The organism is Rhizobium sp. BR 249 (genome assembly GCF_047445895.1).
Classification (GTDB): Bacteria; Pseudomonadota; Alphaproteobacteria; order Rhizobiales; family Rhizobiaceae; genus Rhizobium.
Genome location: NZ_JARWKX010000036.1, coordinates 1 through 40,958, shown reverse-complemented (window position 1 = coordinate 40,958; position 40,958 = coordinate 1). Strand labels below are relative to the sequence as shown.

At 61.5% G+C, this 40,958-nt stretch carries 40 protein-coding genes and 1 pseudogene; 17 read left to right on the top strand and 24 right to left on the bottom strand.

All coding sequences use genetic code 11. The annotated features are described in order from the left end of the window. Positions 1 to 272 precede the first annotated feature (272 nt). A complete protein-coding gene (locus tag QD408_RS25145) occupies positions 273 to 926 on the bottom strand; it encodes an MBL fold metallo-hydrolase (protein WP_414141167.1) in 654 nt (217 codons plus the stop codon). Positions 927 to 1,213: 287 nt separating this feature from the next. Between QD408_RS25145 and QD408_RS25140 the strand changes: the two genes are divergently transcribed. The 5 genes from QD408_RS25140 (at position 1,214) to QD408_RS25120 (ending at position 5,224) form a co-directional block, all read left to right on the top strand. After that, positions 1,214 to 1,831, top strand: coding sequence for a DUF1236 domain-containing protein (locus tag QD408_RS25140; RefSeq protein ID WP_414141166.1), 618 nt, complete (start codon positions 1,214 to 1,216; stop codon positions 1,829 to 1,831). Between the two features lie 181 nt (positions 1,832 to 2,012). Next, on the top strand, positions 2,013 to 2,282 hold the full coding sequence (locus tag QD408_RS25135; protein ID WP_088681946.1) for a hypothetical protein: 270 nt from the start codon (positions 2,013 to 2,015) through the stop codon (positions 2,280 to 2,282). Between the two features lie 321 nt (positions 2,283 to 2,603). Beyond that, positions 2,604 to 3,095: a MarR family winged helix-turn-helix transcriptional regulator gene (locus QD408_RS25130; RefSeq protein ID WP_088681947.1), complete on the top strand. Its 492-nt coding sequence runs from the start codon at positions 2,604 to 2,606 to the stop codon at positions 3,093 to 3,095. Next, positions 3,096 to 3,797: a response regulator gene (locus QD408_RS25125; protein WP_088681948.1), complete on the top strand. Its 702-nt coding sequence runs from the start codon at positions 3,096 to 3,098 to the stop codon at positions 3,795 to 3,797. It abuts the gene before it with no gap. A 50-nt stretch (positions 3,798 to 3,847) separates the two neighbouring features. Continuing rightward, complete coding sequence (locus tag QD408_RS25120; protein WP_088681949.1) at positions 3,848 to 5,224, top strand: ATP-binding protein; 1,377 nt, start codon at positions 3,848 to 3,850, stop codon at positions 5,222 to 5,224. Between the two features lie 161 nt (positions 5,225 to 5,385). On the opposite strand, the gene QD408_RS25115 is transcribed toward QD408_RS25120, so the two are convergent. The 7 genes from QD408_RS25115 to QD408_RS25085 form a co-directional block, all read right to left on the bottom strand. Then, on the bottom strand, positions 5,386 to 5,847 hold the full coding sequence (locus QD408_RS25115) for a BA14K family protein (RefSeq protein ID WP_414141170.1): 462 nt from the start codon (positions 5,845 to 5,847) through the stop codon (positions 5,386 to 5,388). Positions 5,848 to 5,993: 146 nt separating this feature from the next. Then, positions 5,994 to 6,209, bottom strand: a complete 216-nt coding sequence (locus QD408_RS25110; RefSeq protein WP_003561293.1) for a cold-shock protein — start codon at positions 6,207 to 6,209, stop codon at positions 5,994 to 5,996. A 486-nt stretch (positions 6,210 to 6,695) separates the two neighbouring features. Then, the gene (locus QD408_RS25105; protein ID WP_088681950.1) at positions 6,696 to 7,586 is read right to left on the bottom strand and encodes a DMT family transporter; all 891 of its coding nucleotides are present in this window, start codon (positions 7,584 to 7,586) and stop codon (positions 6,696 to 6,698) included. A 132-nt stretch (positions 7,587 to 7,718) separates the two neighbouring features. Next, entirely contained in the window at positions 7,719 to 8,861 is a 1,143-nt protein-coding gene (locus tag QD408_RS25100; protein WP_414141165.1) for a PQQ-dependent sugar dehydrogenase, read from the bottom strand. Between the two features lie 59 nt (positions 8,862 to 8,920). Continuing rightward, entirely contained in the window at positions 8,921 to 9,694 is a 774-nt protein-coding gene (locus QD408_RS25095; RefSeq protein WP_414141164.1) for a class GN sortase, read from the bottom strand. Beyond that, positions 9,684 to 12,050, bottom strand: a complete 2,367-nt coding sequence (locus tag QD408_RS25090) for a marine proteobacterial sortase target protein (RefSeq protein WP_414141163.1) — start codon at positions 12,048 to 12,050, stop codon at positions 9,684 to 9,686. The genes QD408_RS25095 and QD408_RS25090 overlap by 11 nt, the downstream gene beginning before the upstream one ends. A 203-nt stretch (positions 12,051 to 12,253) precedes the next feature. Further along, complete coding sequence (locus QD408_RS25085; RefSeq protein ID WP_414141162.1) at positions 12,254 to 13,996, bottom strand: ArnT family glycosyltransferase; 1,743 nt, start codon at positions 13,994 to 13,996, stop codon at positions 12,254 to 12,256. A 272-nt stretch (positions 13,997 to 14,268) separates the two neighbouring features. Here QD408_RS25085 and QD408_RS25080 point away from each other — a divergent pair, with 272 nt between their 5' ends. From QD408_RS25080 to QD408_RS25055, 6 genes are all read left to right on the top strand, one after another. Next, complete coding sequence (locus QD408_RS25080) at positions 14,269 to 15,471, top strand: pyridoxal phosphate-dependent aminotransferase (RefSeq protein ID WP_414141161.1); 1,203 nt, start codon at positions 14,269 to 14,271, stop codon at positions 15,469 to 15,471. A gap of 101 nt (positions 15,472 to 15,572) precedes the next feature. Then, on the top strand, positions 15,573 to 15,833 hold the full coding sequence (locus tag QD408_RS25075; RefSeq protein ID WP_088681956.1) for a type II toxin-antitoxin system Phd/YefM family antitoxin: 261 nt from the start codon (positions 15,573 to 15,575) through the stop codon (positions 15,831 to 15,833). 2 nt (positions 15,834 to 15,835) lie between these two features. After that, the gene (locus QD408_RS25070; protein ID WP_414141169.1) at positions 15,836 to 16,222 is read left to right on the top strand and encodes a type II toxin-antitoxin system VapC family toxin; all 387 of its coding nucleotides are present in this window, start codon (positions 15,836 to 15,838) and stop codon (positions 16,220 to 16,222) included. 179 nt (positions 16,223 to 16,401) lie between these two features. Beyond that, positions 16,402 to 17,307: a glycosyltransferase gene (locus tag QD408_RS25065; RefSeq protein WP_088681958.1), complete on the top strand. Its 906-nt coding sequence runs from the start codon at positions 16,402 to 16,404 to the stop codon at positions 17,305 to 17,307. Between the two features lie 47 nt (positions 17,308 to 17,354). Further along, the gene (locus QD408_RS25060) at positions 17,355 to 18,224 is read left to right on the top strand and encodes a 3-deoxy-manno-octulosonate cytidylyltransferase (protein WP_414141160.1); all 870 of its coding nucleotides are present in this window, start codon (positions 17,355 to 17,357) and stop codon (positions 18,222 to 18,224) included. An 85-nt stretch (positions 18,225 to 18,309) separates the two neighbouring features. Then, on the top strand, positions 18,310 to 18,999 hold the full coding sequence (locus QD408_RS25055) for a glycosyltransferase (RefSeq protein WP_088681960.1): 690 nt from the start codon (positions 18,310 to 18,312) through the stop codon (positions 18,997 to 18,999). A gap of 40 nt (positions 19,000 to 19,039) precedes the next feature. Here the strand turns inward: QD408_RS25055 and QD408_RS25050 are convergent, their stop codons facing one another. Further along, positions 19,040 to 20,137, bottom strand: a complete 1,098-nt coding sequence (locus QD408_RS25050) for a calcium:proton antiporter (RefSeq protein WP_414141159.1) — start codon at positions 20,135 to 20,137, stop codon at positions 19,040 to 19,042. 231 nt (positions 20,138 to 20,368) lie between these two features. Between QD408_RS25050 and QD408_RS25045 the strand changes: the two genes are divergently transcribed. Further along, complete coding sequence (locus tag QD408_RS25045) at positions 20,369 to 20,662, top strand: DUF2188 domain-containing protein (protein WP_088681962.1); 294 nt, start codon at positions 20,369 to 20,371, stop codon at positions 20,660 to 20,662. Here QD408_RS25045 and QD408_RS25040 read toward each other — a convergent pair. Further along, positions 20,659 to 21,168, bottom strand: coding sequence for a GrpB family protein (locus tag QD408_RS25040; protein WP_088681963.1), 510 nt, complete (start codon positions 21,166 to 21,168; stop codon positions 20,659 to 20,661). The two genes, QD408_RS25045 and QD408_RS25040, sit on opposite strands and share 4 nt — an antisense overlap. A gap of 137 nt (positions 21,169 to 21,305) precedes the next feature. On the opposite strand from QD408_RS25040, the pseudogene QD408_RS25035 reads away from it, so the two are divergent. Next, a pseudogene (locus tag QD408_RS25035) lies at positions 21,306 to 21,494 on the top strand (hypothetical protein); the annotation flags it as partial. A 134-nt stretch (positions 21,495 to 21,628) separates the two neighbouring features. Here QD408_RS25035 and QD408_RS25030 read toward each other — a convergent pair. The 7 genes from QD408_RS25030 to QD408_RS25000 form a co-directional block, all read right to left on the bottom strand. Then, positions 21,629 to 23,308 carry a dihydroxyacetone kinase subunit DhaK gene (locus QD408_RS25030; protein WP_414141158.1) on the bottom strand — a complete coding sequence of 560 codons (1,680 nt, stop codon included), beginning with the start codon at positions 23,306 to 23,308 and terminating at the stop codon, positions 21,629 to 21,631. An 11-nt stretch (positions 23,309 to 23,319) separates the two neighbouring features. Further along, on the bottom strand, positions 23,320 to 24,315 hold the full coding sequence (locus tag QD408_RS25025; RefSeq protein WP_414141157.1) for an ABC transporter ATP-binding protein: 996 nt from the start codon (positions 24,313 to 24,315) through the stop codon (positions 23,320 to 23,322). After that, positions 24,308 to 25,405, bottom strand: coding sequence for an ABC transporter ATP-binding protein (locus QD408_RS25020; RefSeq protein WP_414141156.1), 1,098 nt, complete (start codon positions 25,403 to 25,405; stop codon positions 24,308 to 24,310). Before QD408_RS25020 ends, QD408_RS25025 begins: the two co-directional genes overlap by 8 nt. 3 nt (positions 25,406 to 25,408) lie before the next feature. Next, on the bottom strand, positions 25,409 to 25,597 hold the full coding sequence (locus QD408_RS25015) for a hypothetical protein (protein ID WP_414141155.1): 189 nt from the start codon (positions 25,595 to 25,597) through the stop codon (positions 25,409 to 25,411). Further along, positions 25,594 to 26,535, bottom strand: a complete 942-nt coding sequence (locus QD408_RS25010) for a carbohydrate ABC transporter permease (protein ID WP_414141154.1) — start codon at positions 26,533 to 26,535, stop codon at positions 25,594 to 25,596. Before QD408_RS25010 ends, QD408_RS25015 begins: the two co-directional genes overlap by 4 nt. Beyond that, positions 26,532 to 27,479 (bottom strand): carbohydrate ABC transporter permease, encoded by a 948-nt coding sequence (locus QD408_RS25005; protein ID WP_088681969.1) that lies wholly within the window; start codon positions 27,477 to 27,479, stop codon positions 26,532 to 26,534. The genes QD408_RS25010 and QD408_RS25005 overlap by 4 nt, the downstream gene beginning before the upstream one ends. 101 nt (positions 27,480 to 27,580) lie before the next feature. Beyond that, positions 27,581 to 28,915 (bottom strand): ABC transporter substrate-binding protein, encoded by a 1,335-nt coding sequence (locus QD408_RS25000; protein ID WP_414141153.1) that lies wholly within the window; start codon positions 28,913 to 28,915, stop codon positions 27,581 to 27,583. Between the two features lie 265 nt (positions 28,916 to 29,180). Here QD408_RS25000 and QD408_RS24995 point away from each other — a divergent pair, with 265 nt between their 5' ends. Next, entirely contained in the window at positions 29,181 to 30,203 is a 1,023-nt protein-coding gene (locus QD408_RS24995; RefSeq protein ID WP_414141152.1) for a LacI family DNA-binding transcriptional regulator, read from the top strand. Positions 30,204 to 30,265: 62 nt separating this feature from the next. On the opposite strand, the gene QD408_RS24990 is transcribed toward QD408_RS24995, so the two are convergent. The 5 genes from QD408_RS24990 to trxB all read right to left on the bottom strand — a co-directional run bounded on the left by QD408_RS24990 (position 30,266) and on the right by trxB (position 35,136). Further along, positions 30,266 to 31,066: an aminoglycoside phosphotransferase family protein gene (locus tag QD408_RS24990; protein ID WP_414141151.1), complete on the bottom strand. Its 801-nt coding sequence runs from the start codon at positions 31,064 to 31,066 to the stop codon at positions 30,266 to 30,268. A 73-nt stretch (positions 31,067 to 31,139) separates the two neighbouring features. After that, positions 31,140 to 32,264, bottom strand: coding sequence for an alkene reductase (locus QD408_RS24985; protein WP_414141150.1), 1,125 nt, complete (start codon positions 32,262 to 32,264; stop codon positions 31,140 to 31,142). Positions 32,265 to 32,396: 132 nt separating this feature from the next. Next, the gene (locus QD408_RS24980) at positions 32,397 to 32,690 is read right to left on the bottom strand and encodes an ArsR/SmtB family transcription factor (protein WP_088681974.1); all 294 of its coding nucleotides are present in this window, start codon (positions 32,688 to 32,690) and stop codon (positions 32,397 to 32,399) included. 552 nt (positions 32,691 to 33,242) lie between these two features. Continuing rightward, positions 33,243 to 34,139 carry a LysR family transcriptional regulator VtlR gene (locus QD408_RS24975; RefSeq protein WP_004671024.1) on the bottom strand — a complete coding sequence of 299 codons (897 nt, stop codon included), beginning with the start codon at positions 34,137 to 34,139 and terminating at the stop codon, positions 33,243 to 33,245. A gap of 22 nt (positions 34,140 to 34,161) precedes the next feature. Continuing rightward, the gene (gene trxB, locus QD408_RS24970; protein ID WP_088681975.1) at positions 34,162 to 35,136 is read right to left on the bottom strand and encodes a thioredoxin-disulfide reductase; all 975 of its coding nucleotides are present in this window, start codon (positions 35,134 to 35,136) and stop codon (positions 34,162 to 34,164) included. A gap of 231 nt (positions 35,137 to 35,367) precedes the next feature. Here trxB and QD408_RS24965 point away from each other — a divergent pair, with 231 nt between their 5' ends. Continuing rightward, complete coding sequence (locus tag QD408_RS24965) at positions 35,368 to 35,835, top strand: Lrp/AsnC family transcriptional regulator (RefSeq protein WP_088681985.1); 468 nt, start codon at positions 35,368 to 35,370, stop codon at positions 35,833 to 35,835. A gap of 6 nt (positions 35,836 to 35,841) precedes the next feature. On the opposite strand, the gene QD408_RS24960 is transcribed toward QD408_RS24965, so the two are convergent. Next, positions 35,842 to 37,188: a sigma-54-dependent transcriptional regulator gene (locus tag QD408_RS24960; protein ID WP_414141149.1), complete on the bottom strand. Its 1,347-nt coding sequence runs from the start codon at positions 37,186 to 37,188 to the stop codon at positions 35,842 to 35,844. A 4-nt stretch (positions 37,189 to 37,192) separates the two neighbouring features. Beyond that, entirely contained in the window at positions 37,193 to 39,067 is a 1,875-nt protein-coding gene (locus QD408_RS24955) for a sensor histidine kinase (protein ID WP_414141148.1), read from the bottom strand. A gap of 224 nt (positions 39,068 to 39,291) precedes the next feature. Between QD408_RS24955 and QD408_RS24950 the strand changes: the two genes are divergently transcribed. Together QD408_RS24950 and QD408_RS24945 are read left to right on the top strand one after the other, a co-directional pair. Beyond that, positions 39,292 to 40,626, top strand: a complete 1,335-nt coding sequence (locus QD408_RS24950) for a dicarboxylate/amino acid:cation symporter (RefSeq protein WP_088681978.1) — start codon at positions 39,292 to 39,294, stop codon at positions 40,624 to 40,626. A gap of 205 nt (positions 40,627 to 40,831) precedes the next feature. Then, a partial coding sequence (locus QD408_RS24945; protein WP_414141168.1) for a DUF4372 domain-containing protein occupies positions 40,832 to 40,958 on the top strand: 127 nt, incomplete at its 3' end.

Below are 40,958 nucleotides of genomic sequence, written 5' to 3'. Positions count from 1 at the left end.
GATCAGACCCGGCCCTATATCCAGTTCATGGGCCGCGCGTGGTCCGTTCCAACGGCATTCGGCGGTGAAACACTGGCCATCAGGCCGCTCGATCGAGACGGGCTGCATGGCGTCTTCTTCGGAGCAACGGAGATCGCAAAAATCGACCTCAAAGCACCGAAATAACTGTCAGGCATGTCTCCGAACATCTGTCAGGTATGTCTCCGGACTTTACAGGCACAAGGCCGAGGATGACGTCGCGGGTTGGTGCTCGATGTGCCTGGGGCGGATGCTCAACGCGGCTTGATTTCCTGCAGAAACGGATTGCTCCGCCGCTCGTCGCCGATGCGGCTGCCGGGGCCGTGGCCGCAGATGAAGCCGACATCGTCGCCGAGCGGCAGCACCTTGTCGCGGATCGAATCGAGAAGCTGCTGATGATTGCCGCCGGGCAGGTCGGTGCGGCCGATCGAGCCGTTGAAGAGCACGTCGCCGAGATGGGCGAAATTCTGGGCGCGGTTGAAATAAATGACGTGACCGGGTGCGTGGCCGGGCGCATGATAGACCTCGAATTCGTGGGCGCCGAAGGAGACCTTGTCGCCATCCTTCAGCCAGCGGTCCGGCAAAACGTTGCGCAATCCCGTTATGCCGTAGTTTGCCGCCTGGGCTTCGATCCGCTGCAAGAGCGGCAGGTCGTCTTGGTGCGGACCGATCACATCAACGCCCAAGGCTTCCTTCAATTCGCTGGCGCCGCCGGCATGGTCGAGATGGCCGTGCGTCAGCCAGATTTCCTTGATGGTCAGGCCGCTTTTCTCGATTGCCTGAAGAATGAGCGGCACATCGCCGCCCGGATCGACGACGACGCCTTCCTGGGTATCGGGATCGAAGAAGACCGTGCAGTTCTGCTGGAAGGGTGTCACCGGAATGATGCCGGCCTGGAGCATGCCCATAAGTGCCTCGCTTGGTGTCTCTGATGCTCAGGGTATAGTCCGAAACCGCGGCGAGGACAGCCGGAATCTTCCTCATTCTGAGCGTGGTTCACGGCAAAAAGACGCAGTGCAACAAGAGTTTATGGATCTCTCCGTCGCTGGGATCGCCGGAGGAAGATCGGTTTTATTCAGCTTCTTCAAATGCTTGCATGACGTGCCTCATGAGCGCCGGTCCCCTGCGGAAGGCGCGAGGGAACATCGTGGAGGCCCAGGCGTTGTCCGGCCATCGAAACCAAGGAGACGCTCACATGACCCTCAAGAGAAACATTCTATTGGCTGGAGCCGTGCTCCTGGCGAGCAGTGGCCTTGCGCAGGCGGAGATGGTCGCGACGACGGTCAATGATCTCAACGTCCGCTCCGGTCCCGGCCCGCAATATCCGGCCGTCGGTCTTGCCACGCGTGGCTCGACCGCCGTGCTCGACGGCTGCATCGAAGGCAGCCGCTGGTGCCGTGTCGATGTCAACGGCATGCGTGGCTGGGTCTATGCCGATTATCTGCAGGTCGACCGCGGCGGCACTCCTGTCATCGTCGAACAGCACCGCGCCGAGATCGGCGTTCCCGTCGTCACCTACGAGTCGACCGCCAGCGTCGTCCCTGTTGATCCGCAGCCGGCGCCTGGCGATGAGTTGATCGGCCCCGTCGGGGCTGTCGAGACGATCACGCCACCTGAGACGGTGCGGACCTATATCGAGACCAATCCGGCTGAGACGGTGCAGCTCGGCGGCGATGTCGTCGTCGGCGCGGAAGTGCCTGCCGACGTCACTTTCCAGACGATTCCCGATTACGAGTATCGCTATACGAGGATCAACGACCGGCCCGTCCTGGTCGATCCCGGTACGCGCCGGATCGTCTACGTCTATCAATGACGTAATCCGCAGCATCAGAAGCGAGGCGGCGTCGGGCCGCCTCGTTCCCGGCCACCTCCACGCGCCTTAATCCCGCATCGGTTGATTTTTCTTCACGCTTTCCTCTTGAATATGATAAAATACTAATATGCCGGAGGTTCGGCATATTAGGCGATCGGGGAGATCGCCATAGGAGGAAATCATGGAAGCGCTACTTCCGCTTGTCGTACAACTGATTGCAGGCGCCATCGGCGGCAACGCCGCAAGCGCCGCCTTGAAGCAGCACTCGATCAACGTCGTCGCCCGCACGATCGCAGGTGCGATCGGCGGTGTCGGCGGCGGTATGCTGCTCGGCATGGTCGGTGGAGAAGCGGCTATGGCAGGCCTGATCGCCGACGGCATCGGCGGCCTGATCGGCGGCGGCGTTCTCTCGACGCTCGCCGGCCTGGTCATGGCGCGGGCGCATAGGTAAAAGGCCCGACGGGCGTCAGCCCGCCGGACCGATCGTATGAAAAGTCTTATCCGGCGGCGACCGCCGCCGGATGGACTTCCTTCATATAGTCTCATCTCCTCCGGCGCCCGCGCGCCATGCCTGTTGATTGTTATCCCCATTACGTTTTATCCACAGACGCAGGGGGAAATCGCATATTGCGTCGGAGTGCCGGGCGGGCTTTGGTTTATCCTGCATAATTCAAAGTGCTACAGCGTCCTTTGCGCAACCGAAGACGCGCGGCGCCCAAGGGAAATATCGTCCGGGCTCCCGCAATGCGGGGAAAGAGAAAGGAAATGCCGAGTGCCACGACAGACCGGAGCGAAAGCAGGCAAGCCGGAGCCGCTGGCCACGCCGATGGAAGATACCGACATCATCGATTTCGAGATCATCGAGCTGTTCTTCTTCGCCTATCGCGACTTCGTTTCCGATCCTGACGCCATCCTCGAAAAGAGCGGCTTCGGCCGGGCCCATCACCGTGTCGTGCATTTCGTCAACCGCAACCCCGGCATGACGGTGGCCGATCTTCTCGATACGCTGAAGATCACTAAGCAGAGCCTTGCAAGGGTGCTGAAACAACTGATCGATTCAGGCTATATTCGCCAGGTCGCCGGCCCCGAAGACCGGCGGCAGCGCAAGCTCTATCCGACGAAAACGGGGCGCGAGCTGGCGCTTGCCCTTGCGGAGCCGCAATCGCGCCGCATTGAACGGGCATTCGATGGTGCTTCTGCGGAGGCGCGAGAGGGCATAAAGGCTTTCCTCAGAGGCATGCGGGACAGACAAAAGGCGGATTGAATGGCGGTCAAGACAGGTATTTCCGACGATGCGGCGCATCTGCTGGTGGTCGACGACGACTCCCGCATCCGTGCGCTGCTCAATCGTTATCTCGCCGAGAACGGCTTCCGCGTCACCGTCGCCGCCGATGGCGCCGAGGCGCAGCGCAAGCTCACGGGTCTCGATTTCGACCTCATCATCATGGATGTGATGATGCCCGGCGAATCCGGCATCGAGGTCACGCGCGGGCTTCGCGCCATCAAGAACGTGCCGATCATCATGCTGACGGCGCTGGCGGAATCGGGCAACCGGATCGAGGGCCTCGAGGCGGGCGCCGACGACTACCTTTCCAAGCCCTTCGACCCACGCGAGCTGGTGCTGCGCATCAACAACATCCTGCGCCGCAATGCCGGCGGCGAGGGGCCGAAGATCGAGCAGGTCATGTTCGGCCCCTATACCTTCTCGCTCACCCGCAAGGAGCTGAAGAGGGCGAGCGAGGTAATCCGGCTGACCGACCGCGAGCAGGAGATCATGCTGCTCTTTGCGCGCCGCGCCGGCGATACGATCCCCCGCCACGAGCTGATCGGCGACGACGCCGAGGTCGGGGAGCGGACGATCGACGTGCAGATCAACCGGCTGAGGCGCAAGATCGAAGACGATCCGGCCAATCCGGTCTGGCTGCAGACGGTGCGCGGCATCGGATACAGGCTGAGCATCGACTAGAGAGATGGACGCGGCGTGACACAGAGAGATTGCGGCCAGGACCGGCGCTGATGGTGACAGTGGACAGCTTGCGGCGGGAAGACCGCACTCCCGTGCCGGGCTGGCGCTCGGTCGTCCGCTGGCTGCGCCGCCGGCTGCCCACCGGCCTCTATGCACGCTCGCTGCTGATCATCATCATTCCGATGGTGCTGCTGCAATCCGTCGTCGCCACCGTCTTCATGGAGCGCCACTGGCAGATGGTGACGGAGCGGCTGTCGCTCGCCGTCACCCGCGACATCGCGGCGATCATCGAGATCATCGAAACCTATCCGCAGAATTCGGACTACGGCGAGATCACCCGCATCGCCCGCGATCAGCTCAATCTGCAGATCTCGATCGAGCCGGATGGCGACCTGCCGCCGCCGCGCGTCAAGCCGTTCTTCTCGATCCTCGACAGCATCCTCAGCGATGAGATCACCGACGAGATCCACCGGCCGTTCTGGATCGATACCGTGGGCAACTCGAACCTCGTCGAGATCCGCATCAAGCTCGAGAACAAGATCCTCCGGGTGTTGGCCAAGCGCAGCCAGACCTATGCTTCGAACACCCATATCTTCATCGTCTGGATGGTCGGCACCTCGCTGGTGCTGATCGGCATTTCGATCCTCTTCCTGCGCGGGCAGATCCGGCCGATCCTGATGCTGGCGCGGGCTGCCGAAAGCTTCGGCAAGGGGCAGAAGCCCGATAATTTCTATCCGCGCGGGGCCGACGAGGTCAGGCGCGCGGGCCTTGCCTTCATTCTCATGCGCGAGCGCATCGAGCGGCAGATCGAGCAGCGCACCGCGATGCTCTCCGGCGTCAGCCACGATCTGCGCACCATCCTCACCCGCTTCAAGCTGCAACTGGCGCTGGCTGGCGACAATCCCGACCTGCACGGTCTCAACGACGACGTCAACGACATGCAGACGATGCTGGAGGCCTATATGGCCTTCGCGCGCGGCGAGGTCGAAGAGGATGTCGGCGAGCTGAAACTCAGCGAAATCTTCGCGAAGCTGGAATCCGATTTCGCCCTGCACGGCAAGCGGTTCAACTATTCGATCGAGGGCGACGACGACATACAGGTCAGGCCGAATGCCTTCATGCGTCTCGTCACCAACCTCGCCTCGAATGCGCAGCGTTATGCCGGCAGGCTGGAGATCGAGGCCAAGCACAATGCCAAATGGCTGACGGTCATTTTCGACGATGACGGGCCGGGTATTCCGGAAAAGAACCGTGAGGATGTGTTCAAGCCGTTCTTCCGGCTGGATGCGGCGCGCAATCTCGATGCGTCGGGCACCGGGCTCGGCCTCGCGATCGCCCGCGACATCGCCCGCAGCCATGGCGGCAACGTCACGCTCGGCGACAGCCCGCTCGGAGGCTTGAGGGCGACGATCCGCATTCCGGCTTAAACTAAAGCGCGTCGCGATCTTTCAGATTCGCTCCTTGCGCTTTAGTTCTTTATTTTTAAGCATGTCGTTATCGCAAAACAGCCGCACACTTTTGCGCGACATGCTCTAAAGACAAAAGCGCCGCTGGGGAGCGGCGCTTCGTATCAGGGATCGTCGAGCGATCAGCCGGCGTTGCAGAAGTGGCTGCGGCCGTCATTGCCGATATAGGTGCCGCTGCGCGGGTCGAAGGAGCGGTAGCGGTAGGAGCAGTAACGTTCCCATTGCGGCGTCCAGGGTTCGACGGAGGCGCGGGCAGGCGCATAATATCTAGGCTGCTCAACATATTGCGGCTGCTCGACATAAACACGGCGCGGGGCGCGATAGACCGGAGCGGGCTCGTAATAATCCGGCTCATAGGCAGGGTCGATGTAGCGGCGCTCTTCGTAAACGGGGCCGTTATTGGCATTGGCGATAGCCGAGCCGACGATCAGGCCGGTGGCGAGACCGACAGCGCCGCCGACGAGGGCGTCGTTGTTGTTATGATGGCGCCAGTGGCGGTCGCGGGCCGAGGCCTCGCCGATGACGGAGAGAGTAAGCGCAGCAGCCGTTGCCGTCAGCAGAAGAGTTTTGGCGAGCCTGTTCATAACCATCAAGTCCTAATCCCGGAAACCGAACGCCGGCTCCTTCTCGATGGTGTTAGTCCTAAGGAGTTATAGCTGAACGAAGGCTGAACGACAAAACCCGGCATTGCTGCCGGGCTTCAACTCGAATTGACAGCCTTGTTAAGGGCTCAGCCCGCAATCTGCAGATTGACGGCCTTGGGGCCCTTGCCGCGGCGATCCGGCTCCGTGTCGAAGCTTACCTTCTGGTTTTCCGTCAAACCGGCCAGCCCAGAGGCCTGAACGGCAGAAATGTGAACGAAGATATCGGCGCCGCCCCGGTCCGGCTTGATGAAGCCGAAGCCTTTGTCGGTATTGAAGAATTTTACAGTGCCAGTCTCGGCCATGCGTCAGGTCCTTTTCTCTCTGCCCGCCATCCACACGGGCAGCATCATAGCATTGCCTCCTTGCGGGAGGTGTTGGCAGGCAAGTCTTGAAATGTGAGAAAAAGGTCCCCTCTACCTCGGCCTGTTCCAAGCAGAACTTTCGCCTGCCTTATTTGGAACCGGCTGACCGGAATATTAGCGTTCCCGGCGCGCAAATACTTAAGGACTTCCCATGCTCGCAAAATGCCCGAACGCGCCGAGAGTGCTGCGTTTAAAGGATTTTGGCAAGCAAAAGTTTTTTAACGTGTCCTTCCGGGCACACCCTCGCCGATATCCAATTTGCGCAAAAACGCAAAATTTCCTTCGTCAATGGGGAATGATTAACGTTTTATATCGTCTGCAATGTAAGTTCCGAGCAGATTTTCCCAAAAATGCAACGTAAACGGGCTTTGCGGGTTCCTTAAAATTTTTTTCGAATCCGGCATCCACCCATATTTGGACGCGTGTTCAGGCGGCTGGCAGGCGGCGGCGGGCCAATCCGGGTACGAGCTCGACTACAAGCATAGCGGTAAACATTAGCGCACAACCTGTATATCCCGTCGCCGGCATCGACTCACCGAGGAGGAGGGCTGCGAGCGATGCGCCGAAGAGCGCTTCTGACGAAAGGAAGATCGCCGCCTGCGACGGCGTCGTGTAGCGCTGGGCGATCACCTGCAGCACGAAGGCCAGACCGGACGAGAAGATGCCGACATAGAGGATCTCGGGTCCTGCGGCCCAAATCGCCGAAAGGCTGATCGGTTCGACCGCTGCGGCAACGGCCAGCGCGCAGACCGTGGTGACGGCAAATTGCGTCGCCGCCAGCGCCAGCGGCCTTCCGCTCTCGGAGACGGTCGTGCCGGCAAGAGTGATCTGGATTGCCCAGAAGGCGGCGCAGACCACGGTCAGGAGATCGCCTGAGGTGAGCGCCGAGAGATGGCCGCCGGACAGGAGATAGATGCCGGCGAGCGCCATCAGCGCGCCCGGCCAGATGATCCAATGCGGGGCACGGCGCAGGAAGAACACGGCAATGAGCGGCACGAAGACGACATAGAGGCCGGTGATGAAGCTTGAATTCGTCACCGTCGTCGTCTGCAGGCCGACCTGCTGGGTGGCGGCGCCGCTGAAAAGGGCAAGGCCGGTGAGAACGTAGAGCTTGGCATGGCGTGCGCTGGTCTTCGCCTCTGCCTTGCGTGCTTCCAGAAGAACGAAGGGCAGGACGGCCAATGTGGCGACGGCAAAACGCAGGGTGATGAACCAGAAGGGGCCGATCGCCTTCATCGCCGTCGACTGCGCGACGAAGCCGCCGCCCCAGATAGCGGCTGCAAGCAACAGGAGGAGGTTCGCCTGAATGCGCGTCATGTCGTCCTCGAGGGGGAAGGGAGATGGTGCCCGAGCGGTAGCAGTTGCATTCCAGCGAGGCAAGGGCGAAGACTTCGACGGGTCGATCGACGGCGATTGGCTGTAAGTAAACGCCTCAAGCCTGGCGAGATCTCAACCGTTGTTGGCTTGCGCTCGCGAGACCCTGAGCAGCGCGCCGTCATCCTCGTCCGTCACCATCAGCAGCGCGCCGTCCGGCGCCACGACGACGTCGCGGATGCGGCCGTAATCGCCCTCGAACAAACGTTCTTCGGCGACGAAGGCGCCGCTCTCGTCACGCTGCATGCGCGAGAGCAGTTGGAATTTCAGCGCCGCGACGAGGAAGTCGCCGTCCCATTCCGGAAACATGGCGCCGCGATAGACGGCGAGCGCGCCGGGCGCGATCGAAGGGTCCCAATAGTGCAGGGGCTGTTCCAGCCCTTCCTTGGCGGTGCCTTCGCCGATCTCTGCGCCCGAATAGTCGCGGCCGTAGGTGATGATCGGCCAGCCGTAATTCTTGCCGGCTTCGGGCTGATTGATCTCATCGCCGCCGCGCGCGCCGTGTTCGACGGTGAAGAGCCGGCCATCCCTGGCATCGAAGGTAATTCCCTGCGGGTTGCGGTGGCCTTTCGACCAGATCTCCGGCAGCGCCTTGCCGCCGTCCCTGAACGGATTGTCGGCGGGAATGCTGCCGTCGGCATTGATATGGACGATCGAGCCGGCGTCATCCTTCCAGTCCTGAGAGCGGTCGCGGTCGCCGCGGTCGCCGACGCTGATGAACAGCGTGCCATCAGGGGTGATCGCGATACGCGAGCCATACTGGATGTTGCCCGAGGTGAAGCGCCGCATGGTGAAGACGGGCGTCACGGCCTCGAGCGTCTTCTCGTCGGTGGACAGCGTCGCGCTGAAGGCCTCGGTGCCGGAGCCCTGACTATTGGCGATGGCGGCGGTGAAATAGAGCTTTCTGCTCGTGGCAAAGTCCGGGGCGAGCGCCACGTCCATCAGGCCGCCCTGGCCGCGGGCGCTGACCTTGGGCACGTTGCCGATCGGGTCGGAGAGCTTGCCGTCGCGGATGATGCGCATGCGGCCCGGCCGCTCGGTGACGAGATAGGCGCCGTCGGGCAACATCTCGACCGCCCAGGGATGTTCGAGCCCATCGGCCAGCTTTTCGACGCGAAGCGTAGGTCCCTGGGTGTTGACGGTATCGGCCGCGTTGGCCGACATGGCGCCCGCGAAGACCAGCGCTGTGGCGAAATGGATGGCGGATATTCTCTTCATCGTTGCTCCCCGTCGTCTCTCATGCGGAACGTGGAGCGGGCAGGGGATGGGTTCAACCCTCACTCGGCCTGCAATAACGGCTTTGTGTTTACCGGTTGAACGGAGCCGGTCGCCTGATCGTCGACCAGTTCGGCTTCGAGGATGTAGCGCAGCGGCCCGCGTTCGGTCGCATCGAAGGGCCAGCACGTGGTCAGCACCAGGCGGTGGCCGTCGGAGGAGGGGTCGATGCCGCTCGCATCCCAGGGGGCGATGCGGCCTTCGCCGGCTTTGAAGGTCAAGAGTTTGCCATCGCGGCGGGTGACTTCGATCGTATCGCCCGGCTTTATATATTGTAGCCAGCGGAAATGCGTGTCGCGATGGGCGGCGATGACGGAGGTGCCTTCTTCACCCGGCTGCGGTGTGTTGGCGAGCCAGGCCGGGCCGAAGGCGAGCGCCTCTCCGGAGGCGCCGGAGAGCACGATCGCCTCCTTGCCAAGGCGCGGCGCGCGCACCTTCGCCTCCGTAGTGAAATCGGCCCAGGGCCAGGGCTTCGTCTCCTCGCCCCGCAGCTCGGCGGCGAAAGCGCGTTTCAGCAGGACCTGCGAGAGCTCCGCCTTGCCCTTCAGCAGGAAGCCGTCGCCGATCAGCGCCAGGCCGTAGAGGGCAAGGCCTGATATGGCAAAGGCGATCGCCTTTTCGATCGGCGAAAGACGCCAGAGGAAGAAGCCCTTTTTCTTCCGCGCCCTCGGTGCGTCATGGGCCGTGGCGGCGGCCATGGCGAGTTCCAGATAGGTCGGAAGCGGCTCGAATTCAGCCGCTTCCTCGTTGCTGTTGCCGGCGAGGCTAGAAGCCATTGCGCTTGGCTCCTACCGTGACGATACTCTTGATGCGCCGGCGCCAGACGGCGAGCCCGCTTGCACCCGCCAGCGCCAGGAGCAGCATGGTGAGACCGCGCATGATCTGCTCGTCGGCGCGCGTCGCCGTCTGCGGCAGGTTCACGGTCGAGCTCTTCTGCGCGATCAGCGTGGCGGCTTTGGCCGTCGGCGCCGCGGCCATCATGCTGGCGATCCCGGGCGATGCGGCCGCGGTCTGTTGCTGTTCAGCGCTTCCATCAGGCGTGACCGCGCTGTGGCGCTCTACACCGTCGGGCGAGACAGCATTTTCGCCGAAGACCTTTCCGAAGTCCCAACCCTCGGGCAGGTTGAGCGGGAGCTTCGCCGAGCCGAGCGGCTCGTTTGCCGGCCGCGACGGGGTGACGTCGACGGCGACGAGACTGGTGACGCGCGAGACGAGGTGGTGGGCGAGCGCTACCGTCTCGATGTCCTTGTCGCGCGCGGCGGGGTCCTGGCGCTCATAGGCGCGCGCTTCGAAATCGTCGATCTTGCGCCGCGCCCAGAGCTTGGAAATGCCGTTGCCATCGGCGGCATTGGCGATATCCATCTCGACCCGCCAGGGCTGATCGCCCGTCTTGCCGACGATCTGCAGCTTGCCGGCGGGCTTATCCTGCGGCAGTTCCGCCGTCAGCACGACGGGCTCGCCGCTATAAAGGTCGGGCATCGGGTTCGGCGTGATGTCCTCGGCCGCGATGCCTTCGAAATTTGCGGAGATATCGGTCATGGCGGGGTTCTGCAGCTTGGCGAAGAGTTCGCCCATGCGGCTTGCCACCTGGTCGGTCGAGCCGATCTCAGTGAAGGTGCCACGGCCGATCTCGGCCGCCTTGGTCATGAAATAGGTATTCGGTGCCGAGCCGATGCCGACGGTGAAGACGCGGGCATCGCCGCGGTTCGCGGTAATTTCCTGGAAGAGCTGCTGTTCGTTGCCGATTGCGCCATCCGTCAGGAAGACGACCTGGCGCAGCGCTCCGCTTGCGACCGGCCCCTGGTTGCGCAGCGCATCCTCAAGGGCAGGCAGCATTTCAGTGCCGCCATCGGCGGTGAGGCCTCTGACGTAAGCGATGGCCTTTTCGCGATTATCGGGCGTGGCGGCAACGAGACCGTTGAAATAATCGGTCATCGTGTCGTCGAAACGGATGACGTTGAAGCGGTCGCCAGGGTTCAGCCGGGAGATGGCAAGCGCCAGGCTCTGCCGTGCCTGCTCGATCGACTGGCCGGACATGGAGCCGGAATTGTCGATGACGAAGACCACCTCGCGTTTTGCCGGCGCCGCCGCCGTATCCGGCGCCGTGGGCGGGGTGACGAAGGCGAGCAGATAGGTCTTGCCATCGATGACTTCGCGGAAGAGGCCGGCGCTCGGCATCTTGCCGGGGGCTGCCTTCCAGGTGAGCTCGAAATCCTTGTCGGCGGGAACGGCATCGCCCTTCAGGCTGATCGTCCTCGCCTGGTCGCCATCCTGCCGGATATCGACCGCGTGGAAGGACGACTTCACGTCACCGAGCGGGAAGCCGGCCTTGAGATCGACGGTCAGCGAGATCGGATTGATTTTGGCATTCTCGCTGGGATCGAGCACCGGGGCTTCGATCTTCTCACGATTTTCCACCGGGTCGGACGGTGTCGCGAAGCCGGCGCCGTTGTTGAATTCGACGGTCTGGACGATCGGCGCCGGATTGTAGCGCGGGGCGACGACCATCGGGAACCGCAGCGAGAATTCGCCGCCGGACTGGTGGACCGTCTGCTGATATTCGATCTGCACGACGATCTCTTCGCCGGGGCCGATATTGGCGACCTGGTTGGTGAAGATGTTCGGCCGCTGCTGTTCGAGCAGCGCCGTCTTCTTGCCCTCGGCCTTGGCCTGTTCATAGATCTCGCGGGCCTCCTGGCGCGGCTTGATCTGGCCTTCGATGAAGCGCTCGCCGATCTGCATCTTCAGCGCGTCGACGGCGGAATTGTCCGGCAGCGGGAAGACATAGGTGCCCTCGACCCAGCCCTGGCTCGGGTTTTGGAAGCGCTGCGTCACCTTCACCCTGGCGATCGGGCCGGAAACATCGATTGCGACGTCGGTCTTCAGCCGCGGCGCTTCGACATAGAAGCCCGGCTCCTTCGACGGGAAGAGCAGCGAACCGCTGTTGACGTCGTTCGGCCGGACGATGGCCGCGAGCTGGCCGGATGCCTGCCGCGTCTCGGCGCGGACGGCGGAGGCGAGCCCCAGCATCGCCGTGATGCAGGCGACAAAGGCGGTGACGGCGACAAGACATGACATGGAGATCCGGCGCATGCGCATGCGCCCGATGGCGAACTCATCTTCCAGAAACATTGGCCTACCCTCAATAACCAATTTTGGATGAGGGAATGATGCGGCTTCGATCTCGGCACGCTCGCGACCGAATTAAGGCGGCGTGCGGCATTTGTTGCGGCTTATTCGTGGCGATGACGAAATCCGACGATCTCTCTGATTTCAAAAGACGAAAAACGTGATCGCCGTCATTGTGAAAGTGCCGGGCGTGATGCTGTCGGCTCTCAGGGGCGGGTGATCCTGTAGACGAGCAGATCATCCGAATCAACGAGCTTCGTTGCAGTCTTGTCGAGATGGCCGATGACACCATCGTGATGCTCGACGAACCGCAGGTCCTGCTTGTCGGTGGCGTTCTTGGCCACGCCGAACAGATCCGCGCCTTGGGCGCGCAGGTCCTCGAGCTGCGCGATCGCGGTGGCGTCATCGGCGACGAATTTCGACCATTCGGCATCGCCTCCGCCGGGCGGGAACACCCATCCGCGCGCCCTGCTGTAATAGACCGAGACGGGATCGCCGACCTCGGGGGCGATGGTGACGACGAGGTCTCCCGGTTGCGCCAACCGCGCCAGTTCCTCGCCAAGCAGCTTGCCCTTCATGGCGATCGGCTTCTTCATCGTCCTGACGAGGGGAAGGCTCGACCAGGAAAGCGCGATGGCCGCGATGCAGATCGCGCGGAGCACCACCGCCGGCGTCAGAACGGTTCTCGATGAAAGCGTTGCAAGAAGGAGCGCGCCGTGGCCGCAAAACATGGCGGCCGGCACATGGAAGATGTGGAAGTTCCACACATTGCTGGTGATCTCGCCCGCCGCCGCCAGATAGAGCACCACGGCCGCAGCCAGCCACACGTAGGGAATGGCCGAAAGGATGCGTTGCCTAGGGTTTTCGGCGGGCCTCAGCGGTATCCACAAGCCGACCGCGAACAGTATCATGAACGGATAGCCGTAGAACCACAGGACCGAGGTGTTCCATGCGGATTGGACGTAAAACCTGTCCTTGACGTATGTCCAGAAGCCGTAATCCCAGATATAGCCGCCGGTGCCGGCGATATGAAACGGCGGATAGCTGCTGCCGAGATAAATCGCCCAGCCGAAGTAAGCTCCGATGATGGCCAGACTCAAAAGCCCCCACAGGAAGACCCCGGTCGCCTGCTTTCGCTTATTTTCCTGAATCCAGCAGACCATCAGATAGAAGATGACCGCGCCGGCCGCGAGGCCTGGCGGCTTCGACAGCGCGCCGAGCGTGAAGCTGGCCGTGGCGAGCGGCAAGAGCCAGCCGCTGCCGCCGGCCCAATATTTGGTGAACAGCCAGACGCCGAGCGTCACCAGGGCCAGCATCGCCGGATCGGGAAGAAACGAGCTGTCGATCATGATCGCCGCCGGCATCAGCGCGTAGGCCAGTGCCGCCGCATGGGCATGCATCTCGCCCCAGCACAGCGCCGTCAGCCTGTGCAGCGAAAACACCGTCACCAGACCGAAAAAGGCCGCAACCACGCGGCCGAACCAGTCGTGCCAGCCGAACAGCTGGTAGAGCAGGGCGGTGAGATAGCTGACGATCTGGAACTCACGGCCCTGATAGCTTGGGCCTGGGCCGGTCCAGCTGACCTCCGGAAAGAAGATGTTCCAGCTGCGCTGCTGGAAATTGTCGGCCATCATCGCGGTGCTTATCTCGCGCCAGCTGAAGCCGTCGACCAGCGGCAAGGTGATCCTGTGGAACCTGAAGACGATCGCAATGACCAGGATCCCCAGCAGAATCGCCGTGTCGAGGTTCAGGTAGCTGCGGCGAGCCATGTCGCGGCCGGTCGTCTGCTGCTGATATTGCCGGCCTTCGATCTGGTTCAATTCGGGGAGTGATGCCCGACGCGGCGCGAGGCTGAGCGGGCTCTCGCCTTCGGTGCGGCCGGCTGCAGAGAGCGGTGCTTCGGTATTCCTGAGCAGCGGCTGGGAAGACTTGCGAGGCGGCTTTGTCATGACGGCAGTTCATCAACAACGCCTTGAAAAGCAATTCGCCCAGATTGGTTAGTGATCTAATCCCTCGAGTCGTGCGGAGCGTCTGGACTGTGCGCAGCAAGCCTTGGCGGAAGGGATGGCGGGCCGGCTCGCCGGTGCGGCGAAACGATCAATAAGAATCATTGCCCCCATCACGCCTTTGCCCTTGAAATGCCGTCATACATTGGACATAGAGCTAACCGCAGAACTCCGGTCCCGGCTTTCTGCCCGTTTCAACCAATAGGACCGATATCATGGCCTTCCTTGCCGATGCTCTTTCCCGTGTGAAGCCTTCAGCCACCATCGCCGTTTCGCAGAAAGCGCGCGAGCTGAAAGCGAAAGGACGCGACGTCATTGGCCTCGGCGCAGGCGAGCCGGATTTCGATACGCCCGACAATATCAAGAAGGCCGCCATCGACGCGATCAACCGCGGCGAGACGAAGTACACGCCGGTTTCCGGTATTCCTGAGCTGCGCAAGGCAATCGCCGCCAAGTTCAAGCGCGAGAACGGTCTCGAATATTCCTGGGAGCAGACGATCGTCGGCACCGGCGGCAAGCAGATCCTGTTCAACGCCTTCATGGCGACGCTGAACCCCGGCGACGAAGTCGTCGTCCCGGCGCCCTACTGGGTTTCCTATCCGGAGATGGTGGCGCTCTGCGGCGGCACGCCGGTTTTCGTTTCGGCCACCCAAGAGCATAATTTCAAGCTCCAGCCCGCCGATCTCGAAAAGGCGATCACGCCGAAGACGAAGTGGTTCATCTTCAACTCGCCGTCCAACCCGACGGGGGCGGCCTATACGCATGCCGAGCTGAAGGCGCTGACCGACGTGCTGATGAAGCATCCGCATGTCTGGGTGCTGACCGACGACATGTACGAGCACCTGACCTATGGCGACTTCAAATTCGTCACGCCCGTCGAAGTCGAGCCGAAGCTCTACGATCGCACGCTGACGATGAACGGCGTCTCCAAGGCCTATGCGATGACCGGCTGGCGTATCGGCTATGCGGCCGGCCCGATCCAGCTGATCAAGGCGATGGACATGATCCAGGGCCAGCAGACCTCGGGTGCGACGTCGATCGCCCAGTGGGCGGCTGTCGAAGCGCTGAACGGCACCCAGGACTTCATCCCGGCGAACAAGAAAATCTTCGAAGGCCGCCGCGACCTCGTCGTCTCCATGCTGAACCAGGCCAAGGGCATCGTCTGCCCGGTGCCGGAAGGCGCCTTCTACGTCTACCCCTCCTGCGCCGGCCTGATCGGCAAGACGGCGCCGTCGGGCAAGGTCATCGAGACGGATGAGGATTTCGTTTCCGAGCTTCTGGAATCGGAAGGCGTCGCCGTCGTTCACGGTTCGGCCTTCGGCCTCGGCCCGAACTTCCGCATCTCCTATGCGACGTCGGAAGATCTGCTCGAGGAAGCCTGCCGCCGCATCCAGCGCTTCTGCGGCGCCTGCAAGTAAGTCGATTGCTGCAATGTCGATTGAAGGCCTGCCGGCGACGGCGGGCCTTTTTTCTTGCGGCGGCGTTGACGATGTAGCTGCATGTGGCTACATTTGATCTCATGAAGACCGTTTCGATCCGCGATGCGAAGAACCGCCTGACCGAGCTTGCCCGCGAGGTCGAGGCAGGGGAAACCGTTGTCGTGACGAGGAACGGCCGGCCGGTATTCGACCTCGTGCCGCATCGGAAGCGTGGCGGTTTGGATCTGGAGGCCGGTGAGGCCTATCTTCGCTCCAGGGGTATTACGAGGACGGAGATGTATATCGCCGACGACTTCGACGACCCCTTGCCGGAGGATTTCCTGCTGAAGCCGCTGCCGTGACCATGCGCGTGCTGCTTGATACGCACATGGTCATTGCCATTGCCCAACGAAAGCTGACGGAACGGTTTCCACGTGTCGAGCAACTGCTTTCTGATGATGCGACCAGCGGTTTCGTCAGTGTCGCAAGTCTCTGGGAAATTGCCATCAAGATAAGGCTTGGTAAATTGCAGCCGGGCTTGCCCCTGGAGGCCATCCCCGCCTATCTCAGGGAGACGGGGCTCACGATTTTGCCCGTCGACGTCCCTCACGTCATCACTGCCGCCGACCCCGAGCCGGAGACGCGCGATCCCTTCGACCGCCTGCTTCTGGCGCAGTGCAAGGTCGAGGATTTGCAGCTTGCCACGGTCGACCGGCTGCTCATCGATCATCCGCTGGCGCTGCGACTATAGCTCACATCCCGATTCAACGCGTTGCCGCATTGAATCCGCTTCGCCTCGCAAGTCGTTGAATTCCGATTCAAAACGTGAGGGCGAGTGCCGCTGGGAAGGGTGGTCAGCGGTTGCGGGCGGACGCCAAACCAACTAGATATCCGGCATCAAGTTCAATTGCCGCTTCGGGGGGCCGGATTTTGCAGCAGAGTGCCGTCATCGTATGTTCTGACGTTAACATGCTGCCGGCCGCCTGCTGCACCCTGCTTTCCGTCAAGCGCAATCTTACGAATGCCGGTGTCGAGTTCCTGCTTCTCGGCATCGACCTCAAGCCGAACGAGGTCGCCGAGGTCGATCATTTTGGGCGGCTTCACGGTATGGCGATCAGGGTGCTGCCCTATAAGACGCCCGATAGCGGCCTCCAGGCGCGGGGCCGCTGGTCCGCCGCCACGCTGGCGCGGCTCTATATGGATCGGGATATACCCGACAACATCGAGCGCCTGCTTTATCTCGATGCCGACGTGCTGGCGGTTGCGCCCGTCGACGAGCTCTTCACCCTTGATTTTCAGGGCAAGGCGCTTGCCGCCGTCGACGACTATGTCATGGCCTTTCCCGAGAAATCTGGCGCGCGGCAGCGCAAGATCGGCATGGGCGAGGGCGGCCGCTACTTCAATGCCGGCGTGCTGCTGTTCGATTGGTCGGTCTGCCGGGCGAAGGGGCTTTTCGCCAGGACCCGGGACATCTTCGAGGAGCGGTCGCATCTGTTCGAGAACAACGACCAGGATGCGCTGAACGTCACGTTCGACCGCGACTGGCTGGTGCTCGATCCGCGCTGGAATACGCAGACGGGCCTGCTGCCCTTCATCGACGGGCCGGCCATCTTCCATTTCACCGGCCGCAAGAAGCCGTGGCAGGCGACCGTTCCCTGGGTACACCGGCGGATGGCCAAACGTTATGCCGAGGATCTCCGCGACACGCCTTGGGCCTCCTTCTGCAGGCAGCCGTCGATGACGGGCCGGGTGGCGGGCTTCCTCTCGCATGTGGGAAAGCAGATCGGCGGGCTGACGCGGCTTGCACGGATGCGCGCCTATTTCAGCAACAGCTAGTGAGGCGGGCCGAGCGCATCGTCCTTGGAAAGTGCATGTGAGGCGATATGGAAGCAATTCCCAGCGATAACAAGGCTATAACCGCTTCGGACGGCCGCTTCGATTTCCTGACGCCGGAAGCGTGGAAGGCGCTGTTGTCGGGCTATTCCCACATCGTACTGGTAGCAAACAGCGAGGCGGTCGATCTCGAACGGCTGCGGAGCGAATTGCCGGAGACGGCGCTCTACGTCTTCTTCAACAAGGTCTACAAGGTGCTCGACGAACCCTTCGTCGGCCATTCCATTCTTGTTGCCCGCAGCGACGTGATGGGCGCCCATATCGTCCACCGGCGCGAGGCGGCGGATGTCTTGCGCTTCTTTGGCGGCGATGATTTCCTCGGCGTCGTCAACATCCGGGTCTCCGTCGAGGAAAATCTCAGTGAGAAGAGCTGCTTCGAAGGCGCCAAGGCCCGTCACCTCGATCTGACGCAAATGCTCGCCGATCTCTATCCGATCGGCAAGATCGCGACGAGCGGCTTTGCGGTAGCGTTGTGGCTCGCCGATTTGCAGTTGCCGGGCAAGATCCTGCTTGCCGGCTTTTCGGCGAAGCGGAGCGAGAAGTGGAAGGTGTTCGACGTGCACGATTGGACGTTCGAGCAGATTTTCCTGCGTCTTTTTGCGCGTATGGGTTCGATCTCGATGATGGGCGGGGTCGATGCCAGCCCCTATTCGGCACTCGCCAAACGGTTTCCTGAGGTGCCGCCGATCGAGATCGCGATGACGGCGGCAGAGGTCTTGTCGGAGCGGCTCGACAATACGAACAGCCAGATCGACAGGCTGATGTCCGTCACCAAATTCATCCGCGCCGTCGATAATTTCTTTCGGCGGTTCAAACCGAAAACCCGCAAGCAGCGTTTTCTCGAAAAGTCGAAGGGATGACTGTCGCAGGCCGTTGCCAACAGACGTGGGTGGCCAAGAAAGCTGTTTCCGATACCAATCAATATACTGGCGATCAAGGTGGACAATGGAGCAACAGAACGTGCGAATTTTCGTGGGATTCGATTCCAGGGAAGTGGTCGCCTACCACGTTCTTGTGCAGAGCATCATCGAGAAGTCGTCGATCCCGATCGAGTTCTCACCCATTGCGCTTTCCAATCTTGGCGGGATTTTCACCCGCCAGCGCAACGCGCTGCAATCCACGGAGTTCTCCTTCTCGCGTTTCCTGACGCCCTATCTCAGCGGTTACGAGGGGTGGAGCATCTTCATGGATTGCGACATGCTGATGCGTGCCGATATCGCCGAGCTTTGGGCATTGCGCGACGACCGTTACGCCGTCATGTGCGTCAAACACGATTACCAGCCGAAGATCGACACCAAGTTCCTCGGCCAGACACAGACCAAGTACGAAAAGAAGAACTGGTCGAGCTTCATCCTCTTCAACAATGAGGAATGTCGCGCGCTGACGCCCGACTACGTCAATACCGCGACCGGGCTGCAACTGCATCAGTTCAAATGGCTGGAGAATGAAGACCTCATCGGCGAATTGCCGGTGACGTGGAATTACCTCGTCAATGAATACGATTACCGCGAAGACGCCAAGAACGTCCATTTCACCGATGGCGGGCCGTATTTCGAGGAATACAAGAACGACGATTACGCCGAGGAATGGTTCGCAGCCCGCGAACGCCTGCTCTTCGCGCAGCAGCCCGCCTAAACAGCTTGTTCTTTCCGTTTCTCCGCGGGGAAGGGAGCGCTCAGAGCCCCAGCGCCGTCAGCATGACGAAAGTGGCGAAAAGGATGAAATGCGTCATGCCCTCGATGGCGTTGGTCTCGCCGTCGTTGAGGTTGATTGCGGCGGCAATCAAGGTGATCGTCACCATTACCGTCTGCACCGGGGTCATCGCCATGATGAGGGGCTGGCCGGTATAGAGCGCGATCGCCTCCATGACGGGCACCGTCAGGATGACGGTGGAAAGCGAGGCGCCCATGGCGATGTTGACGGTCGCCTGCATCCGGTTCTTGAGCGCCGCCCGCAAGGCGGTCAAGATCTCGGGCGCGGCCGAAATCGCCGCGACGACGACGGCCGTCACCGCGATCGGCGCGCCGCTGTCGCGCAGGCCCTCGGTCATGAAGGCCGACATGAACTCGGCCAGCAGGCCGATGATGACGACGCCGGCGAGAATGGTGGCGATCGAGACAGCGGCTGACTCATTGGCTGCGTGTTCGCCGTGGCCTTCCGTCTTCCGCTCGGAGCGCGGATAGCTGTAGCTGAAGAAATAGCTGTGCTGGCCGACCTGCATGCGCAGGAAGAGGCCGTAGAGAGCGATCATCGCGACGATGGTGAAAACAGAATAATAGTGCCACTTATCGCTCGGCACGAATTCCGGTACGACCATCGAAATGCCCATGGCGGTGAGGATCATCACGCCGTAGGTCTTGCCCGAATTGTCGTTGTAGGGCTGCTCTCCGTGCTTGAGGCCGCCGAGGAGGGCTGCAAGGCCTAGGATGCCGTTGATATCGAGCATCAGGGCCGAATAGATCGTATCGCGCACGAGCGTCGGAGAACTCTCGCCGCTCATCATGATGGCGAGAATCATGGCTTCGACGGCGACGGCCGAAAGTGTCAGGATCATCGTGCCGTAGGGATCGCCGACTTTCACGGCCAGCAGTTCGGCATGATGGGCCACGCGGATCGAGGCGAGTACGATGGTGGCGACCAAGGCGGCGGCGGCGATGAGCGCCAAGCCGCGCCCCATCTCGATAACCGTGTGTTCCAGAAGATAGGCGATCACCGCGACGACGAGCGCGGTGACCAGAAACTTCTCCTCTTTGAGGCGTGACACGATGCCCAAGTCTCAACTCCCGTTCCGATTCACGCCTTTTAACTAAGTCACTGATTTCGGATGGGAAGCGCACAGTGGCGCTCTGCTATTTGCAGTCTTCCGCGTTTAATGGAATACTGAACGCCATCGGGGCCGGAAAGCAGATCGCGGCGTCCTCGAATTCTCGTCACGCGGCCGCGATGATCCGGACCCAGTCCGGAAATGTGCGAATGCGCAACAAGAAGATGAGGAGACGGATGCATGATCAAGGTGGTCTATGAAGTCGTGCCGCATGACGGCGGCTGGGCCTACAGGCTGGGAGGCGTCTACTCCGAGGCATTCCCGAGCCATGCCGAGGCGCTCGAAGCTGCGCGCATCGTCGCGGCCGAACAGCAGGTCGGCGGCGATTCCGCCGAGATCAGCTGGCAGGACGAAAACGGCAAATGGCATGAGGAATATGCCGAGGGCGGCGATCGGCCGGAAACCGAGGTGGTCGACGGCTTATGGCAGGAGCGTGCGGCCGGAGCCTCGCACAGCGCTGGACGTCAATCCTAGCTTCTCAATGCCCGTGTGACGATCGTGTCGACGAATTCGCGTTTCTCAGCGGTATAGCGATCGCCGTCCATTCTGAATTCGGCCGCCAGCCTGTGTTTGAGCGCGGCATAATCGGCCGCCGCCTCCGGATGCGCGATGAGATAATCCCGGAAAGCCAGCCTGTTTCGATGCGTGCCGTTGCCGGCCGGGCAGAGGTAGACTCGTTCCGCCGGCACCCTATCTCTCGACAGGAACGCCCAAACCTCGTCATCGTAGCGGTTGCCGCGCGGCTCGTAGTTTTCCGAGAGGAGCACCTGCGTCGCAGGCTCGATATGCTCGAGACCGGGAAGAACGATGTCGATATCGACGAGCGGCTTGGCGGTCATTCCTGGTATGGCGGTGCTGCCGACGTGATCGATGGAGAGCGCCTGCGGCAGCAAGGCGAGCAGCCTGCCGCGGATGCGCTGGAAAGCCTCCGGCCATTCCCTGTCATAGCTCACGAGTTCAACCGGCTTGTGCATCGTCATCTCCCTGCGATGCGAGATTGCCCATGATTCTCGCTGAAAATCGATCTCGTTTTTCTGCTTACGTGCCGGTGGAATAACGATGGTACGCCCGGAGGCCCTTGACCAGCGCGTCGCATGGTTTGCGGAATGCCACGTGCGTTTCCGGCGGCAGGCAAAGATCGGGCTTCCCGTGGTGGATCGTACCGCTCGCGGCGCCCTTTATGCCGATCATGCGGGAGATCAGGGAGATGCGCTATCTCTGGAAGGTGCCGCTCGGCTGCCTGCCCGAAGCGCATCGTGACACTACAACTGCCTTCATTGCGCATTCGCCGGGTTCACCTCGCTAAAGCGAGCCGCGCTTCATCTCTTGTTTTATGCGTGTTGCAGTCCCGGAACCACTACAGTTCCGGGTCACATGCATCAGACGTTGGCAGCGTTTCGCCGTCCCGCAAGCGGGGGCCGGGATCGTTATTGTCGACATTCAGCCCGTGACGCGTCTGCCGGTCGTCTGATCACCCGGGCGCTCTCCCGCTTCATCGGGGCGGAGAGCCAGGTATTCGAAGAGCCGCGCGACAGCTTCTGCACCGGGATCGGTATGGCCTTCGAGTTGCTTGGCGTTGATATAGGCGGCGCGTCCGGCTTTTGCGTGAACGAGCGTGGCGGTGAGGTCCGCGCCGGCGCGCGCGGCTTCGGCAGCCGCGGCAAAGCCTACGTCGAGGGCGTCGAGCGCCGGCGAGAGAGCATCGACCATCGTCCGATCGCCCAGACGCGCGCCGCCGATCTCCTGCATTCGGGAGAGGCCCGCCTTCAGGGCTTCGCGAATGCTGAGTCCGCTCGATGCGCCATCTCCGGCTGCGGCAAAGAAGATCGCGAGAAGCACACCCGAGGAGCCGCCCATGGTCTGGCTGAGTTCCTGCCCCATGGCCCGGAACAGCTGGGTGTGATCGGAGAGGGGGAGACGATCGAGCGCTTCGATGAGCGCGCGGGCGGCACCGGCCAAGGTCGAACCGGTATCGCCGTCGCCTGACTTCGCGTCGAGCGCATTCAAATCCTTCTCGGCGCCTATGAGAAGGGTGCAGCAATCCGTCAGGAACTGGCGGGTGGGTTCGTGTCTTGATGCAAGCGGGGCGATCGGCGTCAGCCCGTCCGGCAGCGAAAGCACGGCAACGGGTTTGACGGCGGTCACGCCCGGCCAGGCGGCAAGTTCAACGGGCTTGGAAAGAAGTTCCAGTTCCGCCTTGCCGGCCGGGAAGACCGAGATCGAAAATCCCTGCATGTCGAGCGATGTCATCATCGGCGCCGGTCCGACGATGTGCGAAATCCTGCTCGCGATGGTGGATTGGAGGAGTTCGTGAACGACGACCGACATTTCCAGGACGGACGTGCCGCCGAGGTTGTTCACGAGGACGACGTGCGATCGATCGTCCATCGATGGCGCAAGACGCTCGACCATCGCGGCGACCGCGCCCTTCGCACCTGAATATTCGACCTGTTCGGCACCGGCTTCACCGTGAATGCCGAGCCCGAGCTCGGCGTGACCGTCTGGAATTCGGTTCTCCTTCGGAGAGCCCGGCACCGTGCACGTATCGAGCGACATGCCGATCGAGCTGGTGTTTTCGATCACCCGGCGCGCGGCTTTGGTCACCGCCTCGAGATCGGCGCCGCTCTCGGCTAGCGCACCCGCGATCTTGTGAACGAACAGGGTTCCCGCCACGCCGCGGGACTGCGGAAGATCCGGCAGCGCGATGTCATCGTCCACGATGACCATGCTGACGTTCAGGCCAAAGGCGCGTGCGCGCTCGGCGGCGAGACCGAAATTGAGGCGGTCGCCGGTATAGTTCTTCACGATCAGCAGGCAGCCGGCCGGTCCGGTGACGGCCAGGATGCCGGCAAGGATCGCGTCCACGCTCGGGGAGGCAAAGACGTCGCCGCAGACGGCTGCGGTCAGCATTCCCTTGCCGACGAAACCGGCATGCGCCGGCTCGTGGCCCGAGCCGCCGCCGGAGACGATCGCAACCTTGCTCCTGTCCCAATCCGAACGGACGACGACGCGGATATGGGGATATCCGTCGAGGCGGCTGAGCGCGCCGCCGGATGCGGCCAGAAGACCGTCGATTGCTTCGGTGACCGCGTTTTCCCTACTGTTGAGGAACTGTGACATTCTCGCCTCCCTTAAACTAAGCGCATGCCGGCCGCGTCGAAATAGAGCGGCTTGTTCGGCTGGATCTTGAGGGTTTCGCCGCCCTTGAGCTCGGTATGAGCATCGGTGACGGTAATCAGATTATGTGTCTTGAACGTGAGGTGCAGGCGCGTCTGGTCGCCGAGATGTTCGACGCGTTTAACCGTCGCATCCTGACCGTCGCCCTGATCGATATGCTCGGGCCGCAGGCCGATCGATTTTGCCTTCGCCGGCGCGCCTGGGAAGAGCTCCGCGGGAACGACATTGATGCGGGGCTGCCCGAGACGCGTCGCGGCATAGATGCTGACCGGATGTTCATAGATCTCACGCGGCGAGCCGAACTGGACGAGCTTGCCCTCATGGAGAACGCCGACATGAGTTGCCATCGTCATCGCCTCCACCTGGTCGTGGGTGACATAGAGCAGCGTCGCGCCGGATTTGGCCTGGATGTTCTTGAGCTCGATCCGCAGATCGGCGCGAAGCTTGGCGTCGAGTGAGCTCAGCGGCTCATCCATCAGATAGATCTGAGGGGTCCTGACCAGTGCGCGCCCGATGGACACACGCTGCATTTCCCCGCCCGACAGCGCGGTCGCCTTGTTGTCGAGCTTGTGAGAGATCTGGAGGATTTCCGCGATCGCGTTCACCTTCTCGTCGATCACGTGCTGCGGCGTCTTCAGCAGCGGCGACTTCAGGGGAAATTCCAGATTCTCACGCACCGACAGATGCGGATAGAGCGAATATTGCTGGAAGACCATCGCAACGTTGCGCTGCGCGGGCGTCAGGCCGCGCATGGACTGTCCGCCGATCATGACTTCGCCGATATCGGGGTTATCGAGACCCGACACCATGCGCAACGTCGTCGTCTTGCCCGCACCCGTCGGTCCGAGAAGGACCACGAACGAGCCGTCTGGGACGATCATCGAGACGTCGTCGAGCGCCTTGTGGCCGGCGAAGGATTTCGTGATGTTTTTCAGGATGACCTCAGCCACGGCGCAACATTCCTTCGTTGGCCTCGGAAACAAGCGCGTTTCCGGTCGCAGAGTCAAAGATCGTCAGGTTCCTGGAATCGAAATCCAGACCGATCAGTTCCTCGACACGTGCGGATTGATTGGATGGCGTTCGGGCCTTGATCTCGCCGTGGGCGGTACTGATCGTGACGATCTGCGTCGTACCGAGATATTCGACGGCAATGACCCGCCCGCGATAGGCTGAATCGTCCCTGAACCTGATATGTTCGGGTCTTACGCCCAAGGCGAGTTTGCCGAAGCGTTCGTCCCGAGAGACGGGAACTTTCACCACGTTTCCGGAGAGGCTGACCTGGTCGCCGCCGGCTTTGATCGAGCCTTCGAATTCGAGAAAATTCATTGGCGGCGAGCCGATGAACTTTGCGACGAACTTCGTCGCCGGCCAGTCGTAGATCTGCTGGGGCTTGCCGAACTGCTCCACGACCCCATGGTTCATCACCACGATCTTGTCGCCCATCTGCATGGCTTCCATCTGGTCATGGGTCACATAGACGGTGGTGGCGCCCATGCGGTCATGCAGCGCCCGCAATTCTTCCGCCATATGTTCGCGGAACTCGGCGTCGAGAGCGCCGAGCGGCTCGTCCATGAGGAAGGCCTTCGGATTGCGCACGATGGCGCGACCGAGCGCGACGCGCTGCCGGTCGCCGCCGGAGAGGCCGCCGACCGGTTTATCGAGGATGTTCTCGATCTTAAGGATTTTCGCGACTTCCGCGACGCGCTCCCGGACTTCGGTCTTTCTCATGCCCTGGCTCACCAAGGGATAGGAAATGTTCTTGCGGACGTTCATGTGAGGATAGAGGGCGAACATCTGGAAGACGAAGGCGATGTCGCGCTCGCTCGCCCGCTTCATGCCCACCTCTTCGCCCCCGATGTAGATTTCGCCGCTGGTCGGAAGCTCCAAGCCGGCCATCATCCGCAAGGTCGTCGTCTTGCCGCATCCGGACGGGCCGAGAAGCATGAAGAACTCGCCGTCCTCGACGGTGAAGGTGGACGATTTCACCGCGTTGAACGCCCCGAAATCCTTGCGCACATTCTGAATTCTGATCTGTGCCATGGTTCACTCCGGGAAATGGCTGACGATGATGAACATCACTGTGCCCACCAGCGTTACGAGGAAAGAATAGGAGTAGAGCGACAGCGACAAGGGCTGCATCAGCATGATGACGCCGAGCGCGATCAGGACCGATGCCAGCATTTCCCATGCGTCGCGGCGCAGGCGGAACAGGCGATTGAGAAAGGTCGTCATTTGCGAACCGCTCCGAAGGTAATGCCGCGCAGGAGATGTTTGCGAAGCAGGATCGTGAAGACCATGACCGGCACCAGGAAGATGGTCGCGCCGGCAGCGACCGCCGGCCAGTCCTGGCCGCTGACGCCGATGATGGTCGGGATAAACGGCGGCGCCGTCTGGGCATTGCCCGAGGTGAGCAGCACGGCAAAGGCATACTCGTTCCATGCGAAGATCAGGCAGAAGATCGCCGTCGACGCGATGCCGGTGACGGCCTGGGGCAGTACGACCTTGTAGAAGGCCTGGAAGCGCGTGTAGCCGTCGATCAGCGCCGCCTCTTCGTATTCGATCGGAATTTCGTCGATGAAGCCCTTGAGCAGCCAGACCGAGAGGGACAGGTTGACGGCGGTATAGAGCAGGATCATGCCGGCATGCGTATCGCTGAGACCGAGCGACCGGAACATCAGGAAGATCGGGATCGCGACCGCGATCGGCGGCATCATGCGCGTCGAAAGAATGAAGAAGAGAAGATCGTCCTTCAACGGCACTTTGAACCGCGAGAAGGCATAGGCGGCGACCGTGCCGAGCGTGATGCACAGGACGGTCGAGCCAAATCCGATGATGACCGAATTGGTGAACCGCTCGGCAAAGCGCGAAGCACCGGTAATGACGACGCCCTCTTTGCGGACAAGTTTGTCGTACCAGGTCGTCGGTTCGCCGAGCGCCTTGAGTTGATCCTCGGGCACGCGGGTCCGGGTCGTGAAGAGGTTGACATATCCCTCGACCGTCGGCTGGAACACCATCTTAGGCGGATAGGCGATCGCGTCCTCAGGCGATTTGAAGCCGGTCCCGATGATCCACAGCAGCGGAAGAAGGGTGACGACGGCGTAGAAGACGACCAGAATGCCGGCAAACCATTTCTGACGCCCGGAGGGTTCGGTTACGGAATAGCTGCTCATCTCTGTTTCACCTTGTTCAGAGCTTTGACGTAGATCGACGCAAGGCCGAAGACGGTGACGAAAAGAATGACGGCATAGGCGGATGCGTAGCCGGTTCGCCATTGCTCGAAAGCGGCGCGCTTCAGATTAATCGAGGTCAGTTCGGTGATCGATCCCGGACCGCCGCCGGTCAGCTGGACGACGAGGTCGAACATCTTGAAATTCTCGATGCCGCGGAAGAGGACAGCCAGCATCAGGAACGGCAGCACCATCGGGATGGTAATGGTCCAGAACTGACGCCATTTGCTGGCGCGGTCGCATTCGGCCGCCTCATAGATGCTGTTCGGAATGGAGCGCAGTCCGGCAAGGCAAATGAGCATGACGAAGGGTGTCCACATCCAGGTGTCGACGATGACGATCGCCCATGGCGCCAGCGACGTGCTGGCGATCATCGAGAAGCTGGAAGGATCGTTTCCCGTGAGGAAGCCAACCACGTAGTTGAACAGGCCGATTTGCGGCTGGTAGAGGAAGGTCCAGAAGTTGCCGACGACAGCCGGGCTCAGCATCATCGGAAGCACGATGATCGTCGTCCAAAGATCGTTGCCGCGGAACTTCTTGTTGATCAGATAGGCGAGCGAAAAGCCGATCAGCACCTGCAGGACGATGGTCCAGATCAGGAAGTGGGCCGTCGCCTGCATGCTCTGCCAGATATCGCTGTCCGTCAGGATGTTGATGTAGTTCCTCAAGCCGACGAACTCGATCGGCGCGTTGGGTCGGTTCACCCGGTAGTTCGTGAAGCTGAGCCTTATCGTCCAGATCAATGGAAAGATGTTGATGGCGAGCAGCAACACGATCGATGGTGCCACGAATAGCCAGGCTAGGGCGCGATCGGATAAGCCCCGGACGCGGGCCGCGATTGCCGGCGGAGTCGCGCTGGCGACCCGCTCGATCGGTGAGTGGAGCATGTTCGTCTCCTTGGCATGAAAATAGTGATATGCGGGGCCGGCTCGATCCACATGGCCGGCCCCGCGCGACGCTCACTGCTCGGAGGAGGCAGGCATAAGCGTCAGTATTTTCCGTCGTCCTCGAAGATGTCCTGCCAATCCTTTACGAGACCATCGAGAGCATCTTTTGCCGTACCCTGGTTTGCGACCACATAATCGTGGAAACGCTTCTGCGAGGCCTGGAGGAGAGAGGCGTAGGAAGGCTCGGCCCAGAAGTCCTTCACGATCGCCATCGAATCGAGGAACGGCTTGGCGTAGGGCTGGCTGGAAGCGAAGCTCGGATCTTCCACGACCGCCCGCAATGCGGAATAGCCGCCGAGCTTCCACCACTTCTGCTGGATTTCAGGCTGCCCGAACCACCTGATATAGTCGAGCGCCTCGTCCTGCTTGTCGGAGGCAGCCACGACGGAAATGCCCTGGCCGCCGAGCTGGGCGAACTGTACGCCCTTCGGGCCGGCCGGATTCGGGAAATAGCCCGACTTGTCGCCACCGACATTGGCGTCGGCGTTGATCCCCGGCCAGGTGAAGGTAAAGTTCATCTGCAGTGCGACCTGGCCCGACTTGTAGGCGTCGACGTCCTGGGTCATATAGGCGTCCGAGTGGCCGGGCGGCGTGCAGCACTCGTAGAGCTTCTTGTATTGTTCAAGCCCTGCAACCGCATCCGCAGAGTTTACGAAACCTTCGAGTTCATAGGGCTTCTGCGGATTCTGATATTCGAACCCATAGCTGTAAAGCGCATTCATGGCGCCCATGGTGATGCCTTCGGAGCCACGCTCCGTATAGATCGCCGCGCCGTAGACCTTCTTGCCGTCGATCTCACGCCCCTGGAAGAACTCAGCGATGTCGGTCAGCTCGTCCCAGTTCTTCGGAACAGCAAGATCCCGGCCGTATTTCTTCTTGAATTCGGCCTGCAGCTCGGGGCGTGAGAACCAGTCCTTGCGGTAGGTCCACCCGACCACGTCGCCGAAGGCCGGCAATGCCCAGTAGTTCGGCGAGTTCTTCGGCCACTCGGCATAGCCGACCACGGTCGCTGGGATGAAATCCTCCATCTTGATTCCTTCCTTGTCGAAGAAATCGTTGAGCTTGACGTACTGGCCGTTCTCGGCCGCGCCGCCGATCCATTGGCTGTCGCCGATCAGAAGGTCGCAGAGCTTTCCGCCGGAATTCAGCTCATTGAGCATGCGGTCGGCGAAGTTCGGCCAAGGCACGAATTCGTAATGCATCTTGTTGCCGCTCTTGGCTTCGAAATCCTTGCTGAGCTCAACAAGCGCGTTGGCAGGATCCCATGCCGCCCAGCAGAGCGTCAGGTCCGCGGCCTGGGCATGCGAAGCCGTTCCTGCGGACACGGCAATATAAACTCCGGCAGCCAGCGCCGGGTTCGTCAAAAAAAACTTCATGACTAGGATCCTCCCGTTGAGCCTCCCGACCTCCATCGAGAGGGGCAAGTGAAAAACTGTTGCGGCGAGGGCGCATATGCAGGGCGCGCCGCGACCTGAGTTTTATCGACTGTCCTTCCGGCCAGGCCCTAAAGGCCGCCGTAGATAATTCATAACTGAGGTGCGCACCTCAGTGCAAGCAAATTTTGAGGTGCGCACTTCAATTCTTGCATTTTTCGCATTTTTGAGGGAAACGTGGATCGTCCAAATCGCATCAGGAGCCTTTATGCGGCCAACGGCAAAAGACCTTGCGGAAGCCGCCGGCGTCAGCCTCGCGACCGTCGATCGCGTCTTGAACGATCGCCCGAACGTGAGCAGAAAGGCGGTTCGCAGCGTCCATGAAGCCATTGAACGGATTGGTTTTATCCGCAACCCGGCAGCCGTGAGCCTGGCGCGCAACAAGAGCTATCGCTTCAGATTCGTCCTGCCGAAGTCAGGCGATCTTTATCTTCGCGAGCTTTTGCGGCGGGTGGCGGAGTTGGGGCAAGCCCTCAAGGGCGATCTTACCGATATTGATTATGTTCAAATTCCCACCGACGACGCGCATGGGGTGGCGAAGTATCTTGCCGGGATAGGCGAGGAAGATCTCGACGGAGTGGCTCTGATGGCGCCGGAATCGCCGCAGGTGCGCGATGCCGTGGCGCGGCTGCTCGAACGAAACATCAAGGTCGTGCAGTTTCTGTCCGGCCAGGAAAAGCTTCCCGCGGCCGATTTCGTCGGCGTGGACAATTTCGCGGCCGGGGCGACTGCCGGAAAGCTGATCGGCACATTTGCCTGCCGGAGGCCGGGCAAGGTGATGGTGGTCGCCGAGACGATGCAATCGCTTGACAGCATTCAGCGCCGGCACGGTTTCGATACTATAATTAACGAACGATTCCCGTTTCTTAGGTCTCTTCCTTCGATAGAGACGCATGCCGACGAGCGGCGTGCCAACGAGATCATCGGGCGCGTGCTCGAAAACAACAAGGACATCATTGCCGTTTATGTCCTAAGTTCGGAGGCGCGCATTCCGCTTTCGGCAATCGCTGGGAAAGTCGACCTCGTCAACCTCGCGGTGGTTGTCCATGAACGCACGCCGTTCAGTGAGGAAGCCTTGCGCGACGACCGGATCGACGCCGTCATCGCACAGGACCCTGGTCATGCGGTGCGAAGCGCAATCCGCATCATGCGGGCTCGCTCGGACGCCCGCGAGCCGCTGGCCGAACAGGAGAGGATAAGGATCGAGGTCCTTCTCAAGGAAAATCTTTAAGGGAATCAATCCGCGACCAAGATCAATTGAGGCGCGAACCTCATCGTGCTTTTGCTGCTGCTTCAGGTCTGAAGTTCTGACAGTGCGATCCGCGCGACCGTCAAGGCCGTCTCGGCCTGCTCGATATTGGGGTCGCCAAGGAACCATGCGGCGGAAAGGCCGGAATAGGCGGCGATCCATTGCAGCAGCCGCTTCGGCTCCAGCCTCGCCTCCGCAGAGACGATGGCGAGCTGGCGGCGGAAGCGGGCGGGGTCGGTAATGGTGGGCAGTTCCTCGTTGGCGAAGATATTGGCGAAATCGAAGCCGCGCTCGCCGTGGAGCCGTTTCGGATCGATCGCCAGCCAGCCGCGTGCCTCGAAATCGAGAATGTTGCCGTGGTGGATGTCGCCGTGGAGGACGGAGAGATCGCGCGGATCGGCAAGGAGGGCGTTGGCGATCGCCGAGCAATCGGCAAGCGTGCCGCCATGTTTGGCGGCGGCCGGTTCAAGGTCGCGGAACCAGCGGGTGAGGGGAATAGGATCGGGGAGCGGTCTTTCGCGCGGCGCATGCAGCCGTGCGGCGGTGCGGCAGAGAATGCGGCTCGCCTCGTCGTCTTCTCCGTCCATCGCCATGGCTAGCAGGGAGCGTTTCCCGGTTGCCCTTTCCAGCAATACCGCGTCGCCTTCGTGGGCATAGACATGAGCCGCGCCGTCGCCGTCCCACCACTGCATCAACAGCGCGCCGTATCGTTCGTCGATATCGGTCGCGACTTTCAGCATGGCGGGCCTTTCCTGCCAGAGGACCGGCAGCAGGCGGCTCGAATGGGTGATGATGGGCTCGCCGTCCGATATGAGCGACCAGCGATCGAGGTGAGGAGCAAACATGCGTCCCTATATAAGGGTACTGAACGCAGAAATCCCGCCTTTCGGCGGGATTTCTTGTTACGGAGCAGAAACGTCAGGCGACCTTTTCGAGGGTGGGATAGTCGAGGTAGCCCCTGGCGGAGCCGCCGTAGAAGGTCGACTGGTCGGGTGTGTTGAGCGGCAGGTTCTTTGCCAGCCGTTCGACGAGATCGGGATTGGCGATGAAGGGCTTGCCGAAGGCGACGAGATCGGCGCGGCCGCTTTCGGCGGCGTCGATCGCGAGATCGCGGTCATAGCCGTTATTGACCATCCAGCTCGCCTTGCCGCCGGCCTTTTCATAGGCCTGGCGCAGCGCCTTGTAATCGAAGGAGGGGTTGTCGCCCTGCTTGTAGTCGCGCTCGCCGCCGGTCTGGCCTTCGATGACGTGGATATAGGCGAGGCCGTATCTCGCCAGCCCCTCGACGATATGGGTGAAGGTCGATTGCGGGTTGGAATCATAGCTTTCGCCCGACGGCGTCACCGGCGAGATGCGGATCGCGGTGCGGCCTGCGCCGACTTCCCTAACCACGGCATCGACGACTTCGAAGGTCAGGCGGGTGCGGTTCTCAATCGAGCCGCCATATTGGTCGGTGCGGTCGTTGACGCCGTCGCGGATGAACTGATCGAGCAGATAGCCATTGGCGCCATGGATCTCGACACCGTCGAAGCCGGCATCGATGGCGGCGCGGGCTGCCTTGCGGTAATCCTCGATGATACCGGGGATTTCGGAGGTTTCGAGCGCGCGGGGCTCGGAGGTATCGGCAAAGCTGCCGCTGCCGTCGGCATTGACCAGATAGGTCTTGGCCTTGGCGACGCGATTGGTCGAGGAGACCGGCTTGCCGCCGTCCGGCTGCAGCGTCATGTGCGAGATGCGGCCGACATGCCACATCTGGACGACGATCCTGCCGCCGGCGGCGTGGACGGCATCGGTCACACGCTTCCAGCCGTCGAGCGCTTCCTTGCTGTAGAGGCCTGGCACGTCGGCATAACCCTGGCCCTGATGGGTGATCGCGGTCGCTTCGGTGATGATCAGGCCCGCGGTGGCGCGCTGGCGGTAATATTCGACGTTGAGGTCGTTGGGGATCGCACCCGGCGAACGGTTGCGGGTGAGCGGCGCCATGACGATGCGGTTCTTGACGGAGATATCGCCGACCTTGGTGGGTTCGAAAAGCTTAGGCATGATAGTCCTTTCTTTTGCGGGATGATCACTCTGCGGGGGCGAGGGCTGCCCGGCCCCTGGCGGAGAGAGGTGAACGCCGCCGCGCCGAGGCCGATCACGGCCTTTAGGGCGGGGCGAGAAGGGCGAGGGCTTCTAAAGATCCTGTGTCAGCTGCTTGAGGAAAGCAGCGATCGTTTCTTCGTTGCGCTTGTAGAATATCCACTGGCCGACGCGTTTCGTGGTGACGAGGCCGGCGCGCTGCAGGGTTCCGAGATGGGCCGAGACGGTGGACTGCGACAGGCCGCAGCGCTCGAACTGGCTGGCGCAGACGCCCATCTCGAAGGGGTGCTCCTGCGTGGGGAAATGCTTCTCGGGATTTTTCAGCCAGTTCAGAATGTCCATCCGGGTGGGATGGGCGAGCGCCTTCATGATCTCGTCTTTGTCCATCGTCGTTTACCGAACTATAAATCGTGTTTGATCGATATGTGGATCGTCGGATGCCGATATGCAAATCACGGAGACGTGAGGCGGCAGCTTTTGTCGATTGAGCAAATTTTGGGCAAAAAAAGAGGGCCACCGGAAAACCAGGGCCCTTTGAATTGTGAAGGTCAAAAACCTCCAGAGGGGAACAGCTAATGCGGTGGTACTGGGAGAGAAACCACGAAATGCATCAGCTGGATTGGATATGGTGCTTCCTTAGGCAGGTTTCAATGCTTTTTTGTGCATGCCTGCTATGCGTCGCACAATTTTTTTGCGGTGCGGCATTTCCCGTCGAGCCAAGGCAAAAAAAGAGGGCCGCTGGAAAACCAGGGCCCTTATAAGTGTGAAGGTCAAAAACCTCCAGAGGGGAACAGCTAATGCGGTGGAACTGGGAGGAAAAGCCACCATATGCATCAGCTATGTGCGATATGGTGGTTTAATGGGCAAACGGCAACCCACATTTGTGCATGCCAGTCATGCGCTCGCTGCATAGTATGGAAAACATTCCATAAAACTGGCTCAAAAGTTCCAGTTTCTCGCCTTGCTGACGATGAAATCACGGAAAGCTTTCAGCTTGGCAGCATTCTTGATCTCGTCCGGATAGCAGAAATAGGTATCGAAGGAGGGGACGTCGGCATTGATCGCCAGCTGAATCAGGCCGGGGTCGCGGCCGACGATGTAATCCGGCAGGCAGGCGACGCCGATTCCGAGCAGGCAGGCGCGCTTGATCGAAGTCTGGCTGTTGATCTGCAGATGCGGGATGCGCTTGTTGTCGGACGAGCGGCCGGCGACCTCGAGCCAGTTGACGTCGAGCAGATAGCTCGGCGCCGGCTCGCCGAAGGTGATGATGCGGTGATTGTCGAGATCCTCGATCTTCTGCGGCTCGCCATGGCGATTGATGTAAGAGGGGGCCGCATAGACGTGCATGTGCACGGTGAAGAGCTTGCGCTGGATGAGGTCGGACTGCTGAGGCTGACGCAGGCGGATCGCACAGTCGGCATGGCGCATGTTCACATCCACTTCCTCGTTGTCGAGGATGAGCTGGATCTGCACATCGGGATAAAGCTGCAGGAATTCCTGGATCTTGTCGGTCAGCCAGCCCTGGCCGAGGCCGACGGTGGTGGTAACGCGCAGCTTGCCGGACGGCGTCTCGGTCGTCTCGGTGAGCTGCATCTTCACGGTTTCGAGCTTCAGCAGCACGTCATGGGCGGTGCGGTAGAGCAGTTCGCCCTGTTCCGTCAGGATCAGGCCGCGCGCATGGCGGTGAAACAGCTTGGTGCCGACATCCTGCTCCAGCGCGCTGACCTGGCGGCTGATGGCGGATTGGGACAGATGCAGTTTGTCCGCCGCATGCGTGAACGAACCCGCTTCGGCAGCTGCGTGAAAGATACGCAGCTTGTCCCAATCCAATGGCATTCCCCCACCCCTCATGCCGATCTTACTCCGCAGCCACGGCGACGGGCATGTGGCCCGTCAGGTATCGTTCGGCTTCGAGTGCTGCCATGCACCCCATGCCGGCAGCGGTGATCGCCTGGCGGAACGTATCGTCCGTCACGTCTCCGGCGGCATAGACCCCTTCCAGGCTGGTCGCGGTCGAATCCGGCGCGGTCCAGAGATAGCCATTGTCCTTGAGCTTCAGTTTGCCCTTGAAAAGCTCGGTCGCCGGGGCATGACCGATCGCGACGAAGACGCCGTCGACCGTCATTTCGGTAATGGCGCCGGTGCGCACATCCCGCAGGCGCGCGCCGGTTACGGATTGCGGCATCGGTGGCTTGGCCGGCGTGCCGGTGATTTCGGCCACTTCGGAGTTCCACAGAACCTTGACGTTTTCCTTGGCGAAGAGGCGTTCCTGCAGGATCTTTTCGGCACGGAACGAGTCGCGGCGGTGTACAAGCGTGACCGACTTGGCGATGTTGGAGAGATAGAGCGCCTCTTCGACGGCGCTGTTGCCGCCGCCGACCACGATCACATCCTTGTTGCGATAGAAGAAGCCGTCGCAGGTGGCGCAGGCCGAAACGCCGAAGCCCTGGAAATGCTGTTCGCTCTCGATGCCGAGCCACTTGGCCTTGGCGCCGGTGGCGATGATCAGCGTATCTGCGGTCCAGACCTGGCCGCTGTCGGTGCGGGCGACGAAAGGACGCTGGTTCATGTCGACTTCGGTCACGAGGTCGTTGACGATCTCGGCGCCGACATGTTTCGCCTGCTGCAACATCTGCTCCATCAGCCAGGGGCCTTGGATCGGATCGGCAAAGCCCGGATAATTCTCGACATCGGTGGTGATCATCAGCTGGCCGCCCTGTTCGAGGCCGGCGATCAGGACCGGCTTCAGCATGGCGCGCGCGGCATAGACCGCGGCCGTATAGCCGGCGGGTCCGGAACCGATGATGAGCACCTTCGTGTGGCGGGCAGGCATGTCATTTCCTTTCGACTGGCAGGAGGGCGGCGGCTAAAGAGCGATTGAGGCCGTTTCGCGGTCCATGCGCCATTTATGAACGACCAATGCTATTATTCAAGGGCAGCCTTGCATTACCAACAAGGCAAATCGCCCTGCTGTGCAAGAATCCGTCATCAGCGTGAAACTTTCTTGCGTATTCCGCCGCTTTATATAGAAGCTCGCCGCGGCGAATTAAAGAAAGGCAATGATGTGGGGCGCACGGAACTCGACGTCATCGACATAAAGATCCTCCGGGAGCTGCAGGCCGACGGCCGCATGACCAATGTGGAGCTGGCCGATCGCGTCGGCATCTCGGCGCCGCCCTGCCTGCGCCGGGTGCGCAAGCTCGAGGAAGCCGGGATCATCGAAGGCTATCACGCCATGCTGAACAGCCCGAAGCTCGGCTTCGACCTGGTCGCTTTCTGCATGGTCGGCCTCAAGCACCAGTCGGAAGGCAATCTCAAGTCGTTTGCCGCCGCCACCACCGAGTGGCCGCTGGTGCGCCAGGCCTGGATGGTCTCGGGCGACAGCGATTTCCTGCTGCATTGCGTGGCGGAAAATCTCACCCACTTCCAGGATTTCGTCATCGAGATTCTGACGGCGAACGAACATGTTGATACCGTGCGCACCATGCTGACGATCCGGCAGGTGAAGAAGCTCGGACTGGTCGAAGTCTGACGCCGCTTACTTGCGCGCGGCGTAGCCGCCCCGGTTGATGCCGTGGCGCTGGAGCTTGTCGTAGAACGTCTTTCTCGGAATGCCGAGCGCCTCGATGGTGCCGCGCACGTCGCCGTCATTGGCCGCGAGCGCCTCGCGGATGATCTCCGCCTCGTAGCGTTCCAGCCGTTCGGGCAGCGTGCCGCCCGCCGGCTGCGGGGGAACGGGTGCCGCTCCGCCGCCTTGCACGCCCAGCACCACGCGTTCGGCATAGTGGGAGAGTTCGCGGACATTGCCCGGCCAGGCATGGGTGGCGAGATGCCGGCGGACATTCTCCGAAATCTGCGGGACATCGCGGCGGAAGCGTTCGGCGGCGCGAGCGGCGAAATGGGAAAACAGCAGCGGAATATCGTCGCGGCGCTCCCTCAGCGGCGGAATGGAAATGGTCACGACATTCAGCCGGTAATAGAGATCCTCGCGAAAATCGCCGCGCACCTCGGGATCGCCAAGATCGATCTTGGCGGCTGCGACGACGCGCAGATCGACCGGGCGCACCTCGTTGGTACCGAGCGGGGTGATTTCGCGCATCTCCAGCACCCTCAGCATCTTGACCTGCGTGGCGAGGGGCATGCTCTCGATCTCGTCGAGGAAAAGCGTGCCGCCGCTTGCATGCTCGATGCGGCCGGTGCGGCGCTTCTGGGCGCCGGTAAAGGCGCCGGCCTCGTGGCCGAAGAGTTCGCTTTCGATGACGGTTTCGGGCAGCGCCCCGCAGTTCAGCGCCACGAAATTGCCCTTCCGGCGGTGGCTCCACTGATGCAGGATCTGGGCGACGACTTCCTTGCCGCTGCCCGTTTCACCGGCGACGAGCACGTCGACATCGGTATCGGCGATGTGGCGAAGGATCTTCCGCAGGTTTTCCATGACCGGCGTCTGGCCGATCAGCGGCGAATTCTCCTGCGCATCCTCGGCCGCCTTGCGCAGCATGCGGTTTTCCAGCACGAGCCGGCGCTTTTCGCTGGCGCGGCGCACGCTCTGGACGAGCCGATCGGCTGGAAAGGGTTTGGCGATGAAATCATAGGCGCCGTCCTGGATGGCCCGGACGGCCATCGGAATATCGCCGTGGCCGCTCATCAGGATCACCGGCAGGTCGGCATCCATGCCCTGCAGCGTGGCGAAGAGTTGCAGCCCGTCGATCTCGGGCATGCGGATATCGGTGACGACGGGGCCGGCAAAATCGGCGGGCAGGTCGGCGAGGGCGGCTTTCGCGCCCTCATAGGCCGACACGGAAAAGCCGGCGAGTTCGAGCGTCTGGGCCGTGGCGCGGCGCAGGTCCTTGTCGTCGTCGATCAGTGCAACGGGCATCGGTGTGGCCATGACCTCAAGCCTTCTTCAGATGAACCATGAATCGGGTGCCGCTGCCGTCGCTGTCGACCTCCATCCGGCCGCCATAATCCCCGACGATATCCTTGGAGATGACCAGCCCAAGGCCGAGACCGCTTTCCTTCGAGGTGTTGAACGGCGTGAACAAGCCTTTACGGATCTCGGGCGAAATGCCGGGGCCGTTGTCGGCGACCGTCAACGTCACCATCTCCGCATCGATCGACGTCCTGATCTCGACGCGGCCCTGGTCAGCCTTCGGCGCCACCGCCTCCAGGGCGTTCTGAAGCAGGTTGATCAGCACCTGTTCGAGGCGGATCCTGCTGCCCATGACCTGCAGGCCGGCGGGCGGCAGATCGATATCGAGCGTATCCATGCGCCCGGCAAAACGGCTGCGCAGGAGCATTACGGCACCCTCGATCACATCTCTCAAGCCGGTCGGTTCGGCGCTGCCGCGGCCCTTGCGGGCAAAACTCTTCAGTTCCTCGGTGATCGAGCCTATGCGCTCGGTCAGCGCGGCGATGTCCTGCAGATTTTCGCCGGCGGGCGCGGTCTGGCCGCGGTCGAGGAAGGTACGGGCATTATCCGCATAGGCGCGGATGGTCGCCACCGGCTGGTTGATCTCATGGGCGACGCCGGCGGCGACCTGGCCGAGGATTGCCAACCGGTTGGCCTGCACCAGATCCTGCTGCACCGCCTGCAGCTTCTGCTCCGTATTCCTGTGGCCGATGATTTCGGCCTGCAGCCGGTCGCGCGCCTGGCTGAGATCCAGTGTCCGTTCGGCTACTCGCCGCTCCAGCTCCTCGCGCGCCTGCTGCTCCCTGAAAATCCGTAAGGTGACGGCCTGGCGGCGGCGCAACAGGAAGGCTCCGCCGGACAGCAGCGGCAGGAGTGTCAGCAATGCCAGCATGCGGGCCTCGCGAATGCCCGCATCGACGGCCGGTCCGAGCGCCACTAAATGCTGCAACAGCCACCGGGTCTCGGGAACCGGCGTGCCGACATCGAGAAACCTGGTCTTTCCGGCGCCGCCCGGCATGACGATCTCGACGACATCCAGCCTGTCGCCAAGGTTTCGGACGTTGTCGAGCGGCAGCGGCTGAAGCGGTGCGTCGCCGAATTGCAGGCTTTCGCGGATCGCCGTCAGCCGATCCTCGGCAATCCGGCCGATCGTCATGAACCGCCAGGAGGGAACGCTCGTTATGAGGACGATGCCGCGCTCGTCGACGACATAGGAAGGGGCGTCGGTGGCGTTCCAATCCGCCTCGACGTCATCGAATTCCAGCTTGACGACGACGACGCCCAGGAGGCCGTTGCTGCCTGATATCCGCTCGGAGATATAGAGGCCGGGTTTCTTGCTGACCGTGCCGAGCGCGAAGTGCTCGGCCTGTCCATTCGCCACCGCACCCTGAAAATATTCACGGAAACGATAATCGTTGCCGACGAAGCTCGTCGGTTCGCGCCAGTTGCTGGCGGAAACCGCCATGCCGTCCTTGTCGATGACATAGATGACGGCGGCCTTCGTGCCCGACGCCAGCATTTCCAGCTTCTGGCTGAGCTGCTCGAACGTGCCGGCATCATTTTGCATCAGCGCTGCTGCAAGCGCCGTGTCCTGCGAAAGCACGAAGGGAAGCGCCCGGTATTTTTCCAGCACGGTCCGCAGCAGCGCCGCATTCAGCCTGGCATCCGTGCGAGCCTGCTCCTCAAGGGCGGCCTCCGCCTGCTGCCGGCCGAGCTCGCCGCTTGCCCACAGGCTCGCGACGACGGCGACAAGTGCGATCGCCGCATAGGTCCACCACATCCGGCGGATGCGATGATGCAGCGGCAGGGAAGGCCACAGCTTTTGCGACACGGACAAGGACATGGCGGATTTGTGCATTTTTCTGCACGAGATGCAAATGAGTTTGTGCGGATTTCCGCATTTCTCCATGGGCGGATGACGGTCATGGATTTTTTTATTTTGCTAAATCAATGACTTAATTCTAAATCCCCAAACTGGCACGGCGATTGCGAAAGAGATGGCAACAACGGCTGAGCTGTTGGAGTGAAGCGAACGGCTCGGGAGGCCGGAGTTCGTTCCGGACGAGCCTTTAGGAGGACATCATGATCGCAGCACCATTCGATGCAGTCGCAGACAGCAAGGGCAAGAAGCCCTTTTATTCCCATCTTTACGTTCAGGTTCTCGCCGCCATCGCCGCCGGCATCCTGCTCGGCCATTTCTATCCCGAACTCGGCGCGCAATTGAAGCCGCTCGGCGATGCTTTCATCAAGCTCGTCAAGATGATCATCGCACCGGTCATCTTCCTGACGGTTGCGACCGGCATCGCCGGCATGAGCGACCTGAAGAAGGTCGGCCGCGTCGCCGGCAAGGCGATGCTCTACTTCCTGACGTTCTCGACGCTGGCGCTCGTCATCGGCATGGTCGTGGCCAACGTCGTCCAGCCGGGCGCCGGCATGAACATCGATCCGGCCTCGCTCGATCCCACCGCCGTCGCAAACTACGCCTCGAAGGCGCATGAGCAGAGCATCGTCGGCTTCCTCACCAACATCATCCCGACGACGATCGTCGGCGCCTTTGCCGATGGCGACATTCTGCAGGTGCTGTTCTTCTCGGTGCTGTTCGGCATCGCGCTCGCCATGGTCGGCGAAAAGGGCGAGCAGGTCGTCGGCTTCCTCAATGCGCTGACGGCTCCGATCTTCAAGCTCGTCGCCATCCTGATGAAGGCCGCCCCGATCGGCGCTTTCGGCGCCATGGCGTTCACCATCGGCAAGTACGGCATCGGATCGATTGCCAACCTCGCCATGCTGATCGGCACCTTCTACATCACCTCGCTGCTCTTCGTTCTCGTCGTTCTCGGCGCCGTCGCCCGCTATAACGGCTTCTCGATCCTGGCGCTGCTGCGCTACATCAAGGAAGAGCTGCTCCTGGTTCTCGGCACCTCGTCTTCCGAGGCCGCACTGCCGGGGCTGATGAACAAGATGGAAAAGGCCGGCTGCAAGCGCTCGGTCGTCGGCCTCGTCATCCCCACCGGCTATTCCTTCAACCTCGACGGCACCAACATCTACATGACGCTGGCCGCGCTCTTCATCGCCCAGGCCACCGGCATCCAGCTCTCCTGGGGTGACCAGATCCTGCTGCTGCTCGTGGCGATGCTGAGCTCGAAGGGTGCTGCCGGCATCACCGGCGCCGGCTTCATCACGCTTGCCGCGACGCTCTCCGTCGTTCCCTCCGTGCCGGTCGCCGGCATGGCGCTCATCCTCGGCATCGACCGCTTCATGTCGGAATGCCGGGCGCTGACCAACCTCGTCGGCAATGCGGTCGCGACGATCGTCGTGGCACGCTGGGAAAAGGAGCTGGATACGGCGCAGCTCGCCAGAGCACTCGGCGGCCAGACCGAGGAAGATGCTCCGGCTGCCGGGCTTCAGCCGGCGGAATAACAAGGCCTGATTTTTGGCAATCTTGCAGCGGCCCGTTTTACAGCGGGCCGTTTGCTTGTCATAACTCTCGTTCTCTACTCGGCGTCATGCTCGGGCTTATGCCACTGGTGTCCGGTTTAAATTTGGTGGACAAGGCGCACGGTGTTGATTCTACTCGTATTCGGATGTTTGGCGACAATCCCGGACACGAAAGAGGGGCAACACCGTGCGGCACGAGAATAGCGTCTTTCATGATCTGTTGAAGCGGATTCCGTGGGCGGCCTTCGAAAGACTTGTGGAGGAGCATGAGGCCGACAAGCACGTGCGGCGACTGTCGACGAAGAGCCAGTTGG

Coding starts and splice junctions, on each gene's coding strand:
- QD408_RS25095 (WP_414141164.1), bottom strand. CDS start 9,694: ATGGCTTCTAGCCTCGCCGGCAACAGCAACGAGGAAGCGGCTGAATTC.
- QD408_RS24985 (WP_414141150.1), bottom strand. CDS start 32,264: ATGCCTAAGCTTTTCGAACCCACCAAGGTCGGCGATATCTCCGTCAAG.
- QD408_RS25010 (WP_414141154.1), bottom strand. CDS start 26,535: ATGAGCAGCTATTCCGTAACCGAACCCTCCGGGCGTCAGAAATGGTTT.
- QD408_RS25110 (WP_003561293.1), bottom strand. CDS start 6,209: ATGGCCGAGACTGGCACTGTAAAATTCTTCAATACCGACAAAGGCTTC.
- QD408_RS24995 (WP_414141152.1), top strand. CDS start 29,181: ATGCGGCCAACGGCAAAAGACCTTGCGGAAGCCGCCGGCGTCAGCCTC.
- QD408_RS25085 (WP_414141162.1), bottom strand. CDS start 13,996: ATGACAAAGCCGCCTCGCAAGTCTTCCCAGCCGCTGCTCAGGAATACC.
- QD408_RS24950 (WP_088681978.1), top strand. CDS start 39,292: ATGATCGCAGCACCATTCGATGCAGTCGCAGACAGCAAGGGCAAGAAG.
- QD408_RS25070 (WP_414141169.1), top strand. CDS start 15,836: ATGCGCGTGCTGCTTGATACGCACATGGTCATTGCCATTGCCCAACGA.
- QD408_RS25060 (WP_414141160.1), top strand. CDS start 17,355: ATGGAAGCAATTCCCAGCGATAACAAGGCTATAACCGCTTCGGACGGC.
- QD408_RS24980 (WP_088681974.1), bottom strand. CDS start 32,690: ATGGACAAAGACGAGATCATGAAGGCGCTCGCCCATCCCACCCGGATG.
- QD408_RS25020 (WP_414141156.1), bottom strand. CDS start 25,405: ATGGCACAGATCAGAATTCAGAATGTGCGCAAGGATTTCGGGGCGTTC.
- QD408_RS25135 (WP_088681946.1), top strand. CDS start 2,013: ATGGAAGCGCTACTTCCGCTTGTCGTACAACTGATTGCAGGCGCCATC.
- QD408_RS25080 (WP_414141161.1), top strand. CDS start 14,269: ATGGCCTTCCTTGCCGATGCTCTTTCCCGTGTGAAGCCTTCAGCCACC.
- QD408_RS25030 (WP_414141158.1), bottom strand. CDS start 23,308: ATGTCACAGTTCCTCAACAGTAGGGAAAACGCGGTCACCGAAGCAATC.
- QD408_RS25140 (WP_414141166.1), top strand. CDS start 1,214: ATGACCCTCAAGAGAAACATTCTATTGGCTGGAGCCGTGCTCCTGGCG.
- QD408_RS25145 (WP_414141167.1), bottom strand. CDS start 926: ATGGGCATGCTCCAGGCCGGCATCATTCCGGTGACACCCTTCCAGCAG.
- QD408_RS24975 (WP_004671024.1), bottom strand. CDS start 34,139: ATGCCATTGGATTGGGACAAGCTGCGTATCTTTCACGCAGCTGCCGAA.
- QD408_RS25120 (WP_088681949.1), top strand. CDS start 3,848: ATGGTGACAGTGGACAGCTTGCGGCGGGAAGACCGCACTCCCGTGCCG.
- QD408_RS24955 (WP_414141148.1), bottom strand. CDS start 39,067: ATGCACAAATCCGCCATGTCCTTGTCCGTGTCGCAAAAGCTGTGGCCT.
- QD408_RS24990 (WP_414141151.1), bottom strand. CDS start 31,066: ATGTTTGCTCCTCACCTCGATCGCTGGTCGCTCATATCGGACGGCGAG.
- QD408_RS25015 (WP_414141155.1), bottom strand. CDS start 25,597: ATGACGACCTTTCTCAATCGCCTGTTCCGCCTGCGCCGCGACGCATGG.
- QD408_RS25005 (WP_088681969.1), bottom strand. CDS start 27,479: ATGCTCCACTCACCGATCGAGCGGGTCGCCAGCGCGACTCCGCCGGCA.
- QD408_RS25045 (WP_088681962.1), top strand. CDS start 20,369: ATGATCAAGGTGGTCTATGAAGTCGTGCCGCATGACGGCGGCTGGGCC.
- QD408_RS25055 (WP_088681960.1), top strand. CDS start 18,310: ATGGAGCAACAGAACGTGCGAATTTTCGTGGGATTCGATTCCAGGGAA.
- QD408_RS25090 (WP_414141163.1), bottom strand. CDS start 12,050: ATGTTTCTGGAAGATGAGTTCGCCATCGGGCGCATGCGCATGCGCCGG.
- QD408_RS25115 (WP_414141170.1), bottom strand. CDS start 5,847: ATGAACAGGCTCGCCAAAACTCTTCTGCTGACGGCAACGGCTGCTGCG.
- QD408_RS25075 (WP_088681956.1), top strand. CDS start 15,573: ATGAAGACCGTTTCGATCCGCGATGCGAAGAACCGCCTGACCGAGCTT.
- QD408_RS25040 (WP_088681963.1), bottom strand. CDS start 21,168: ATGACGATGCACAAGCCGGTTGAACTCGTGAGCTATGACAGGGAATGG.
- QD408_RS25100 (WP_414141165.1), bottom strand. CDS start 8,861: ATGAAGAGAATATCCGCCATCCATTTCGCCACAGCGCTGGTCTTCGCG.
- QD408_RS25105 (WP_088681950.1), bottom strand. CDS start 7,586: ATGACGCGCATTCAGGCGAACCTCCTCCTGTTGCTTGCAGCCGCTATC.
- QD408_RS24960 (WP_414141149.1), bottom strand. CDS start 37,188: ATGGCCACACCGATGCCCGTTGCACTGATCGACGACGACAAGGACCTG.
- QD408_RS25000 (WP_414141153.1), bottom strand. CDS start 28,915: ATGAAGTTTTTTTTGACGAACCCGGCGCTGGCTGCCGGAGTTTATATT.
- trxB (WP_088681975.1), bottom strand. CDS start 35,136: ATGCCTGCCCGCCACACGAAGGTGCTCATCATCGGTTCCGGACCCGCC.
- QD408_RS25125 (WP_088681948.1), top strand. CDS start 3,096: ATGGCGGTCAAGACAGGTATTTCCGACGATGCGGCGCATCTGCTGGTG.